General features: G+C 71.1%; 47 protein-coding genes and 1 pseudogene (1 of these 48 running past the window's edge). 29 read left to right on the forward strand and 19 right to left on the reverse strand.

The window, feature by feature from the left end:
• Positions 1–112 precede the first annotated feature (112 nt).
• Positions 113–3,378 (reverse strand): annotated as a pseudogene (locus EER30_RS24005) (RHS repeat-associated core domain-containing protein); the annotation flags it as partial.
• 37 nt (positions 3,379–3,415) lie between these two features.
• On the opposite strand from EER30_RS24005, the gene EER30_RS24010 reads away from it, so the two are divergent.
• The 3 genes from EER30_RS24010 (at position 3,416) to EER30_RS24020 (ending at position 6,843) form a co-directional block, all read left to right on the forward strand.
• Positions 3,416–4,375, forward strand: coding sequence for an NAD-dependent epimerase/dehydratase family protein (locus EER30_RS24010; RefSeq protein WP_127502781.1), 960 nt, complete (start codon positions 3,416–3,418; stop codon positions 4,373–4,375).
• Between the two features lie 192 nt (positions 4,376–4,567).
• Positions 4,568–5,317: a hypothetical protein gene (locus tag EER30_RS24015; protein WP_127502782.1), complete on the forward strand. Its 750-nt coding sequence runs from the start codon at positions 4,568–4,570 to the stop codon at positions 5,315–5,317.
• 155 nt (positions 5,318–5,472) lie between these two features.
• Positions 5,473–6,843: an aldehyde dehydrogenase family protein gene (locus EER30_RS24020; RefSeq protein WP_240670267.1), complete on the forward strand. Its 1,371-nt coding sequence runs from the start codon at positions 5,473–5,475 to the stop codon at positions 6,841–6,843.
• A 48-nt stretch (positions 6,844–6,891) separates the two neighbouring features.
• On the opposite strand, the gene katG is transcribed toward EER30_RS24020, so the two are convergent.
• The 3 genes from katG to EER30_RS24035 are packed head-to-tail and all read right to left on the reverse strand — an operon-like array spanning position 6,892 to position 10,321.
• A complete protein-coding gene (gene katG / locus EER30_RS24025; protein WP_127502783.1) occupies positions 6,892–9,126 on the reverse strand; it encodes a catalase/peroxidase HPI in 2,235 nt (744 codons plus the stop codon).
• Complete coding sequence (locus EER30_RS24030; protein WP_127502784.1) at positions 9,123–9,581, reverse strand: Fur family transcriptional regulator; 459 nt, start codon at positions 9,579–9,581, stop codon at positions 9,123–9,125. Before EER30_RS24030 ends, katG begins: the two co-directional genes overlap by 4 nt.
• Before the next feature lie 53 nt (positions 9,582–9,634).
• Positions 9,635–10,321: a GntR family transcriptional regulator gene (locus EER30_RS24035; protein WP_127502785.1), complete on the reverse strand. Its 687-nt coding sequence runs from the start codon at positions 10,319–10,321 to the stop codon at positions 9,635–9,637.
• Positions 10,322–10,337: 16 nt separating this feature from the next.
• Between EER30_RS24035 and EER30_RS24040 the strand changes: the two genes are divergently transcribed.
• The 6 genes from EER30_RS24040 (at position 10,338) to EER30_RS24065 (ending at position 23,267) form a co-directional block, all read left to right on the forward strand.
• Positions 10,338–13,190: an FAD-binding and (Fe-S)-binding domain-containing protein gene (locus EER30_RS24040; RefSeq protein WP_205650391.1), complete on the forward strand. Its 2,853-nt coding sequence runs from the start codon at positions 10,338–10,340 to the stop codon at positions 13,188–13,190.
• Positions 13,191–13,231: 41 nt separating this feature from the next.
• Positions 13,232–15,814 carry a putative bifunctional diguanylate cyclase/phosphodiesterase gene (locus EER30_RS24045; protein WP_127502787.1) on the forward strand — a complete coding sequence of 861 codons (2,583 nt, stop codon included), beginning with the start codon at positions 13,232–13,234 and terminating at the stop codon, positions 15,812–15,814.
• A gap of 20 nt (positions 15,815–15,834) precedes the next feature.
• Positions 15,835–16,269, forward strand: a complete 435-nt coding sequence (locus tag EER30_RS24050) for an EAL domain-containing protein (protein ID WP_240670268.1) — start codon at positions 15,835–15,837, stop codon at positions 16,267–16,269.
• A gap of 32 nt (positions 16,270–16,301) precedes the next feature.
• The gene (locus EER30_RS24055; RefSeq protein ID WP_127502789.1) at positions 16,302–18,986 is read left to right on the forward strand and encodes an ATP-binding protein; all 2,685 of its coding nucleotides are present in this window, start codon (positions 16,302–16,304) and stop codon (positions 18,984–18,986) included.
• 80 nt (positions 18,987–19,066) lie between these two features.
• Positions 19,067–20,524, forward strand: a complete 1,458-nt coding sequence (locus tag EER30_RS24060; protein ID WP_127502790.1) for a peptide MFS transporter — start codon at positions 19,067–19,069, stop codon at positions 20,522–20,524.
• Positions 20,514–23,267: a LuxR C-terminal-related transcriptional regulator gene (locus EER30_RS24065; protein ID WP_127502791.1), complete on the forward strand. Its 2,754-nt coding sequence runs from the start codon at positions 20,514–20,516 to the stop codon at positions 23,265–23,267. The genes EER30_RS24060 and EER30_RS24065 overlap by 11 nt, the downstream gene beginning before the upstream one ends.
• Here EER30_RS24065 and EER30_RS24070 read toward each other — a convergent pair.
• Complete coding sequence (locus EER30_RS24070) at positions 23,264–25,852, reverse strand: helix-turn-helix transcriptional regulator (RefSeq protein ID WP_127502792.1); 2,589 nt, start codon at positions 25,850–25,852, stop codon at positions 23,264–23,266. The genes EER30_RS24065 and EER30_RS24070 overlap by 4 nt on opposite strands.
• A gap of 129 nt (positions 25,853–25,981) precedes the next feature.
• On the opposite strand from EER30_RS24070, the gene EER30_RS24075 reads away from it, so the two are divergent.
• From EER30_RS24075 to EER30_RS24090, 4 genes are all read left to right on the forward strand, one after another.
• Positions 25,982–26,647: a Type 1 glutamine amidotransferase-like domain-containing protein gene (locus EER30_RS24075; RefSeq protein ID WP_127502793.1), complete on the forward strand. Its 666-nt coding sequence runs from the start codon at positions 25,982–25,984 to the stop codon at positions 26,645–26,647.
• Between the two features lie 107 nt (positions 26,648–26,754).
• On the forward strand, positions 26,755–28,212 hold the full coding sequence (locus tag EER30_RS24080; protein WP_205650392.1) for an Nramp family divalent metal transporter: 1,458 nt from the start codon (positions 26,755–26,757) through the stop codon (positions 28,210–28,212).
• Between the two features lie 178 nt (positions 28,213–28,390).
• Positions 28,391–28,675, forward strand: a complete 285-nt coding sequence (locus tag EER30_RS24085) for a peptidoglycan-binding domain-containing protein (protein ID WP_127502795.1) — start codon at positions 28,391–28,393, stop codon at positions 28,673–28,675.
• 56 nt (positions 28,676–28,731) lie between these two features.
• Complete coding sequence (locus tag EER30_RS24090; RefSeq protein WP_127502796.1) at positions 28,732–29,133, forward strand: DoxX family protein; 402 nt, start codon at positions 28,732–28,734, stop codon at positions 29,131–29,133.
• On the opposite strand, the gene EER30_RS24095 is transcribed toward EER30_RS24090, so the two are convergent.
• The 8 genes from EER30_RS24095 to EER30_RS24130 form a co-directional block, all read right to left on the reverse strand.
• On the reverse strand, positions 29,053–29,655 hold the full coding sequence (locus tag EER30_RS24095) for a DUF6193 family natural product biosynthesis protein (RefSeq protein ID WP_127502797.1): 603 nt from the start codon (positions 29,653–29,655) through the stop codon (positions 29,053–29,055). The two genes, EER30_RS24090 and EER30_RS24095, sit on opposite strands and share 81 nt — an antisense overlap.
• A 242-nt stretch (positions 29,656–29,897) precedes the next feature.
• Complete coding sequence (locus EER30_RS24100) at positions 29,898–30,419, reverse strand: DUF3592 domain-containing protein (protein ID WP_127502798.1); 522 nt, start codon at positions 30,417–30,419, stop codon at positions 29,898–29,900.
• A gap of 22 nt (positions 30,420–30,441) precedes the next feature.
• Positions 30,442–31,284 carry an alpha/beta fold hydrolase gene (locus EER30_RS24105; protein ID WP_127502799.1) on the reverse strand — a complete coding sequence of 281 codons (843 nt, stop codon included), beginning with the start codon at positions 31,282–31,284 and terminating at the stop codon, positions 30,442–30,444.
• 81 nt (positions 31,285–31,365) lie between these two features.
• A complete protein-coding gene (locus EER30_RS24110) occupies positions 31,366–31,761 on the reverse strand; it encodes a TIGR03618 family F420-dependent PPOX class oxidoreductase (protein WP_127502800.1) in 396 nt (131 codons plus the stop codon).
• A gap of 9 nt (positions 31,762–31,770) precedes the next feature.
• Positions 31,771–32,595: an oxidoreductase gene (locus EER30_RS24115; protein ID WP_127502801.1), complete on the reverse strand. Its 825-nt coding sequence runs from the start codon at positions 32,593–32,595 to the stop codon at positions 31,771–31,773.
• 37 nt (positions 32,596–32,632) lie between these two features.
• The gene (ligD, locus tag EER30_RS24120) at positions 32,633–33,817 is read right to left on the reverse strand and encodes a non-homologous end-joining DNA ligase (protein WP_240670269.1); all 1,185 of its coding nucleotides are present in this window, start codon (positions 33,815–33,817) and stop codon (positions 32,633–32,635) included.
• A gap of 260 nt (positions 33,818–34,077) precedes the next feature.
• Positions 34,078–35,100 carry a zinc-dependent alcohol dehydrogenase family protein gene (locus EER30_RS24125; protein WP_127502802.1) on the reverse strand — a complete coding sequence of 341 codons (1,023 nt, stop codon included), beginning with the start codon at positions 35,098–35,100 and terminating at the stop codon, positions 34,078–34,080.
• Between the two features lie 83 nt (positions 35,101–35,183).
• The gene (locus tag EER30_RS24130; RefSeq protein ID WP_127502803.1) at positions 35,184–36,926 is read right to left on the reverse strand and encodes a hypothetical protein; all 1,743 of its coding nucleotides are present in this window, start codon (positions 36,924–36,926) and stop codon (positions 35,184–35,186) included.
• A 107-nt stretch (positions 36,927–37,033) separates the two neighbouring features.
• Here EER30_RS24130 and EER30_RS24135 point away from each other — a divergent pair, with 107 nt between their 5' ends.
• From EER30_RS24135 to catC, 4 genes are read left to right on the forward strand one after another with little or no spacing between them, the layout of a single operon-like run.
• The gene (locus tag EER30_RS24135; protein WP_240670285.1) at positions 37,034–37,915 is read left to right on the forward strand and encodes a LysR substrate-binding domain-containing protein; all 882 of its coding nucleotides are present in this window, start codon (positions 37,034–37,036) and stop codon (positions 37,913–37,915) included.
• A gap of 41 nt (positions 37,916–37,956) precedes the next feature.
• Positions 37,957–39,075: a mandelate racemase/muconate lactonizing enzyme family protein gene (locus tag EER30_RS24140; RefSeq protein WP_240670270.1), complete on the forward strand. Its 1,119-nt coding sequence runs from the start codon at positions 37,957–37,959 to the stop codon at positions 39,073–39,075.
• A 14-nt stretch (positions 39,076–39,089) separates the two neighbouring features.
• Positions 39,090–39,920: a catechol 1,2-dioxygenase gene (gene catA, locus EER30_RS24145; RefSeq protein WP_127502805.1), complete on the forward strand. Its 831-nt coding sequence runs from the start codon at positions 39,090–39,092 to the stop codon at positions 39,918–39,920.
• Between the two features lie 4 nt (positions 39,921–39,924).
• Positions 39,925–40,233 carry a muconolactone Delta-isomerase gene (catC, locus tag EER30_RS24150; protein WP_127502806.1) on the forward strand — a complete coding sequence of 103 codons (309 nt, stop codon included), beginning with the start codon at positions 39,925–39,927 and terminating at the stop codon, positions 40,231–40,233.
• On the opposite strand, the gene EER30_RS24155 is transcribed toward catC, so the two are convergent.
• Both EER30_RS24155 and EER30_RS24160 read right to left on the reverse strand, forming a co-directional pair.
• A complete protein-coding gene (locus tag EER30_RS24155; RefSeq protein WP_127502807.1) occupies positions 40,196–41,218 on the reverse strand; it encodes an aldo/keto reductase in 1,023 nt (340 codons plus the stop codon). The two genes, catC and EER30_RS24155, sit on opposite strands and share 38 nt — an antisense overlap.
• A 15-nt stretch (positions 41,219–41,233) precedes the next feature.
• Complete coding sequence (locus EER30_RS24160) at positions 41,234–41,608, reverse strand: DUF2255 family protein (protein ID WP_127502808.1); 375 nt, start codon at positions 41,606–41,608, stop codon at positions 41,234–41,236.
• A gap of 310 nt (positions 41,609–41,918) precedes the next feature.
• On the opposite strand from EER30_RS24160, the gene EER30_RS47275 reads away from it, so the two are divergent.
• Positions 41,919–42,947, forward strand: coding sequence for an RDD family protein (locus EER30_RS47275; protein WP_164842463.1), 1,029 nt, complete (start codon positions 41,919–41,921; stop codon positions 42,945–42,947).
• A 135-nt stretch (positions 42,948–43,082) separates the two neighbouring features.
• Positions 43,083–44,042 (forward strand): DUF808 domain-containing protein, encoded by a 960-nt coding sequence (locus EER30_RS24175; RefSeq protein ID WP_127502810.1) that lies wholly within the window; start codon positions 43,083–43,085, stop codon positions 44,040–44,042.
• 254 nt (positions 44,043–44,296) lie between these two features.
• Here the strand turns inward: EER30_RS24175 and EER30_RS47280 are convergent, their stop codons facing one another.
• Both EER30_RS47280 and EER30_RS24180 read right to left on the reverse strand, forming a co-directional pair.
• Complete coding sequence (locus EER30_RS47280; protein WP_164842464.1) at positions 44,297–44,449, reverse strand: hypothetical protein; 153 nt, start codon at positions 44,447–44,449, stop codon at positions 44,297–44,299.
• Between the two features lie 114 nt (positions 44,450–44,563).
• Positions 44,564–45,157, reverse strand: a complete 594-nt coding sequence (locus tag EER30_RS24180; protein WP_127502811.1) for a DedA family protein — start codon at positions 45,155–45,157, stop codon at positions 44,564–44,566.
• 198 nt (positions 45,158–45,355) lie between these two features.
• On the opposite strand from EER30_RS24180, the gene crcB (EER30_RS24185) reads away from it, so the two are divergent.
• The 4 genes from crcB (EER30_RS24185) to EER30_RS24200 all read left to right on the forward strand — a co-directional run bounded on the left by crcB (EER30_RS24185) (position 45,356) and on the right by EER30_RS24200 (position 47,537).
• Complete coding sequence (gene crcB / locus EER30_RS24185; RefSeq protein WP_127502812.1) at positions 45,356–45,829, forward strand: fluoride efflux transporter CrcB; 474 nt, start codon at positions 45,356–45,358, stop codon at positions 45,827–45,829.
• The gene (gene crcB / locus EER30_RS24190) at positions 45,826–46,200 is read left to right on the forward strand and encodes a fluoride efflux transporter CrcB (protein WP_127502813.1); all 375 of its coding nucleotides are present in this window, start codon (positions 45,826–45,828) and stop codon (positions 46,198–46,200) included. Before crcB (EER30_RS24185) ends, crcB (EER30_RS24190) begins: the two co-directional genes overlap by 4 nt.
• 159 nt (positions 46,201–46,359) lie before the next feature.
• A complete protein-coding gene (locus EER30_RS24195) occupies positions 46,360–46,857 on the forward strand; it encodes a hypothetical protein (RefSeq protein WP_127502814.1) in 498 nt (165 codons plus the stop codon).
• 2 nt (positions 46,858–46,859) lie between these two features.
• Complete coding sequence (locus EER30_RS24200) at positions 46,860–47,537, forward strand: class F sortase (protein WP_127502815.1); 678 nt, start codon at positions 46,860–46,862, stop codon at positions 47,535–47,537.
• On the opposite strand, the gene EER30_RS24205 is transcribed toward EER30_RS24200, so the two are convergent.
• Positions 47,494–49,386, reverse strand: coding sequence for a WD40 repeat domain-containing protein (locus tag EER30_RS24205; protein WP_127502816.1), 1,893 nt, complete (start codon positions 49,384–49,386; stop codon positions 47,494–47,496). The genes EER30_RS24200 and EER30_RS24205 overlap by 44 nt on opposite strands.
• Before the next feature lie 42 nt (positions 49,387–49,428).
• Positions 49,429–50,376, reverse strand: coding sequence for an SDR family NAD(P)-dependent oxidoreductase (locus EER30_RS24210; protein WP_127502817.1), 948 nt, complete (start codon positions 50,374–50,376; stop codon positions 49,429–49,431).
• A gap of 152 nt (positions 50,377–50,528) precedes the next feature.
• Between EER30_RS24210 and EER30_RS24215 the strand changes: the two genes are divergently transcribed.
• The 6 genes from EER30_RS24215 to EER30_RS24240 all read left to right on the forward strand — a co-directional run.
• Complete coding sequence (locus EER30_RS24215) at positions 50,529–51,347, forward strand: NAD(P)H-binding protein (protein ID WP_127502818.1); 819 nt, start codon at positions 50,529–50,531, stop codon at positions 51,345–51,347.
• Between the two features lie 9 nt (positions 51,348–51,356).
• On the forward strand, positions 51,357–52,151 hold the full coding sequence (locus tag EER30_RS24220; protein ID WP_127502820.1) for a helix-turn-helix domain-containing protein: 795 nt from the start codon (positions 51,357–51,359) through the stop codon (positions 52,149–52,151).
• 131 nt (positions 52,152–52,282) lie between these two features.
• The gene (locus tag EER30_RS24225) at positions 52,283–54,649 is read left to right on the forward strand and encodes a carbohydrate-binding protein (protein WP_127502821.1); all 2,367 of its coding nucleotides are present in this window, start codon (positions 52,283–52,285) and stop codon (positions 54,647–54,649) included.
• A 17-nt stretch (positions 54,650–54,666) separates the two neighbouring features.
• Positions 54,667–55,311 (forward strand): GntR family transcriptional regulator, encoded by a 645-nt coding sequence (locus EER30_RS24230; protein ID WP_127502823.1) that lies wholly within the window; start codon positions 54,667–54,669, stop codon positions 55,309–55,311.
• A 484-nt stretch (positions 55,312–55,795) separates the two neighbouring features.
• On the forward strand, positions 55,796–57,061 hold the full coding sequence (locus EER30_RS24235; RefSeq protein WP_127502825.1) for an ABC transporter substrate-binding protein: 1,266 nt from the start codon (positions 55,796–55,798) through the stop codon (positions 57,059–57,061).
• 13 nt (positions 57,062–57,074) lie between these two features.
• On the forward strand, positions 57,075–57,671 hold the 5' portion of the coding sequence (locus EER30_RS24240; RefSeq protein ID WP_205650393.1) for a carbohydrate ABC transporter permease. It continues 279 nt past the right edge of the window; only the first 597 of its 876 coding nucleotides appear in the window; its start codon is at positions 57,075–57,077; the stop codon falls past the right edge of the window.

The following is a 57,671-nucleotide window of genomic DNA, read 5'->3' on the forward strand; positions in this document are numbered from 1 at the left end:
GAAGCTCCGTTTGCACCAGATCTGTGAGAAGACCTGGTCTCAACGGGGCTTCGTCCATATCCGACACGCCGACGCGGGCATCGTCACTCACCGCCACTATCGATCATGAAACGGCCGTGCCACCATCGTCGCCGCCCCGGTCGCCGCTGGAGCCACCGGTGCTACGGTTCGAGCCCCCGGTCTTGTTCGCCGGCTTGCTGTTTCCCTTGTTACGACCAGCAGATGATCCTCCGGGATTGCCGCGGGCCTGGGCGTCCTTCTGGACGCTGTTGCCGGTCTTCTTCGTGGCGTTCGAGGCTTTGTTGCTGATGGTGTTGACCTTGTCGGCGGCCTTCCTCTTTGCCGCCTGGGCTGCCTTCTTTGCCCGTTCGATGGCCAGCTTTTTGGCGTTCAAGGCCTGTTTCTCGGCGGCGCGGGCGGCGGCGATCACTGCTTCCGCTGCCTGCCTGGCCTTCTTGAAAGCCTGGATCGCCTCGATGGTGCGGTCGATCGCCTTGGCGATCTTGCGGGCCTTCAGGACCTTGGCCCACGGGATAGCGCTCAGGATCATGCTGCCGCAGGCCCACATGTCGCCGCCGAAGCAGGCGATGGCGTCGCCGATACCGAGGATTTCCGACAGGATGCCCCAGGCCGCGCCGAGGATGACATCCGTCAGGGACTTGTTCATCGTGGCCTGGGCGTCGGCCACCTGGGCCGCGCTCAAGCCGGCTCCGGCCAGGGCGGCCGCCATCTCCGACGCGGTCAGCGCGATCGACAGGCCCGTCGGGTCGGCCATGGTGACCGGATTGTTGTGGGCGTAGGCGTAACCGTTGGACTGCAACGGGTCGGCCAGGTCGACGACCGGGTCGGCTGAGATGAAGCGGCCTACCTCGGGGTCGTAGAGGCGGGCGCCCAACGGGACGTAGCCCGACGGGTCGTCTCGGACTGCGCCCAGGAACCCGGCATTCGTCTGCGCCTGGGTGGCCAGCTTCGCCGCACCGCGCGGGTTGCCGAACGGATCCTGTTTGTAGATCTGCACCGAAGCGTCGTTGTTGAGGATCACCTCGGCGTACGGGCTGCCCTGGTGATCTCCGGTGACGACCGACAGAGTGTTGACGTTCGAGCCGCCGTGGGTGGTCCGGATGACCGCGCCGCCCGGGGTGGCGTAGGTGCGCTGCGTGCGCACCAGGAAGCCGCCCTGTTTGGCCGTCACCTGGGCCTCGCCCAGCAGCAAGGTCGCCTGCTGGCCCTGGATCTTCAGCAGGCGGGCGCCGCCGGGGCCGTAGACGTAGCGGGTCTCGTTCTGCGGCGACCACTGCTGCGCCGCCGCCGTGGCGCACGTGGCCAGGACGAGCGGGGTGCCGTTGACGATCGCGGCGTCCTTGACCGCCAGGCACAGGCCCGACGCGGGGTGGGTGAACTGACCGTTGACGCCGCGGCGCAGCTGCTGGCCCGCGGCGCCGGTGCACTTCTGGAGCTGGAACGCCGAGCCTGCCGTGTTCGCGGCCGGCTGCAGGCACCAGTCGTCGAACAGGGTCATCGTGCCGAGGGCGGCGTCGGCCTGGCCGGGCTTCGGCTGGAACTTCCACGACTGGGCCAGCGTGCCGTTGCAGGTGTAGAGCTGAATCGGTTGGTTGGCGACGACCTTGGTAGCGGACAGGTCGATGCATTTGCCGTCCAGACCCACGTACGAGGTCTTGCCGTTGCTGCCCTCGCCGGAGATCCGCTCGACCTGGCCGTCGTAGGTCCAGGCGAGCTCCTGCTTGTCACCGTTGTCGATGGACGTGACCGTCTTGGTCTCGCCCGTCTTCTCGTAGAGGCGCTCGGCCTCCGCGGTGACCGCGGCGCCGTCGGGGGTGACGTACTTTTTCTTGACGTTGGTCAGGGTGTGCGGCTGGCTGCCGTCGGCCGCACCGTACTTGTAGTCGGTCGTGGCGTCCTTGGCCGTGTTGCCGGTCAGGTCCTTCTCAACCAGTTTCTTGCGGTTGCCGACCAGGTCGTACTCATATTCCTGCCAGTAGCCCGCGCCGTCGGGGCCGGCCGTGACGTTGAGCGTGCCGTCCGCGGCGAGCGGGGAGCTGCTGCACGTCGTGTTCTTGTCGGTCCACGCCTTCATCAGCTGGCCGAGCGGGTCGTACGTGAAGCACTGCCGCTCGTCGATGCCAGTGGACTGCTCGCGGATGCCGGTGACGTTGCCGGCGTCGTCGTAGGTGTAGGAGCGGTTGGAGACCAGGTTGCCGCTGACCAGCGTCTTGTCGCCGGTCTTCTCGCGGTAGACCTGCTGGCGGGTCAGCTCGCCGCTGCTCGGGTCGAACTGCGTGAGCGCCCACACCCGGGTCGGGTGCGCGCCGAGCGTCGAGCGGACGACCTGGCCGTACGGGGAGTACTCCGTCTCCGAGCCGTACCAGTCCTTGCCGGACACCGACAGCGGCAGGCCATCGGCGGTGTAACGCACCAGCAGCTTCTCCGACGGCAGGTTGCCGACGGCGGGCAGCGTGGCCGACTCGGTCAGGCCAGTGTCAGTGAAGCTGTAGCTGTAGGTGTAGGAGGCGGGCAGGCCGTAGGTGGACGCGACCGAGGCGGGCAGGGTCAGCGTTGTCGAGGTCGGCTGGTAATCGTTGGTGTAGCCGCCGATGCTCTGCGTGTAGGGCAGGCCGTCGGTGTAGCGGGTCATCTTCGACGGCAGGCCCTTGCCCAGGGTCGCCTTGTCGTATTCGTAGTCGGCCAGCAGCGTGCCGGTGTCGCCACCCAGGCGCTGGGCGATCGGCCGGGACAGTTCGTCGTAGCCGTTCCAGACTGTGACGTTGCGGGCGTTCGTGGTCGTCAGCAGGCGGTCACGGTGGTCGTAGGTGGTGCTGGTGGTGCCGGCGTCGGGGTCGGTGGCGGTGACCACCCGGCCGCGCTGGTCGTAGGTCCAGGTCCACGCGTGGGCTGGGTCCGAGGCGTGGTACGCCTTGGCGAGCTGGCCCTTGGTGTCGTACTCGTACTTCATCGACGTGTGCTCGGTGCGAGCACTGTTCGTGAAGGTGTCGACCTGTTTGGTGCGGCCCAGCGCGTCGGTGTAGATCCGGTACGAGGCCGCCCCGGTGGGGTTCAGGACCGAGGAGAAGTCAGCTCCGTACGCGTACCGGGTGGGCGGTCAGGCTTGGGATCGTCGCCGAAGACCGGCAGCTCTTCCGTGACGCGGCCGAGGCCGTCGTACTTATAGAGCGTGGAGTTGGGGACTTCGGTCTTCGATCGGGGAATGAACAGCTGACCCTGCGGCTCCCCCTTGGCGAGGTAGGCGTTGTTGGTCTGCTCGATGTGGCCGAGGTAGTTGTAGAACGTGTCGGTGATCAGACGTCCGCCGCCGGTGGCTTCCTCCTGCGTCTGGCGTTCCCGGCCCAGGCCGTCATAGATTGCACGAATCGGGGCGGCCGCGTCGTAGGCTGCCCCCATGCGTCGTGTGGTGGTGGTTGGCGCGACCGGGCACGTCGGTACGTTCCTGGTGCCGCGTCTGGTGCGCGCGGGATACGAGGTCGTCGCGGTCAGCCGGGGTTCGCGGGAGCCGTACGCCTCGTCCCGGGAGTGGCAGAAGGTCGAGCGGATCAGCGCCGACCGCGAGGCTGAGGACGCGGCCGGCACGTTCGGGGCGCGGATCGCCGCGCTACGACCCGACGTGGTCATCGACATGATCTGCTTCGACGCTTCGTCCGCGGCGCAACTCGTCGAGGCGTTGCGCCCGAGGCGGCCGCTGCTGGTCTCGTGCGGCACGATCTGGGTGCACGGCCGGGCCGGCGCGATGCCGCTCACCGAGGACGAGCCACGAACGGGGTACGGGTCGTACGGGGCTGGGAAGGTCGCGGTCGAGGAGTTCCTGCAGCGTCAGACCGATGTGCCGGCGATCGTGCTGCACCCGGGGCACATCAGCGGTCCCGGCTGGCCGGTGATCACGCCCGCCGGCAACCTCGACCCCGACGTGTGGCGGCGGCTCGCGACCGGGGAACCCTTGGCGTTGCCCGCGCTGGGCCTGGGCGTGCTCAACCACGTGCACGCCGACGACGTGGCCCAGGCGTTCGAGCGCGCCCTGACCCGCCCCGAGGCGATCGGCTCGAGCTTCCACGTGGTCGCCGCGCAGGCCATGAACAGCCGTGGCCTGGCCGCCGGGGTGGCCGCCTGGTTCGGCCGCGAGCCGGTGCTCGACCTGGTCGAGTGGGATGAGTTCGAGCGGCGGGTCGGCACGGAACACGCCGCCGTGACCCGCGACCACATCGAACGCAGCATCGCGGCCGGCATCGACCGCGCCCGGGAGGTGCTCGGCTACGCGCCGCGCTACTCCTCCTTGGAGGCCCTGCACGAGGCACTGCGCTGGCTGGTCGCCAACAAGCAGGTCGACGTCGGCGACCAGCAGTTCTGAGCTCACACGGGGGTGGCCCCGAGCGAGTTGCCACGACCGCGACCCACCATGTCGACCTGTGACCCGGCGTACAGAGTGATCTTGGTCTTGATTTCTCGCACCCCGTTCGGAGGGTCGCAGCCGTTCTCCTATGGTGCTCGCCGCTGCGTGTCGACACGGGTCGATCGGCGGGCGAATCAGGGAAAAGGTGCAATGAACAGCAAATTTACCGGCGCGGTGGTGGTGCTGGCTTCCGCGGCGATGCTGGCTGCCGGCTGTGGCGCCAAGGACGACGCCAACGGAGCGGCGCCTGCGGCGCAGGCCACGTCGGCCGGGCCGGCCACCAACGGCGTCGAGGCACTCGAGGGCGAGCAGATCCTGCAGAAGGCCAAGGCCGCTCTCAAGGCGGCCCCGTCCTACCACACCAAGGGCAAGGCGGCGGAGGACGGCAGCAAGTACGAGTTCGATCTGAAGGCGGCCAAGGATGACGTCCTCGCCGAGATCGTGCTGGACGGGGCCAAGGTCGAACTGCTGCAGGTCACCGGCAAGCGCTACTTCCGCGCGGACGCCAAATTCTGGGCGATGACCACCGGCGGCAAGGCGCAGGGTGACGCGTTCGCCAAGGTGCTGGGCAAGCGGTGGGTCGTGGTCAAGCCCGGCGACAAGTCCACCGAGGACATGTTCGCCTTCGCCGACGTCGAGGAGATCCTCGCGCCCGACGGGAAGGTCACCAAGGGTACGGCGAAGGAGGTCGACGGCAAGCCGGCGATCGGCCTGCTCGACGACGGCGCCGAGGGCGGCACGATGTGGATCGCCACCACCGGCGAGCCCTACCCGCTGCGTATCGAGGCCAAGGACCCGGCCCAGGGCGGTTCGGTCTTCGACCAGTTCGGTGCGACCTTCCCGGAGCTCAAGGCCCCGGCCGCCGCCGACGTGATCGATATCGACAAGCTGAAGAAGTAGAACGAACGGCCCGCGGCACCCGCCGCGGGCCACGCTCTCACGCGCGCGAGCGGATCCTTGTACGGCCGAGGCATGGACAACGCGGGCATGGTTGCCGGCGCTGGGCGCGTGAAAAGTCGGGGCATGACGAATTTCACTGGATCGACGGGCAGGCCGTGCCGGGCTCGTCCGGTCGCACGATCGAGGTTCTGAACCCGGCCAACGGCGAGGTCGTCGGGGAGACGCCGGCGGGCACCGCTGAGGACGTCGACCGGGCTGTGGCCGCCGCGCGGGCCGCGTTCCCGGGGTGGGCGGCCACTCCCCCGGCCGAGCGGGCCGCCGTCGTGCGCCGCATCGCCGACGGGCTCAAGGAGCGGGCCGAGCAGCTCGCCACCACCATCACCGCCGAGATGGGTTCGCCCATCTCCCTCTCACGGCAGGCCCAGGCCACGTTCCCCGTGCTGGTCGCCGAGTCGATGCTCGGCCTGGTCGAGGACTTCGCGTGGAGCGAGGAGCTCGGCACCTCCCTGCTGGTGCGCGAGCCGATCGGCGTGGTCGGGGCGATCACCCCGTGGAACTTCCCGCTGCAGCAGATCGTGTCGAAGCTGGCGCCGGCGCTGCTGGCCGGCGACACGGTTGTCTTCAAGCCGTCTGAGATCGCGCCGCTGACCGCGGAGATCCTGGCCGAGGTCACCCACGAGGCGGGGCTGCCCGCGGGCGTCTTCAACGTCGTCTACGGCGAGGGTGCGGTCGTCGGCGAGGCCATCTCGGCCCACCCCGACATCGACATGATCTCGTTCACCGGGTCGACCCGGGCGGGCAAGCGGATCGGTGCGGTGGCCGCCGCAACCGTCAAGCGGGTCGCACTCGAGCTGGGCGGCAAGGGCGTCACGGTCATCCTCGACGACGCCGACTTCAAGGCGGCGGTGACCCGCGGCATCGCGATGTCGTTCACCAACGGTGGGCAGGTCTGCGGCGCGTGGCCGCGGATGCTGGTGCCGGCCGCCCGGCAGGACGAGGTGATCGCCCTGGCGAAGGAGATCCTCGCGGGCTACTCCGTGGGTGACCCGATGGACGAGACGACGGCGATCGGGCCGATGGCCTCCGAGGCGCACCGCGAGAAGGTCGAGGGTTACATCAAGCGCGGCATCGAGGAGGGCGCCACCCTGGTCACCGGCGGCCCGGGCAACCCCTTCGAAAAGGGCGCCTACGTACGCCCGACGATCTTCGCGGACGTCGACCCGAGCTCGGCCATCGCGCAGGAGGAGATCTTCGGCCCGGTGCTGACGATCATTCCGTACGTGGATGAGGAAGAGGCCGTGGCCATCGCGAACGGCACGCCGTACGGCTTGACGATGGGTGTCTACGGCGAGCCTGAGCACGCCCTGAAGGTCGCGTCACGGCTGCGGGCCGGGCAGGTCGACGTCAACGACGGCCACTGGAACCCCCTCGCGCCGTTCGGGGGCTACAAGCAGTCGGGCAACGGCCGCGAGTTCGGCCGCGCGGGTCTCGAGGAGTTCCTGGAGACCAAGTCGATCCAGCGCTGAAAACCGGTGAGCCCGGTCCGCGAAAAGCGGGCCGGGCTCACCGAGCGATCACTTCAGGTCGTACCGGTCGTTCTCCATGACCTTCGTCCACGCCTTGACGAAGTCGGCCACGAACTTGCCGTGGGCGTCCGCGCTGGCGTAGACCTCGGCCACGGCCCGCAGCTGCGAGTTCGAGCCGAAGATGAGGTCGACCGCGGTCGCGGTCCACTTCACCTTGCCGGTGGCGAGGTCGACGACGTCGTACACGTGCTCCTCGGTCTCCGACGCCTTCCACTTCGTGCCCGGGGAGAGCAGGTTGGCGAAGAAGTCGTTGGTGAGCACGCCCGGCTTGTCGGTGAACACGCCGTGCTGCGCGCCGCCGAAGTTGTTGCCGAGCGCGCGCAGACCGCCGACCAGGACGGTCATCTCGGGGGCGGTCAGATCGAGCATGTACGCCCGGTCGACGAGCAGGACCTCGGGCTGGGTCTTCTCGCCGGGGCGCAGGTAGTTGCGGAACGCGTCGGCGCGCGGCTCGAGGTAGTGGAACGCCTCGACGTCGGTCTGCTCCTGGGTGGCGTCGGTGCGGCCCGCCCGGAACGGCACGGTCACCTCGACGCCGGCGTCCTTCGCGGCCTTCTCGACGGCGGCCGAGCCGGCCAGCACGATCAGGTCGGCCAGCGAGACCTGGGCGCCGCCGGCCGCGTTGAACTCGGCCCGGATGCCCTCGAGAGCGGCGATCACGTCGCCGGTGCCCTGGTTGACCTCCCAGCCGCGCTGCGGCTCGAGGTTCAGGCGGGCGCCGTTCGCGCCACCGCGCTTGTCGGTCGAGCGGAAGCTGGCGGCCGACGCCCACGCGGTGTTGACGAGCTGCGCGGTGGTCAGACCCGACTCGAGCACCTTCGCCTTGAGGGCGGCGACGTCGGCGTCGGACACGAGCTCGCCGGTGGCGGCGGGCAGCGGGTCCTGCCAGAGCTGCTGCTCGGGCACCCACGGGCCGAGGAAACGGGCGACCGGGCCCATGTCGCGGTGCAGCAGCTTGTACCAGGCCTTGGCGAACGCCAGCGCGAACTGGTCGGGGTTCTCCAGGAAACGACGAGAGATCTTCTCGTACGCGGGGTCGACGCGCAGCGACAGGTCGGTCGTCAGCATCGTCGGGCGGTGCTTCTTCGTGGCGTCGTACGCGTCCGGAATGATCTCGTCGGTGGTCTTGGCGACCCACTGCTTGGCGCCGGCCGGGCTCGTGGTGAGCTCCCAGTCGTAGCCGAACAGGATCTCGAAGAACCGGTTGCTCCACTGGGTCGGCACGTCGGTCCAGGTGACCTCGAGGCCGCTGGTGATCGTGTCGGCGCCCTTGCCGCTGGCGTGGGTGGACAGCCAGCCCAGGCCCTGCGCCTCGATCGGCGCGCCCTCGGGCTCGGCGCCCACGTGGTCGCCGGCCGGGGCCGCGCCGTGGGTCTTGCCGAAGGTGTGACCACCGGCGATGAGGGCGACGGTCTCCTCGTCGTTCATCGCCATGCGGCCGAACGTCTCGCGGATGAAGTGCGCCGCGGCCAGGGGGTTCGCGTTGCCGCGGGGGCCCTCGGGGTTGACGTAGATGAGGCCCATCTCGGTGGCGCCGACGCCCGGTGCCATCGTGGTGTCGGTGGCGTAGCGCTCGTCGCCGAGCCAGGTGTCCTCGGGACCCCAGAAGATCTCCTCGGGCTCCCAGGTGTCGACGCGGCCGAAGCCGAAGCCGAAGGTCTTGAAGCCCATCGACTCGAGCGCGACGTTGCCGGCCAGCACGAGCAGGTCGGCCCACGAGATCTGCTGGCCGTACTTGGCCTTGACCGGCCACAGCAGACGGCGAGCCTTGTCGAGGTTGGCGTTGTCGGGCCAGCTGTTGAGCGGGGCGAAACGCTGCCCGCCGTCGCCGGCGCCGCCGCGGCCGTCCTCGATGCGGTAGGTGCCCGCCGCGTGCCAGCTCAGGCGGATCATCAGGCCGCCGTAGTGACCGAAGTCGGCCGGCCACCAGTCCTGCGAGGTGGTGAGCACCTCGGTGATGTCGCGCTTGAGCGCCTCGACGTCGAGCTTCGCGAACTCCTTCGCGTACTCGAAGTCGGGGCCGAGCGGGTTGCCCTTGGACGAGTGGGCGTGCAGCACCGACAGGTCGAGCTGGTTGGGCCACCAGTCGCGGTTGCTGTGCGGACGGCCACCGGTCTTCGGGGTGGGCGCGTCGATCGCCGGGTTCTCGCTCTCGCTGCCGTGCGCGGTCACCGAGTCGTGGGCGACCGGGCAGCCACCGGTCTTGTCCTGCGTGTCGCTCATGCTTTTCCTTCCGAGCCTTCGTTTGCCTGGGACGTTTTGTTGAGGGCCGCGCAGTCGGGGCAGGTGCCCCAGTAGACGACCTCAGCCTCGTCGATCACGAAGCCGTGGTCGTTGGAGGCGGTGAGACACGGGGCCTGGCCGTGGGCGCAGTCGACGTCGGCGATCGCGCCGCACGACCGGCACACGACGTGGTGGTGGTTGTCGGCGACGCGCGTCTCGTAGCGGGCGGTCGCGCCGGCGGGCTGGATGCGGCGCACGAGGCCGGCGTCGGTCAGCGCACGCAGCACGTCGTAGACGGCCTGGTGGGAGACGGCGGGCAGGTCGGCGCGGACCAGCGCGATCACGGTGTCGGTGTCGACGTGCGGGTGGTCGCGCAACGCGGCGAGCACCGCCAGGCGGGGCCGGGTCACGCGCAACGAGGCCGCCCGCAGCCGCACCTCGAGGTCGGACGTCACCCGACGACCTTAGGACCCAAGACTGGAATAAATCAAGTTTAGGACCCCAGTGTTCATACCCCGTTCGGGGACACCGACCGTAGCGCCAGGTTGGCCACCAGCAGGTCGCCGGTCGCTTCCAGGTGGGCGCGCATCGCGGCCTCGGCCGCGATGCCGTCGCGGGCGAGCACCGCGCCGACCACCGGGTCGTGTTCCGCGTGAATTTCGGCCAGCGTACGACCACTCGCGGTCGTCGGCGGGCCGAGCAGCGCGGTCGTCGAGCGCAACTGGGCGACGATCGCGGCGGCCCGGGCGTTGCCGGCCGCGCGCAGCAGCAGATCGTGCAGCCGCCGGTCGGCCGGCCAGAAAGCCGCCTCGTCCCCGCGCTGCACGGCGGCCGCCATCTCTTCCAACGCTGCTTTGATCGCCGCATGTTGCTCCTGCGTGCCGAGCAGCGCGGCCTTTCGGGCAGCGGCGGGCTCCAGGGCGAGCCGGATCTCGACGATCTCCTCGACGTCGTGGGCGCGCGGCGGCAGCACCCGGAAACCACGGTTGCGCCTGATCTCGACCAGGCCGGCCTCGGCCAGTCGCAGCATGCCCTCGCGCACCGGGCTGCGCGAGATCCCGAGCAGTTCGGCCAGCTGATAGACGGAATAGGTCGTCTCGGGCACGAGCTCCCCGGCCGCGATGCCGTCGCGCACGGCCGAGGCGACGGCGTCGGCGAGGGTCGGGGCCTCCGAGGGGAGGTGAAGCGAAGGCATGAGTAACATGTTACCTATGACTGAGGCGGCGGTGGGGGCGACCGAACACAAGGCCGGGCACGGAGCCGAGCACGAGGCCGGGCACAGGGCCGCGCGCGACGTCGTGGCCGCGCTGGAACGGGCCGGGCTCGAGGTGCGCTCCGACGCGGGCACGCGCGGCATGTACTCGTCCGACGCCTCGCTCTATCGCATCCCGCCCCTGGCCGTCGTGCGCCCGCGCCACGTCGACGAGGTGGCCGCCGCCCTCGCCGTCGCCCGCGAGACCGGCACGCCCCTGACCTCGCGCGGCGCCGGCACGTCGGTCGCCGGCAACGCGGTCGGCCGCGGCATCGTGCTCGACTTCTCGCGCCACCTCAACCGGGTGCTCGAGCTCGACCCCGAGGCCCGCACCGCCGTGGTCGAGCCGGGCACCGTGCACGCCGTCCTGCAGAAGGCGGCCACCCCGCACGGCGTACGGTTCGGGCCTGACCCCTCGACCCACCCGCGCTGCACCATCGGCGGCATGATCGGCAACAACGCCTGCGGCTCGCGGTCACTGGCGTACGGCCGCACCTCGGACAACGTCGCCGGGCTCGAACTGCTCACCGCGGGCGGCGACAAACTGATCACCGGCCCGGACGGGACGCGAGGCGCCGAGTCGATCATCAGCGAGCTGCGGACCGAGATCGGCAAGCACCTGGCCACCGCCCGCACCGAGTTCGACCGGTTCGGCCGCCAGGTCTCCGGCTACGCCGTTCAGCATCTGCTGCCCGAGCGGTTCGACCTCACCCAGGCGCTCGTCGGCTCCGAGGGCACCCTCGCGGTGATCACGCAGGCGACCGTGAAGCTCGTTGTCGACTCCCCGGTACGCGTCGTGGTCGTGCTCGGGTTCAAGGACATCGTCGCCGCCGGTGAGGCCTCCCCCGCCGTCGTCGCGCACGGCCCGACCTCGTGCGAGGGCCTCGACTCACGCCTGCTCGACGTGCTGCGCGCCCGCCGCGGCGCCGACGCCGTTCCCCCGCTGCCCCGCGGCGGCGCCTGGCTCTTCGTCGAGCTGGCCGGCGACGACCTGGGCGAGGTCGAGTCGCGGGCGCGCGGGCTGGCGGCCGACGGGATCGGGGAAGACGCGCTGGTCGTCACCGATCCGGCCACGCAGGCCCGGCTGTGGCGCATCCGCGAGGACGGCGCGGGTCTGGCCGGCCGGGCCCCGTCGGACCGTCCGGCCTGGCCGGGGTGGGAGGACGCGGCGGTCCCACCCGAGCGGCTGGGGGCCTACCTCGCCCGATTCGACGAGCTCGTGGCGTCGTACGGGATGACCTCTGCTCCTTTCGGGCATTTCGGCGACGGTTGCATGCACGTGCGGCTCGATTTCCCGCTCGATCAGCCCGGCGGCACCAAGGTTCTGCGCGACTTCCTGACCGACGCGGCGAAGCTGGTCGGGGAGTTCGGCGGGTCGCTCTCGGGCGAGCACGGGGACGGCCGCGCGCGCTCCGAGCTGCTGCCGCACATGTACTCCCCCGACGCGATCGCCCTGTTCGCCGGGGTCAAGCGGGCCTTCGACCCGGGCAACCTGCTCAACCCGGGCGTGCTGGTCGACCCCGACCCGGTCGACGCCGACGTGCGGCCCGCCGGCAAGTTCCCGGTCAAGGGTCTCGCGCTGGCCTATCCGCACGACGGCGGCGACTTCGCGCAGGCCGTGCACCGCTGCACCGGCGTGGGCAAGTGCCGGGCCGACAACTCGGCGGCCGGCGGCGTGATGTGCCCGTCCTACCTGGCCACCCGCGAGGAGAAGGACTCGACTCGCGGTCGCGCCCGCGTGCTGCAGGAGGTCGTGCGGGGCGAGCTGCCCTGGACGCATCCGGCGGTGCACGACTCGCTCGACCTGTGCCTGTCGTGCAAGGGCTGCGCGTCGGACTGCCCGACCGGCATCGACATGGCCACCTACAAGTCCGAGGCGCTGCACCAGAAGTTCAAGGGGAAGCTGCGCCCGCGGTCGCACTACACGCTGGGCAAACTGCCGTTCTGGGCGCGGCTGGCCGGGTGGGCGCCGCGGCTCGCCAATCTCGGCACGCGGCTGCCGGGGCTGCGCGGTGCGGCGTTGTGGCTCGCCGGGGTCGACAAGCGACGGTCGGTTCCGGCGTTCGCCCGACGGCCGTTCCGGCGCACGTTCAAGCACGAGCATGCCGAAACCCGTACGCCGGTGGTGCTTTTCGCCGACTCCTTCACCGACGCCTTCTCGCCCGAGGTCGCCGAGTCGACCGTACGGGTCCTGCGCGCGGCCGGATACGAGCCGAGGCTCCCGTCCGGGTCGGTCTGCTGCGGCCTGACCTGGATAACGACGGGTCAGCTCGACTCGGCCAAGAAGATCCTTTCCCGTACGGTCGAGACCCTCGCGGCCGACGCCAAGGCCGGGGTCTTGATCGTCGGCATCGAGCCCTCGTGCACGGCCGTGCTGCGGTCCGACATCCACGAGCTGCTGCCCGGCGACCGCGACGCGGCGGTGGTCGCGAAGTCGGTGCGGACGCTGGCCGAACTGCTGGCCGAGACGCCCGGCTGGACCCCGCCCGACCTGTCCGGCGTCGAGGTCGTCGCTCAACCGCACTGCCACCACCACGCCGTGCTCGGCTGGAAGACCGACGCCGACCTGCTCGCGGCGAGCGGCGCCAAGGTCAACCGGCTCGCGGGCTGTTGCGGGCTGGCCGGCAACTTCGGCGTCGAGATCGGACACTACGAGGTGTCGGTGGCCGTCGCCGAACAAAATCTGCTGCCCGCCCTCGACGCCGCTCCCGGCGCGCTGGTGCTGGCCGACGGCTTCTCGTGCCGCACCCAGGTCGCCGATCTGCGCGACCGCCCGTCGATTCATCTGGCCCAATTGCTCGATCGCCCGTAACCTCCTCACCGGACAATCGTTGGACAGTAATCACCGCATCGATGAAAATCGCTATCCTCGTCGCCGTGCCCGCGGCCCTCGCCGTGGTCGCGCTGGTCGTGCTGCCTCCGGAAGCGGTGGCCGGTCTGCTCACGGCGTGCTCCGGCGCGATCGCCGTGCTGATGGTGCGGGCCCGCCCGGCCGGTCCTCGCCTTCGCGCCCTGGCCCTGGCCGGCGGGGCCGGGCTCGCCGCGCTGGCCGGAGCGGCCAGCGGCCTCACGGTCCTGTTCGCGCCCGAGGTGCTGGTCGGCGGCGTCCCCCTGCCCGCCGAGATCCCGCTGGTCACCCTGTTCCTGGTCGCCGCGCTCTACCTGCCCGCGCTGCTGCGCCCGCAGCAACTGCGGGGCGCGACGGCCCGGCTGCGGGTCGGGCTCGACACCCTCGGCGTCACCGCGTGCCTGATGTTCGTGGCCTGGGTCCCGCTGTTCACCGGGGCGGGTGAGCGGCGCGGCGCGTCGATCACCGCGCTGATCTTCGGTTCCGGCGCGGTGGCCGCGTGCGCGGTCAGCGGCGTGCACGCCCTGCGCCACCGGGCCGCGCTGCAGTGGTGCGGCCCGGCCGCCGCGTTGTCGCTGGTCTCGCTGGCGGTCCTGGTGATCGCGATGGACTTCCCCGGGCAGCCGAACGCGGCGATCGCCGGGCTCGCCGCCGGTCTGGCGAGCAACGTCGCGGCGGCCGGCCTCTGGTACGGGTCGGTGAAGATCTCGCCCGACGCCGGTGAGGTGCCGCCGCCGGGCAGCGAGACCTCGGCCAGCTTCCCGCTGCTGGGCCTGGCCATCCTGGTCTCCGCGCTGGTCACCGTCTACCACCTGATCAACGGCGGGCACCTCGACCCGATCGCGATCATGTTGGGCGCCGTCGCGATCACGGCCGTGGCGACCCGCGAGTGGGTGTCGGCGACCGTGCTGCGCCGCCAGGCCGGCCACCTCACCGACCAGGGCAATCGTCTGCGCAGCCTGATGTTCGGCTCGGCCGACGTGGCGATGATCCTCGACGCGAACCTGGCCGTGCGCTGGCAGTCGCCCGCCGCGGCCCGCCAGTTCGGGCTCTCCGACCAGGAGGTGCTCGGCCGTACGGTCTCGATGCTCGTGCACGCCGACCAGGTCGACGCCGTCGAGGCCTACCTGAACGCGCGCATGGCCTCGCGGGGCGCGGCCGAGGCCCTGGCCGTGCGGCTGCGCGACGGCTTCGGCCGGTGGCGCGAGACGGAGTGGACGACCAACGGCGCCGACCCGGCCGACCCGGCGAACACGCTGGTCGTGCACGTCCGCGACGTCACCCGCCGCCACGACCTCGAGCAGGCGCTGAGCCAGAGCACCCACCTCGACCGGCAGACCGGCCTGGCCAACCACGAGGGCCTGCTGCGGGCGGCCGAGCTGACCCCGGACGCGGGCGCGATGGTCGTCGTCGAGCTGGGCGGGCTCACCGCGATCGCCGACGTGCACGGACGCGACCTGGCCGAGGCGGTGCTGGTGGAGGCGGCCCGGCGGCTGCGCAGCCTGGTGGCGGCGGCCGACGTCGCGGCCCGCCTCGGCGAGACCCGGCTGGCCGTGCTGACCCACTGCGGGGCGGTCCGCGCCCACCTGCTGGCCAGCCAGCTCGTCAACGCGCTGGCCGCGCCCTACACGGCGGCCGGCGCGGTCGCGCACCTGACCGCGTGGGCCGGCCTGGCCGACCTGACCGAGGTCGACGGCAACGACGAGGCCGTACGCCGGGCCACGCTGGCGCTGCGGTCGGTGCGCTCGGGTCCGCCGGGCACGGTCGAGTGGTACGACACCGAGATGGAGACCCGTCTGCTGCGCCGCTCGACCCTGGAGCAGGACCTGCCCGGCGCGATCACCCGGGGCGAGCTCGACCTGAGCTACCAGCCGGTCGTCGACCTGGCCGATCGCCGCCCGGTCGGGGTCGAGGCCCTGGTGTCCTGGCGGCATCCCACGCTCGGCGCGGTGCCGGCCGCCGAGCTGCTGCCGCTGGCCGAAGACCTGGGGCTGCTCACCGGGCTCGGTCACTGGGCGCTGCACCGCTCGTGCCACCTGCTGGTCGGCTGGCGGCGGATGCACGGCGACCTGTGGCTGGCCGTCAACGTGCGCCCGCGCGAGCTGGCCGACCCGGCCTTCCAGGCGAGCCTGCACACGGCACTGGTCGATCACGGCCTGCCGCCCTCGGCCCTGGTCGTCGAGATAGCCGAGCAACACCTTCTGGGCGTACGGGAGGACGCGCCGGACGTCATCGCCCAGCTCGGCCGGCTGCGGGCGGAAGGGCTGCTGACCTCGGTCGACGACTTCGGCACCGGCCCGACGTCGCTGAGCCGGCTGCGCAACCTGCCGGTCGACCTGCTGAAGATCGACCGGGAGATGTTCGGGCTCCCGGCCGAGACCCTGGTGCTGGACGTGGCGGTGACCCTGGGCCGTCGCCTGGGCATGGAGGTGGTCGCCTCCGGCGTGCAGGAGCCGGCCGACCTCGAGGCCGCGCGCTCGGCCGGGTGCCGTCTCGGGCAGGGCGACCTGCTGGGCCGCCCGATGCCCGCCGAACGCCTCGAAGCTCTCCTGGAACACCACCCGGTGACAGGCACCTCAGCGTCCTGAGCACCGGCGGGTCCGGTTCGGTGGCCGACGCCCTGCGCGACAGCGGGCTGCCCGCGCGGTGCCTGACGATCGAGGTCACCGAATCGGCCGCGGTCGGCGGCGGGGCCACCCAGGACACGCTGCGTGAACTGCGGGCCCTGGGCGTACGCCTGTCCCTGGACGACTTCGGGACCGGGGCGTCGACGCTGAGCCTGCTGGTGAACTGCCCGGTGGACGAGATCAAGCTTGACCGTACGTTCACCCCGGCGCCCGGCCCCGACGCGATCGCGGGCGCGGTGCTGCAACTGGCCCGCGCGATGGGCATCAAGGCGGTCGCCGAAGGGGTGGAGACGCCCGAGCAGGCCGCGAAGCTGTCGAGCCTGGGCTACGAGCACGCGCAGGGCTTCCATTTCGCCCGCCCGATGCCGGCCGCCGAGCTGGAGAAAGCCCTGCACATGGTGACCGTCGCTCCCTAGGCGACAAGGGCTCCGGCCGCGATGATGTGGGGATGCCCGAGCAGCTGATCGTGGGACGCGAGCGGGAGTGCGCGCTGCTCGCCGCCCTGGTCGACGGGGCCGGCGCGCAGGGTTCGGCGCTCGTGGTGACGGGCATGGCCGGCATCGGCAAGTCGACCCTGCTCGCTCAGACCTGCGAGGTCGCCGCCGCCCGGAACATGCCGGTGCTGGCCACGGCCGGCGTCGCGGCGGAGGCCGACCTGCCGTTCGCGGGCCTGCACCGGCTGCTGCGGCCGGTCCTGGCCCGCACCGGGGTGCTCCCGCCGCCGCAGCGCCGGGCGATCGAGACCGCGTTCGGCCTGGTCGACGGGCCCGCGCCGGAGCTGTTCCTGATCGCCCTGGGCGTGCTGGGGTTGCTGGGCGAGGAGGCCTCCCGGTCCCCGCTGCTGCTCGCCGTCGAGGACGCGCACTGGCTCGACCGCCCCACCGCCGACGTGCTCGCGTTCGTCGGCCGGCGCCTCGAGGCGGACCCGATGGTCATGATCGCCGCACTGCGCGAGGGCTATGACAGCCCGCTGCTGCAGGCCGACCTGCCCGCCCTGCCGCTCGGGCCGCTCACCGACGAGGCCTCGGAACAGTTGCTCGCGCGCGCCGGCGGCGCGCTGCCGGCCCGCACACGCCGGCGGGTGCTGGCCGCGGCGGAGGGGAACCCGCTGGCCCTGGCCGAGCTCGGCGCGGCCCCGCTGTCGCCGGGACTGTCGCTGACCCGGCGGCTCGAGGACGCCTTCGCGGCCCGCGCGGCCGAGCTGCCCGGCCCGACCCGCACGCTGGTCACCGTGGCCGCGACCGCGTCGGACGAGGCACCGGCCACGATCCTCGAGGCCGCCGCGACCGTCGACGGGGCGGCGCGCTCGATGGACGACCTCGTCCCGGCCATCCGGGCGGGCCTGGTGCACCTCGACAACCACCGGCTGCGGTTCCGGCACCCGCTCGTGCGGTCGGCGATCTATCAGGCCGCCACCGAGGCCGAAAGGCAGGCCGCGCACACCGCGCTCGCCGGCCACGCCATCGACCCCGACCGCCGGGCCTGGCATCGATGGGCGGCCGCCGCCGGCCCCGACCCGGCCGTCGCCGACGAGGTCGAGCAGGCGGGCCGGCGGGCGCTGCGACGCGGAGCGATCACCACGGCCGCGGTCGCGTTCGAGCGGGCCGCCGGGCTGCTGACCGACCCCGGCCGGCGCGCGTCGCTGCTGCTGGACGCGGCCGCCGCGGTGAGCGAGCTCGGCGACGGCGCGACGGTCAACCGGCTGCTGCGCGAGGCCGCCCCGCTCGATCTCGGCCCGCACGCGCGGGCGCAGTGGCTGCTGCTCGAAGACGCGTTCCGGGCCGGGCCGGCCGGCGATCCCGCCCGCGTTCTCGAACTCGTGGGCTCGGCCTCGCGGGTCGCCGCCCTGGGCCACCGCGACCTCGGGCTCGACCTGCTGGTCGCCGCGGCCGCCCGCTGCCACTGGGGGGATCTGCGGGCCGAGGCCCGCGACGTGATGCGGGCCGCCGACCGCATCACGGCCGACCCCGACGACCAGCGCATGCTGTTCATCCAGGCGTTCGCGGCGACGATCGAGCGGGGCGCGGCCGTGCTGCACGCCCTCGACCACACGACCGTGCCCGAGGACCCCTCGGCCCTCTACCTGCGGGGCATGGCCGTCTGCCTGTCCGGGGCCTACGACCGGGCGGTCCCGCTGCTCGAGGCGTCCGCGCGGCGGCTGCGCGGCCAGGGCCGGCTGCGGCTGCTCGCCCAGGTGCTCACGATGCAGGCCTGGGCGGCCCTGGAGATCGGCGACTTCGACGTGGCGGTGCCGGCGGCCGAGGAGTCACGCCGCCTGGCGGTCGAGACCCAGGGACCGCTCTGGCAGATCGGCGCGCAGGTCGCGCAGTCGGCGATCGCGGCGATCCGCGGCGACGAGGCGGCGGTCCGCACGCTCACCGCCGACGCCGCCCGTTTCGCGCTGCCGGTCGGCGCGGCCCAGCTGCTCAGCCTGGTCGAATACGCCCGCGGCCAGCTCGAGCTCGGCCGGGGGCGCCACGCCGAGGCGTACGAGCATCTGCGCCGCATCCGCGAGCCGGGCAACCCGGCCCAGCACCACCTGGTCGGCGCCCACACCATCGGGGATTTCGCCGAGGCCGCCGTGCGCAGCGGGCACCACGACGAGGCGGTGACCCACCTGCGCGAGACCGAACCGCTCGCGGCACAGGCCAGGTCGCCCTGGCTCGACGTGCAGATGCTGCTGGCCCGGGTGCACGTGGCCGGGGACGACGACGAGCATGTCTTCGGCGACGCGCTGAGCCAGGACCTGTCGACCTGGCCGCTGATCCGGGCCCGCATCGAGCTGGCCCACGGCGAGTGGCTGCGGCGGCACCGGCGGCAGGTCGAGTCGCGGCCCGCGTTGCGCGCCGCCCGCGACGCGTTCGACGCCATGTGCGCGACCCCGTGGGCCGAACGCGCCCGCCGCGAGCTGCGGGCCGCCGGGGAGGGCAGCCGGCAGCGCACCCCGGACACGCTCGAGGTGCTGACACCGCAGGAGTTCCAGATCGCCCAGATGGTCGCCCAGGGTCTGACCAACGGGGCGATCGCGCAGCGCCTCTACCTGTCCCGCCGCACGATCGAATCGCACCTCTACCGCGTCTTCCCCAAGCTCGGCGTGAGCTCGCGGGCGGAACTGGTGCGCGCGATGCAGTGATGTCACTCAAGAAGGCGTACGCCACGCGGGGCCACGATCGGGCGGGGTGAAAAGACGCCGGAGTTCCTGGGGGGACGAACATGAGCGCCACCGACGAACACTTACGGCCGCCGGAGTCCCCGGCCGACCGGCGGTTCCTGGGGCAGCCGCGCCCGCTGGCCACGCTGGTCAGCCTCGAGGTCTGGGAGCGGTTCTCGTTCTACGGCATGCTCGGCATCCTGCTGCTCTACCTCTACTACCCGGCCGGCCGGGGCGGGCTGGGCTTCGACGAGGCCACGGCGGCCGGCGTCGTCGGGGCGTACGGGGGCTCGGTCTATCTCTGCACCGTCGCCGGGGCCTGGCTCGCCGACCGCGTGTTCGGGGCGGAACGGGTGCTCTTCGGCAGTGCCGTCGTCGTGATGGGCGGGCATCTCGCCCTCGCGCTGCTGCCCGGCGTGACCGGCGTGGCGGCCGGGCTGAGCCTGGTGGCGCTGGGGGCGGGCGGGGTCAAGGCCACCGCGTCGGCGCTCGTCGGCTCGCTGTACGCCGCGGACGACGGCCGCCGGGACGCCGGGTTCTCCCTGTTCTACCTGGGCATCAACCTCGGCGGGCTGACCGGCGCCCTGCTGACCGGCCTGCTGCAGAAGGAGAGCGGCTTCCGCTGGGGATTCGGCCTGGCCGCGGCCGGGATGGCGATCGGCCTGATCGGGTACGCCCGAGGGCGTCGACGGTTCACCGGGGCGGCCCGTGCGGTGACCGGCTCGCTGACCGCCCTGCTGCTCGGCGCCGCCACCGTCGCGCTGATCATTGTGGTCCTGGCCCGCACCGGCGTGATCGCGGCGGGCCGGCTGTCGGCGATCGTGGTGACGCTGAGCATCCTGGCCGCGGTCACCTACTTCGCGGTCATCCTGTCGAGCCCGCGGGTCGGCCGGGCCGAGCGGCGCCGGGTGCTGGCGTTCCTGCCCCTGTTCGTGGCCAGCGCCGCGTTCTGCGCCCTCTACCAGCAGCAGTTCACCGTCGTGACGATCTATTCCGACCGGCGGCTCGACCGCACCGTGTTCGGCTGGGAGATGCCGGTGTCGTGGGTACTGGTCCTCAACCCGATCTTCGTCGTGCTGCTGGCCGGCCTGTTCGCCGCGCTGTGGACCCGGCTCGGGCCGCGGCAGCCGTCGACCCCGGTGAAGTTCGCGCTCGGCACCATCACCATGGGCGTCGCGTTCCTGCTGTTCCTGCCGTTCGCCGGCGTCGGGCCGGGCGGCGTCCCGCTGCTCGCCGTGGCCGGGATCATGCTCGTCTTCACCGTCGCCGAGCTGCTGATCCAGCCGGTCGGCCTGGCCGCCTCGACCCGGCTCGCCCCGGCCGCGTTCCGCAGCCAGATGGTGGCGCTGTTCTTCCTGTCCGTCGCGCTGGGCACGGCGACCTCGGGCCTGCTGGCCCGCTACTACAGCGAACGTCACGAGGTCGCGTACTTCGGTTCGCTGGGTCTGCTCGCCGTCGCCCTCGGCGGCCTGTTGTGGGCGGCGAGCCCGTGGATCCGAAGGTTGAGCGATGTCCGTTGAGACCGGCGTGGCCGTACGGGGTCTGCTCCCCGGGCGTGACCCCGACGTGGCCGTGGTGCATGCCTTCGTGGACCGGGCGCTCGTCTCGGGCGGCGGCCTGCTCGTCACCGGCGGGCCCGGGTACGGCAAGTCGGCGCTGCTCGACGCGGCCGCCCGCTACGGGTCGGCCCAGGGCGCCCGGATCGTACGGGCGGCGGGCAGTGAGTCGCTCGGCACGGCCGACTACGCCGCGCTCGACCAGCTCCTCGAGCCGCTGCACGCCCACCTTCCGCAGCTGCCCGAGCAGGCGCGGGAGACTCTGCTGATCACCCGGGGCGTGGCGGCCGGGCCGATCCCGGGCCGGCTGGCGATCTCGGCCTCGGTGCTGGCCCTGCTGCGCCTGGCCGGCGCGAACCGGCCCCTGCTCGTGCTGGTCGAGAACGCCCACAAGCTCGACCGGGCGACCGCGCTGGTGCTCGCCTTCGTCGCCCGGCGGCTGATCGGCGAGGGCGTCGGTCTGCTCGTCGAGGTGCGTACGCAGGCCGGGACGCCCGGCATTCTCGAACGCTGCCGGCTGCCCCGGCACCGGGTCGGGCCGCTGGACGACGACGCCGCCGACCGGTTGCTGCTGGCCCGCTATCCCGCGACGGCCACCCGGGTGCGCGACCGGCTGGTCGCCGAGGCCGCGGGCAACCCCCTGGTGCTGCTCGACCAGGCGGCCGCGCTCGGTGCACGCCGTCGCGCGGGCCACGAACCGCTGCCCGCCCTGCTGCCGCTCAGCGACCGCCTCGACATGCCCCTGCGACGCATGCTCACCTCCTTCCCGCCGGCCACCCGTGCGGTGCTGCTGCTCGCCGCGCTGGGCGAGTCGGGCGACCTCGGTCTGCTGCAACGGGCCGCGCCCGGCGAGGACACGCTCGACGCGGTCACCCCCGCCCAGCGCGCGAACGTCGTGACGGTCGACAAGCCCAGCCGTCGCATCGTCTTCACGCACCCGGTGTTCCGCACCGCGGTGATCCGCTTCGCCACCGGCCTCGAGCGCCGCCGGGCCCAGCAGGCGCTCGCCGCCACCCTCGCCGACGACCCGGTGCGGCAGGCGTGGCACCTCGCCGACGCGGCGGAGGGTCCGGACGGCGACCTCGCCGAGCGGCTGCGCCAGGTCGCCGACGCGGCCGTGCGCGAAGGAGCGGCGGTCACGGCGGGCGCCGCGCTGATCCGCTCGGCCGAGCTCAGCCCCGACCCGCGGGCGCGCGTCCGGCGGCTGCTCGAGGCGGCGTTCATCCAGGCCGACGCGACCGGCGACCTCAGCGACGCCGTACGGCTGCTCGACCGGGCCCGCGCGTCCGGCGCCGAACTGGCCGACTCACTGCCGATCGAGGTCGTGGTGTCGTACGTGGTGGTCAACGGCGAGATGCCGACCGACGCGGCCCGCGCGCTGCTGGTCGCCGCGATCGACGCCTACCCGGGCCACGCGGACGCCGGCGACGACCTGCTGACCGACGCGCTGCACCTGCTGATGCTGAACTGCTGGACCGCGGCGACGCCGGAGGCCTGGGCCGAGTTCGAGCGGGTGGTCCGCCGTCTGCGGCCCGCGATGCCGCCGCTGCTGGAGATCTGCGCGCGGTCCTTCGGCGACGCCGGCCGGCTCACCCCGCGGCTGCTGCACGAGATCACCGTCGCGGCCGAGGCGCTGGGCGAGGAGTACAACCCCGTCGTCATCACCCGCACCGCGCTGGCCTGTGTCTACACCGACCAGTTGTCGTCGTGCCTGGAGCCGCTGGCACGGGTGATCCGCTACGGCCGCCGCACCGGGGCGATGGGTCAGGCGTTGCAGGCCGCCGTCTCGACCTGCACGTATCTCTGGCAGTCCGGGCAGTGGACCGAGCTGATGACGACCGCGGCCGGCAGCGTCGCGCAGGCCGAGCAGTACGGGTATCACCGCTATCAGGTGCTCCTCGGCGGATATCACCCCGCCCTGGTCGCGGCGGCTCGCGGGGACGAGGCGACCGTGCGGGTGCTGCTCGACGAGATGACCGCGTGGGCCGGTCGACGGGTCGCGGGCAACGTCGTGCAGTTCGCCCACCACGTCCGCGCCGTGCTCGCGATCGGGCGCGGCGACTTCGAGCGGGCTTTCCAGGAGGCGTCCGCCGTCAGCCCGGCCGGGACCCTGCGGCCGTACACCCCGAACGCCCTGTGGCTGCTGCTGGAACTGGTCGAGGGGGCGGTCCGGTCGGGACGGCACGACGCCGCCCAGGCGCACGTCGAGGCGATGGCCGGGGCCCGGCTCGCCCGGATCTCGCCCCGGCTCGCGATGGTGACGGCGGGCTGCCGGGCCATGGTGACCGGCGACGACGCGGACTTCGAGGAGGCGCTGGCCGTGCCCGACGCGCAGCGGTGGCCCTTCGACCTGGCCCGGGTCGAGCTCGCGTACGGCGAGCATCTGCGCCGCCGGCACGACCCGGCCGGTTCGCGGCTGCATCTGATCGCCGCGCTGGAGATCTTCCAGCGGCTCGGCGCGCAGCCGTGGGCGGACCGGGCCGGGCGGGAGTTGCGGACCGCCGGGCGCGGTTCCGGGTTCTCCACCGGCGGGCTTTCCGCGCAGGAGCGCCGCATCGCCGAGCTGGCCGCGGCCGGGCTCAGCAACAAGGAGATCGGCCGGCGGCTGCACCTGTCGCACCGCACCGTCGGCGCTCATCTCTACCGGGTCTTTCCCAAGCTGGGCGTCACTTCCAGGGCGGGGCTGCGCGATGCCCTGAGCCGCTAATCGAGCACATCGCGCAGCGCGCTCCGCGAGGTGATGCCGAGTTTGTGGAAGACGTGGCGCAGGTGGGACGCGACCGTGCTGCGCGACAGCTGCAGGCGGTCGGCGATCATCGGGGTGGTCAGGCCGGCCGCGGCCAGCTCGGCCACCGCCCGCTCCTGCGAGGTCAGCGACCCCGGATCGGGTGTGCTCGTCCGGCGGCCGGACGCCGAGGTCAGTTCGCGGGTCGCGCGTTCGGTCCACGGTGTCGCGCCCAGCCGGCCGAATTCGGCCACCGCCAAGCCGAGCTGTGTCTTCGCCTGCGCGGTCCTGCGGGTGCGGCGCAGGCGCTCGCCGAGGAGCAGGCGCAGGCGCGCGGCCTCGAACCGGTAGCGGTCCGCACCGGGCAGGGCCAGCGCGCGGGCGAACAAGGCCGGCGCCGTGGCGTCGTCGGCGACCATCGCGGCCGTGCCCGCGGTCATCAGCCGGAGCCGGTCGGAGACCCGGTCGAGCCGGGCGGCGTCGAGCGCGCGCACGTACGCGACGGCGTCCGCGGCCCGGTCGGTGCGCAGCGCGGACTCGACGAGATCGAAGCCGGCCCACAGCGGGAAGGCAGCCCGGGACAGTATCGCCGTGCCCTGCTGGTAGGCGTTCTCGAAGTCGCCCCGGGCCATCGCCGCGGACGCCCGCACCTGATGGCACCACTGCACGAGACCATCCAGCCCGCGTGGGGCGGCCCAGGTCGCGATCTCCCGGGTGGCTTCGAGCACCTCGCCGCCGCGGGCCGCCTCGACGAGCAGGGGCGCCATCGCGGCGAGCCGGGCCAGATGACCGAGATCGTGGGCCTCGGCGGTGCGTACGGCCTCGTCGCCGAACGCGGCGGCCTGGTCCCAGTCGCCCAGCGCGTAGGCGTCGGCCGCCACCGTGAACAGGGCGATGACCGCGGTGCGCACGGCGCCACCGGCGCGGCCGTCCTCGATGACCCGCCACAGCGCGGGACGACACTCGGGGCCACGATCGAGCACCAGGGCCGAGGTGATGATCCGGTCGATGCGTACGGGATCGGTCTCGGTCTCGATCCCCTCGATCAGCTCGATCAGCAGGTCCAGATCGGTCTTGGTGACGTGGGCCGGCCCTCGCTGGGCGTGCGCGTGCAGCGTCAGCAGCGGCGGCGGTGCGGGCCGCAACCGGGCCAGCGCGGCGTCGAGCGGTTCCCACAGCTCGTCCCGGCGCCCGTCGCTGCACACATCGACCAATTCGGACAGCGCCTCGATCAGGTCGGGGTTCGTCGCGTCGTACTCGGCCGGCTCGACGGCGGCGCACAGCGTGCGGTGGGCGGTGTCGAGGTCGCCGCCGCCGTTGATCAGTAGCTGGGCCGCGGCGGTCGCGGCGGGCAGCGACCCGGGCCGGGCGCGGGCGGCCTCCAGCAACTCGCGGGCCGTGGCGAGGTCGCCGCGCACGCTCGCCGCCAGGTAGGCCGCCTCGGCGAGCCGCCGTCCGCGCTCGGTGCTCGCGAGGCTCAACTCGGCGGCGCGCCGCAGCGTGTCGACTGCGGCGGCGATGTGTCCGGCGTGCAACGACTCGCGCGCCTTGCGTTCCAGCAGTGCGGCGACCTCGTCGTCGGGGCGGAACGACGCCTCGGCCAGGTGCCAGGCGCTGCGGCGGGGATCGTCCTGGAAGATGCGGGCCAGGGTGCGGTGGGCCCGCGCCTGCTCCTCGGCGGCCGCGTCGGCGATCACCGCCGCGCGCAGCAGCGAGGTCCGGAACCGCAGCGTCGTGCCGCCTACGACGATGCCCAGGTGGCGGGCCTGCCCGAGTCGCGCGCCGGCGTCCGGCAGGTCGATGTCCTCGCCGTCGTTGAGCGCCGCCAGCAGCAGGTCGTCGCGGGCGGCGACCGGCACGGCGGCCAGTTCCGCGGCGTAGCTGTCCCGCACCCGATCGGGCAGCACGTCGGCGCCGTCCCACTGCGCGTCACGAAGCTCGGTCAGCAGGAACGGGTTCCCGCGGGCGACCGACAGGATCCGTTCGCGCCACCGGCTGACCGGCCCGGTCGTACGGTCGACGAGCGCGGCCGCCGCCTCGGCGTCGAGCGGGCCGACGTGCAGGAGGGCGGACGCTCCCGCCATCGTGGTCTCGCACCGGGACGCGCCCAGGACCCCGAGTCGCCGACCGGCGGCCAGCTCACGCAGCACGGCCAGGCTGGCCGGGTCGGCCCATTGCAGATCGTCGACCAGCACCAGGGTGGCCGGGCCGAACACGGCCAGGATCGCCGCCGGGACGTCCGCGTCGCCGGGCGTGCCGGTGAGCACGCCGGACAGCGCCGCCCCGTGCTCGTCGTCGCGGCTCGTGATGCGGTCGGCGGCGGGCCACAGCAGTTCGTGCAGGGTGGCGTGGCGCAGGTCGGTCTCGAGGGCGGAGCCGTGGGCGCGCAGGACCGGCAACCCGCGCGCCGCGGCACCCCACGCGGCGGCGTCGAGCAAGGCGGTCTTGCCGATGCCCGGTTCGCCGTACAGGCACAGGGCGGCCCCGGTGTCGCACACCTCGTCCACGAACGAGTTCAGCCGGGCGAGCTCGTCGTCCCGGCCGACCAGCGGGTCCGGTTGCCCCATAAACGCCGACGCTACCGGCCCGCGCGTCCGGCGAGACCCTCCGGCCCGCTTTCCTGCCCTTGTGGCGCGGGACACTCATCGGCTAGGTTGCGAAGACCACTTGCAGTTTGCAACCGGTTTGGAGCCATCGTGAAGCTTCTACTCACCGATTCCGGCGTCAAGAACGCGAGCATCCACGCGGCCCTGCTCGACCTGCTGGGCAAGCCGATCGCCGAGTCCAGCGCCCTGCTGATCCCGACCGCCGGATATGGGCATCCCTTCGTCACCCCCGACCGGGCGTGGGAGTTCATCAGCGGACGAGGGACCACCCCCATGGTCGATCTGGGATGGAAGTCCTTGGGCGTGCTCGAGCTGACGGCCCTGCCCAGCATCGACCGCGACCGCTGGGTCTCGTGGGTCCGCGACGCCGACGTCCTGCTGGTCAACGGCGGCGACGCCCTCTACCTGGCCCATTGGATGCGCGAGTCGGGGCTGCTCGACCTGCTGCCGTCGCTGCCCGGCCTGGTCTACGTCGGACTCAGCGCCGGCAGCATGGTCATGACCCCGCGCGTCGGCGACGACTTCGTCGGCTGGAAGCCGCCCGCCGGGGGCGACAGCGCGCTGGGCCTGGTCGACTTCTCGATGTTCCCGCACGTCGGACACCCGATGTGCCCCGAGAACACGATGGCCGCGGCCGAGAAATGGGCCACCGGCCTGACCAACCCGGCCTACGCGACCGACGAGCACACCGCCTTCAAGGTCATCGACGGCGAGGTCGAGGTGATCTCGGAGGGCACCTGGAAACTCCTCAATTAGTTTCAGCTCCTCCGGCCTCGGGGCATACCCCTGGATCACGGCTCCCTGTGACCCTTGACACACCGTAGGGACCGCGACAAATGTGGAAATCCCGACGAGGAGTTGCCGTGGCGACCACCGACGACGCAGGCAGAACCGACCGGACGACGACGCGAACCGGGGTGGCCGCCGCCTTCCCCACGAAATACCTCCCCGGCCCCGAGATCCGCGAGATGCCCGCCGAGCCGCGCCGTTACGGGCGGCTGATCGGGCCGGGCATCATCGCCGCCGGGGTCGGCCTGGCCTCCGGCGAGTTCGTCCTGTTCCCGTACATCGCCTCTCAGGTCGGTCTGGTCTTCGTGTGGGCCGCGCTGGTCGGCCTGATCACGCAGTACTTCCTCAACATGGAGATCGAGCGCTACACCCTCGCGACCGGTGAGACGGCGCTGACCGGGTTCAGCCGATACTGGCGGCACTGGGGGCTGTTCTTCGCGATCCTCACGTACTTCGCGAACCTGTGGCCGGGCTGGGCCACCAGTTCGGCGACCCTGACGACGTACATCTTCGGCGGCAACCGCACCGTGATCGCCGTCTGCATGCTCGTGGTCATCGGATTGATCCTCACGCTCGCGCCGGTCGTCTACGTGGCCCTCGAGAAGGCGCAGATGCTCAAGGTCGCGGCGGTGCTGACGTTCTTCGTGATCGCGGCGATCTTCGCGGTAGGCGCGTCGGCGTGGGGTGACCTGCCGAAGGTGGTGACGCAGCCGGGGCTCCCGATCGACGAGCTGGGCTTCGCACTGCTGCTGGGCGCGCTCGCGTTCGCCGGGGCCGGCGGCGGGCAGAACCTGGTGCAGTCCAACTGGATCCGCGACAAGGGCTACGGCATGGGCAAATACGTGCCGCGGCTGATGAGCCCGGTGACCGGTCAGCCCGAGGCGGCCCCGAGCACCGGGTACGCCTTCGAGCCGACCGACGAGAACCTGAAGCGCTGGCGCGGCTGGTGGAAGTTCGCCAACATCGAGCAGCTCACGACCTTCGTACTGATCACCTTCATCACGATCCTGTTCACCTCCCTGCTGGCCTACTCCACGGTCTTCGGGCGCGACGGCCTCGAGAACAGCATCGGCTTCCTGCAGATCGAGGGCGAGGTGCTGGCCGACCGGGTCGGGTCGTGGTTCCAGTACCTGTTCTGGATCATCGGCGCGTTCTCGCTCTTCGCGGCCTCGCTCGGCATCGTCGACTACACCAGCCGCCTGGCCGCCGACGTCATCAAGACCTCGTACGCTCGCAACGCCAACGAGAGCAAGGTCTACGCCGGACTGGTGTGGGGCCTGGTCGCGATCGGCATCGGCGTGCTGCTGGCCGGCTTCAGCCAGCCCATCCTGCTGCTGGTGATCTCGGCCGTGGTGGGCGGCTTCATGATGTTCATCTACTCCGCCCTGCTTATCCTGATCAACCGCCGCATCCTGCCCGAGCCGATCCGCGTACGGGGTTTCCGGCTCGCAGCCCTGGTCTGGTCCTTCCTGCTCTTCGGCCTGCTGTCGATCCTCACGTTCCAGGACCGCATCGGCGACCTGTTCGACTGAGCCGGCCCGCGCCAGCCGCCGCCCCCGTCGCCTGTCGGCATCGCGACGGTGGCGGCGGGTTGATTGACACCCGCGCGGGCTGGGGTGACGCTCACCGCGTATTGGCCGGTTCCATGCGGCTCTCTCGCTCTGCGCGCCTTCGTGGCGGCGCGGACGACGATCGTACGGAGGAACGCTCATGAACAGTCAGGTGACGGTCAGCCTTCCTACGCTGCGGAAGGGCGATGAGTCGGGTGAGGTTCGGCGGCTTCAGCAGATGCTGAATGTGTTCATCGGTCACGCGGAGGAAGGCTCGGTCGCGGAGCCGCTCGACGAGGACGGCATCTTCGGGCGCAGGACGGAGCAGGGCGTCAAGACCTTCCAGGGACTCGAGGTCGGCACGCTGACTGTCGACGGCGTCGTGGGGCCGAAGACGTGGACGAAGCTGCTGACGATGTGGCTGTCCGGGAGCGAGCCGGGCTGACCGCCGCCCGCCGTGTCCCGTACGTTGGGTGGTCGGGGCCGGGGAGAAGAGGCGGCATGCGGCGTTTGGGGCAGATCTTGCTGGGCGCGTTCCTGCTGTTCACCGGCGTCGCCCATCTGACCTTCGCCCGCGTGGACTTCCGGGCGCAGGTGCCGTCGTGGCTGCCGATCGACGCGAACGTCGTGGTGATCGCGTCCGGCGTGGTCGAGCTGTGTCTCGCGGTGGCCCTGCTAGCCACGTGGAGGCAGCCGGCACGGGGCATCGTGGGCGCGGTCGTGGCGGCGTTCTTCGTCGCGGTCCTGCCCGGCAACATCGCCCAGCTCACCGAACACCGCGACGGCTTCGGCCTCGACACCGACACCGCCCGGGCGATCCGCTTACTCTTCCAGCCCCTGCTCGTCGTGTGGGCCCTCGTCGTGACGAACGCCGTCGCTGCTCTGCGTCGCAGGCGCGCCTAGGTCCATCGCCGCCAGCACCAACGCGACGCTCTCCTGGGCCGGGGCCGGGCCGGCCGTTTCGAGGTGACGGCGATCCGCGCCCGCTATCCGGTAGCGGCCCTCGCCGACCGGGCGTACCCAGGCCAGCACCGGGCTCTGTCCGAACGGGACCGACCGGCGGAAGCCGAGATCGTAGTGGCTGGTGAAGACGTACAGCTCACGCAACCGCGGTTCGGTCGACGCGGCTATGAGGAAGTCGCGCAGACCGTGCAGGTGCCGTGCCCGCGGCGGCGGGTCGAGCAGCCGCACCCATTGAAAGGCGATCGCTTCGGCCTCGCCGCGTTCGAACGCCTCGGCGTACGGGCTGAAGCTCACGAACGGCCACGCTTCCTGGAGTTGCCGAAGCCGGGCGCCCTTCAGGAAGACGGAGATGGCCGCCGCGGCCTCGTGGAGGTCGGCGGTGAGACCGCGGGCCATTTGAAAGCCCGGCGTCCAGAAGTCGAGACCGAACGCACGGTCGCCGGACGTCAGCCAGACAATCACCGACCGGTCATCGACACGAACTACCGCGTGCGTGAGCACCCAGCCCGGTGATTCCACATGCTCCGCACGCAGCGACAAACCGGCAGAGTCGAATGCGTTCTGCATGGCGCTCCGGAGGTCACCCACGGCAGCGACGTCCGCATAGCGCGAATAGTCGAGCGCGCTGTCTCCCAGCGTGCGACGTCGGCTGGTCACAGCGGGCCTGCGGGCGGCAAGTCAGGCACGCTCGGGATCGTACAAGTTCAGCCGGCTGCCCTCTCCCTGCGTTCCTGACGGAAAAGGACGACGAAGAGGAAGGCGCTGAGGCTGCCGAAGGCGGTCAGGATCGACGTGCCGATGAGCAGGCCCCAGTTGTCGAGGAAGCGGGCGGAGTTCTGGGTGGCGCCGAAGACGGTGACGAGTTCGGTGGGGTTCGACGGGTTGATCGTGATCGGGAGGGTGCGGCTGTGCTGCGGGTCGCAGCGGTAGACGTCGTCGCACTCCACCTTCGCGCTGTACGCCGTGCCGCCGTACCCGTAATGCAGCCAGACGGTCGAGGAAAGCCGCCGCCCACGGTCGTACCGCGACAGGTTCGCCTCGACCGGGACACCCACCCGCTCCAGACGTTCCACAGTGGCCGTCGAGTCGGCCTTGATCACGAGGATGCCGACGATCGACCCGATGCCGACGGTCAGCAGGATCAGGGCGATCGCCGCGAACCCGAAGGATCCACGCCAGATCGTGGGCGGCGGCCCGAAACGGGTCGGGGCGTCATGTCGCGGCATGCGTCCATGATGACGCCGGAGATCAAGCCAGGAAGTCGTTGACCTCCTTGGCGGCCTCGGCCGCGTACTGGAAGAGCGAGGCGTGGGCCGCGTCGGGGAAGATGCGCAGGCGGGCGCCGGGGATCAGGCCGGCCATCGTGTGGCTGCCCTTGGTCGGGATCATCAGGTCGTCGTCGCCCTGCAGGATCAGGGTCGGCCGGCGGATTCCGGTGAGGCGCTGCAGCGCGCCGTGGTCGGGGATCCCCCACTCGACGATCGCGTCGTACTGGGCGTCGCGCACCTCGACGGTCGTCGGCGCGTCGCGGTTCTCGGTGCGGGCGAAGATGCGGCCGAGGAACTCCTTGCCGAGCGCCTGGCTCGTCTCGGTGTGGGCGAAGAAGATGTAGAGCAGGTCGGCGGCGTCGTTCACGTTCGCGCACGCATGCGATTCGATGTCGGCGCGCCATCCGTGCATGTCCGGCGCTCCCTTCGGGCCGGTCCCGGCCAGCACCAGACGGCGTACGAGACGGGGTCGCACCAACGCGATCTCCTGCGCGACGAAACCGCCGAGCGAGAACCCGAGCAGGTCGATCTCGTCGAGGCCGAGCGCGTCGGTGAACGCGAGGATCTGCGCGGTGGTCAGCGAGACCGAGTGGGCGGGCGAGCCGCTCGACGAGCCGACACCGGCGTAGTCGACGAGGATGACCTCACGCTCCGCGGCGAGCGCGTCGGTCAGGGCCGGGTCCCAGTTGTCGAGGTTGCCGCGGAAGTGCTGCAGGAGCACCAGCGGTACGCCGCTCGGGGCGCCGAACCGCCGGTAGGCGTACCAGATGCCGTTGGCCTCGACGAACTCGGTGGGCGCGGTGTGGTGCGTAACGTCAGTCATGACCGCCAGTGAAGCCGCGCCGCGGTCCCTGGTGCGACGCCCTCCGAAAAGCGATGCTCAGAGGTGCAACGCCGCTCGCCCCTACGAACGCAGGGCACCCCACACGTGGTACTGCTCGATCACCAGGTGGGTGCTGACGCGGGGGCGCTCGCGGTTCGAGTAGGCGTGGCCGGTGTAGAGCTGCGACAGGCGGTCGATGTCGCGCAGGTCGACGTCCTCGGTGATCGGCTCGACGCGGCCCTGCAGGCTGACGTGGGTGTACCAGTCGTCCTTGGCCAGCACGGTGAGCGAGACGCGCGGGTCGTTGGCCAGGTGCTTGAGGCGGGCGCGCTTCGCGTCGAGGCCCAGCAGAACCCGGCCGTCGTCCTCGAGCAGATACCAGGTCGCCACGGTCACGGGCCGACCGTCGGCGGCGACGGTGGCCATGACCGCGGGGTTGGGGAGTCGCAGCATCTCGGCGACCTTCGGGGCAAGCATCCGCCGATCCTAGAGGTCCGTCCCGGTGCTCAGCTCTCGCCAGGTGTCGATCTCGGCCCGCTGCGCGTCGAGAACGGCCGTGAACGAACCGACCGCGTCGGTGCCGAGCAGCAACAGGGCCGGCGGCGCGTCCGAGCCGATAGCGGTGATCAGCGCCTGGGCGGCCTTCGCCGGGTCGCCGGGCTGGGTACCGTCGACGGTGTCGTTCTCCTTGCGCCGCTTACCCGCCGTGTTCGCATAGTCGTCGATGGCTGCCGCCGACTGGGTCAGCGACCGCCCCGCGAAGTCGGTGCGGAACGCGCCCGGCTCGACCGCCATGACCCTGATGCCGAGCGGCTCGACCTCCTTGCGCAGCGACCCGGTCATGCCTTCGAGGGCCGCTTTCGAGGCCGCGTAATACCCCGACCCCGGCGGGCTGATCCGCGCCCCGATCGACGAGATGTTCACGATCGCGCCGCTGCGCCGCCGCCGCATGCCCGGCAGCACCGCCTTGATCAGCGCGACCGGCCCGAAGAAGTTCGTCGCGAACAGCCGCTCCACATCCGCCACATCGCCTTCCTCAACCGCGGCGCGATAGCCGTACCCCGCGTTGTTGACCAGCACATCCACACCCCCGAACCGCTCCTCGGCCGCTCGCACGACCGCTGCGATCGCCGAGTCGTCGGTGACATCGAGCCCCAGGGCCAAAACCGTTTCCCCGTACGTCTTCGTCAGGTCCTCGACACTGCCGGGGTTCCGCGCCGTCACGACGGCGTTGTCGCCCGCGGCCAGCACCGCCTCGGCCAGCGCGCGTCCCAGTCCGGTCGAGCTACCAGTGATCAGCCAAGTCGTCATACCCCGACGCTACGACCGTCACCGCCTCGCCGCTGCCTCAGGCGGCCGGGCCGACCTGGCGGAGCATGCGCAGGTCGACGCCGCGCTGGCTGAGCATCTTCTCGACCTCGTCGAGGGCCAGGCCCTCCACGACGTTGTCGCCGTGCAAGATGCGGAAGGACTCAACGCCGGCGCGGCTGACCACCTCGACGCGCCACTCGCCGTCGGGGGTGACCATCGCGCCGCGCACCTCGGGGGCCGGGGACGGGAAGACGCCCCGCCGCACCGAGGACGGGGATCGGTCGGTGCGCAGGCCGCGCCACGAGGGGTGACGCAGGCGGCCGTCGGGGGTCCAGTTCCGGAACGCGACCTCGCCGATCAGCACCGGTTCGACCCAGTGGGCGTGGCGGGCGTATTCGCGGGGCACGTCGGTGACCGGCGGGGTGGCACGGACCAGCGAGGACAGCTCGGTCTGCAGGTGGCGTAGCGCGCTGTCGGAGAAGCCGGTGCCCACGTGCCCGGCGAACACCAGGTGGTCCCGGTGGTCGTAGACGGCCAGCAGCAGCGAGCCGATCGTGCCGGCGCGGCGGCCCTCGCCGGGCTTCCACCCGATGACCAGCACCTCCTGCGTCTTGATCAGCGGCACCTTGGTCCAGTCGGCCGAGCGTTTGCCGGGGCGGTAGGGCGAGGTCAGGCGCTTGGCGACCACACCCTCGAGGCCGGCGATCTCGGCGGCTTGCAGGACCGTACGACCGTCGACGCCGCTGAACTGCGGGGGCACCCGTACGTGGTCACCACGCAGTTCCAGGCCGGTGAGAAGTTCGCGCCGGGTGGCGTACGGCTGCGGGGTGAGATCTTCGCCGTCGAGGGCCAGCAGGTCGAAGACGTAGTAGAGCACGGGGACGGTGCTGATGAGCGCGGCGCTGGGCGAGGCGACGTGCATGCGCTGCTGCAATCGGGCGAAGGAGGGGCGCTCGGCCTCCAGGGCGACGATCTCGCCGTCGAGCACGGCGTCGCGGCCTTTGAGCAGACGCACCAGCTCGTTCACCTCGGGATAGGCGGTGGTGACGTCGTTGAGGTTGCGCGAGTAGGCCCGGACCTGGCCGTCGTGCACCGTGGTGACGGCGCGGACGCCGTCGTACTTGAACTCGAACGCCCACCCGGGCCCGGCCGGGAGCACGCCCGCGGCGGCGAGCATGGGCGCGGTGACAGGCGGCGGAACCGGCGGCACTCCTACAGTCACGCTGATCGGAGGGCCGCCGGCAACCGGTACTCGCAAAGATCACCTAACTACAGCGCTGTAGTTCACGGGCGGCGGAGCCATGACCCGACAGCAGCGCATTCCCTGCCGCCCCGGCCACCCACCACCCTTGCGAGTCGAGTGACTCACCTCGCTGCTGCCCGATCTGGATCGGCGGCGAGTCGAGTGACTCAGCTCAACGGGCGAGGCTGATCGTGACAGCGTTGTCCGCAGCGGCGGGACCGGGGCGCTCGAAACCCCGGCTACGGGCGCAGAAGCGTCTTGATCGCGCGGCGCTCGTCCATCGCGCGGTAGCCCTCGGCGGCCTGGTCGAGGGGCAGTTCCAGGTCGAAGACGCGGCCGGGGTTGATCGTGCGGTCGGCGATCAGGTCTATCAGGTGGGGCAGGAACCGGCGAACGGGAGCGGGGCCGCCGTGCACGTGGGCCAGTGACCAGAACAGGTCGGCGCCGTCCAGGCTCACGTCGTGCGACACGCCGACGAAGCCCATGTGGCCTCCCGCGCGGGTCATCGCCAGCGCCGACGACATCGACTCCTGCGTGCCGACCGCCTCGACCACCGAGTGAGCGCCCAGCCCACCGGTCAGGTCTTTGACGACGGCCACGGCCTCGTCGCCGCGCTCGGTGACGATGTCGGTCGCGCCGAACTCCAGGGCCAGCTTCTGCCGCGGGTCGTGGCGGCTCATCGCGATGATGCGCTCGGCCCCGAGCTGCTTGGCGGCCAGCACGGCGAGCAGGCCGACCGCGCCGTCGCCCACGACCGCCACCGTCTTGCCCGGCCCGGCCTCGGCCGCGACCACCCCGAACCAGCCGGTGCCCAGCACGTCGGACGCGGCCAGGTAGCTGGGCACCAGGTCGGCGGGCGGCAGGGACGGCGTGGCCACGAGCGTCCCGTCGGCCAGCGGCACGCGCAGGAACTCGGCCTGCGACCCGAGCGCGCCCATCGGCACCCGGTGCACGCAGCCCGACTGGTAGCCGGCCACGCAGATCTCGCACGTATTGTCGGAGGCCCAGAACGAGCCGACCACGAACTGCCCGGCCCTGATCGTGGTGACCTCGCTGCCGACCTCTTCGACGACTCCGACGTATTCATGGCCCATCACACTCGGGCCGTTGACCGGCTGCAAGCCCCGGTAGGGCCAGAGGTCGGACCCGCAGACACAGGCGGCCGACACCCGGATGATCGCGTCGGTGGGCTGCTCGATCGTCGGGTCGGGGCGCTGCTCGACCCGCACGTCGCCGGGGGCGTGCATGACGACACCACGCATTTTTCTGTCTCCTCGCTGACGACTGCTGTCCACCCCCAGAGAACCCGATCGGCCGCGGTTGAAACAAGGCCCGTCAGTACCCCTTAACGGCGCAGCGCCTCGCGTAGGTTGACCAGCAGCACCACCAGCGACGCGGCGAAGAGGGTGAACGTCACGACATAGCGACCGTCGAGCCACAAGATCGCCAGCAGCACCACGGCGGCCACGGCGAGCAGCAGGCGCAGCAGCACAGCCAAGAGCTTTCCGCGTACGAGTCCCTCGGCGCACAGGAGCACCAGGAGCCACACGGCCGCCACGTCGGAGGCCGCCGCCGCGCCCGGTGAGACCACCGCGCCGACCGCCCACAGGATCGCCGGGGTGCTGAGCACGGCCCACCACGACATGAGCCGCCCCCGCAGCCCGGTCGCCGGTTCCATCGGCAGCCGCCGGTGCAGCAGATGCGCGTGCGGGTGCTGCGCCTCGGTCGCGACGGTGATCGGGCGGGCCTGCTCGTCGGCCAGCCGGGTGCGTTCCATGCGCAGCGTGAGCAGCTCGCGCTCCTGATCGTGCAGCGCCCGCACCTCGGGGGAGGCGACCGGCAACCCCGCCGCGGCCAGCCCGAGACCGCGGCGCAGCGTGCTGATCCGCTCGTCGAGGATCGACAGGCGCTCGTCGTTCTCGCGGCGGCGGGTCTCGACCAGGGCGCGTTCGGCGGCCGGGTTCGGGGCGACCTTGGCCAGCCCCGCCCAGCCGACCGGGTCGGCCCACGACTGCCGCACGCTGCCGTCGCGTTCGTAGCGGGGACCCGCCGGGCCGCGCTCGCCGCCCAGACGATCCCGGGTGTCGCGTCCCCACAGGCCGCGAAAATCCCGTACCCAGGGGGTCTCGTCACTGATGACCACGGGATGCCAGCTCTCGGGCTGACCGGCCCCGACCGCACGGCCGTCACCACGGGCGTAGTCGACGTAGGGGATGCCGACAACCTGCTGGCCCTCCCCCGCCCAGGGCGCCAGCAGCCGGGCCGACCAGCGCAGGGCCGAGATCAACCCCCGCAACCGAGGCGGCCGTACGGTGATCAGGTAGTCCCCGGGCAGGTAGGCGCCCGAATGCGAGCCCGCCCCCACGAACACGACGGGGTGCCGTTCGCCGGTCACCGTGAGATCGGGGTCGTCCCAGCGCCGTCGCAGGTCGTCGCCGGTCTCGTCGTGCGCCGAGAAGACGACCCAGCGGGGCGCGGGCAGCTCGGCCGTTCCGGTGCCGTCGAGGTACACGGTGACCTGTTCCCAGTCGGCCTCGTGCTCGTTGACCCCGCCGAACGCCGACCGCCAGTTGTTGAAGCTGTAGAAGTACCAGTACTGGCAGACGATCCACGGGTCGTCGCGCAGCACCCGGCCGTAGTAGGTGGGCTCGCCGGGCTTGAGGTAGTCGCGCTGCAGCAGGAAGGAGTGGGCCGCGCTGCCGCCGGGCACGCTGCCCCGGAACAACAGCGAGGCCCGGTTGGCCGTGTCGACCAGCCGCGCGGTGAGCCCCACCGAGGCCAGCCGGCTCGACCGTCGCAGGTGGGGCGGGCGCTGCCGGATCGGGATGTGCGCCGCCCCGAGCGGTCCCTCGGCGCCGCCGATGCCGCTCAGCGACAGCTGGATGCCCTGCTCGGCGCCGGCCAGCTTGTCGAGCTCGAGCGTGCCCGGCTCCCCCTGCTCGAACGGGCTGGAGCCGGCCTCGCTGCGCCACAGACTGGCCCGGCTCACGTAGCGCTGCGCGGAGACCGGGAAGAAGTACTCCCCCTCGGTGAAGCGGGCCACCGGCTCGTACGCGCGCAGCAGCGCCAGATCGTCGTCGATCCCCAACCCCGGTCCAGTCCCTTCCGGCCGTGCCTTCCTCGAAGCCTCACGCTACCGACCTGCCCGATCGCTTGCGCGGGATGGTCCGCCGGTGATGATGTCGGTGCGTGGAGATGCGGCACCTGCGGTACTTCGTCGTGCTGGCGGAGGAGTGTCACTTCGGGCGGGCCGCCGCGCGGCTGCACATGGCCCAGTCGCCGCTGTCGCACCAGATCCGCCAGCTCGAGGAGGAGCTCGGCGTCGCGCTGTTCGAGCGCACCACCCGCCGGGTCGCCCTGACCGTGGCCGGTGAGCGTTACCTCGAGCGGGTGCGCGAGGTGCTGCGCGCCGTCGAGGTCGCCGGGGACGAGGTGCGGCGGCTCGCGGCGGGCGAGACCGGGCGCGTCACCATCGGGTTCACGGGCTCGGCCACGTACGAGATGTTGCCTGTGCTCTCCCGCGATCTGCGCGAGAGCTTCCCCGGGATCGAGCTCGACCTGCGCGGTGAGCTGTTGACCCCCGACCAGGTGAGCGGGCTGCTCAGCGGCGAGCTCGACGTCGGGTTCCTGCGGCCGCCGGTACGCGCGGCCGGCCTCGACGTGCACGTGCTGCGCGAGGAGCCGCTGATCGTGGCGCTGCCCGCCGGTCACCGGCTCGCGAACCGGCGCCGGGTGCGGCTGGACGACCTCGCCGGGGAACGCTTCATCTGCTATCCCTCGCTTGGGCGTTCGGTCGTGCACGACATCAGCGCCGAGGCCTGCCGCCGGGCCGGTTTCACGCCCGACGTCGCCGAGGAGGTCGCCGAGACGTCGACGATCATCTCGTTCGTGGCGGCCGGGCTCGGGGTAGCGCTCGTGCCCGAGTCGGTGGCGCACCTGCGCGTGTCGGGTGCTCGCTACCGCCGCCTGCACGGCGATCCGGCCCACGTCGAGCTGGCGGTGGCGATCCGGGCATCGGGCGCGACCCCGCTGGCCGCCCGCGTTCAAAGGCGCGCGATTGAGATCTCCGGTGGCTGAATCGTGCTCTATCAGGTCTTTCCCTAGCCGACGAGCGGCGCGTGACACTGGCGTACGTGAAAATCAGCGCGGTGGAGGCGGTTCCGTACGCGATCCCGTACGTCAAGCCGTTGCGCTTCGCCAGCGGCGAGGTGCACCGGGCCGATCATGTCCTGGTGCGCGTGATCACCGACGAGGGTCTGGTTGGCACCGCCGACGCGCCGCCACGGCCCTTCACGTACGGGGAGACCCAGGCTTCGATCAAGGCGGTCATCGACACCGTCTTCACGCCGCAGATCGTCGGCCACGACCCGATCGACCGCGAGTCGGTGGCCGTGAAGCTGCACCGCACGGTCGGCAACCACACCGCCAAGGCCGCGATCGACATGGCCCTGTGGGACATCCTCGGTCAACGCGCCGGGCTGCCGGTCAGCGACCTGCTCGGCGGCTGGACCGACCGGCTGCGCGTCGCCCACATGCTCGGCTTCGCCGACCCGGACGCGATGGTCGCCGAGGCCGAACGGATGGTCCTCGCGCACGGCATCACGACGTTCAAGGTGAAGGTCGGGCGGCACCCGATCGGGCTCGACATCGACGTCTGCCGGGCCCTGCGGCAACGCTTCGGCGACATGATCACGCTCTACGTGGACGGTAACCGGGGCTGGACCGCGGCCGAGTCGGCCCGCGCGCTCGACGAGATGGCCGACCTCGGGCTCGAGTTCGCCGAGGAACTGTGCCCGGCCGACGATGTCGCCGGCCGCCGCTGGCTGGCCCGGCAGGCGCGGGTGCCGCTGTTCGCCGACGAGAGCGCGACCCGGCCGGCCGAGATCACCCGCGAGGTGCTCGACGGCGGCGTGACCGGCATCAGCATCAAAACCGCCCGCAGCGGGTTCACCGGCTCCCTGCGCATCCTCGGGCTCTGCGAGGGCCTCGGTGTCGACGTGGTGATCGGCAACCAGATCGACGGCCAGCTCGGCACTTCGTGCAGCCTCGCGTTCGGGGCCGCGTTCGAGCGCACCGCGCGGCGGCCCGCGGAGCTGTCCAACTTCCTCGACATGACCGACGACCTGCTCGAACAGCCGCTGCGCATCACCAACGGCGAGCTGCGCGTCAGCGAGGCACCCGGCCTCGGCGTCGCGATCGACCAGGACAAACTCGCGCACTACCGCACCGACGGCTGACGAAGGGTACCGACATGACCAACGCGACCGCGGCCGCCACCGGCGCATCGGCGACCGAGCGTTTCCAGGCCGACAAGACACACACGAGTGACACCCCGCCCGAGCGGGTCGGTCAGCTCGCTCGCGAGGTGCTCGAGGCGGTGCACGACACGATCCGCAAGAACCAGGTCTCGTACGCCGAATATGACGCTCTGAAAGCCTGGCTGATCCGGGTCGGGGCGGACGGCGAGTGGCCGCTGTTCCTCGACGTGTTCGTCGAGCACGTGGTCGAGGAGGTCGCCAACGCCGGCCGTTCGGGGAGCAAAGGCACGATCGAGGGGCCGTTCTACGTGCCCGGCGCGCCGCTGTCCGAGGTCGAGGCCACGCTGCCGATGCGCCCCGACGAGAAGGGCACGCCGATGACGTTCCACGGCGTGGTGCGGGCGGTCGACGGCACAACCCTGGACGGCGCGGAGGTCGACATCTGGCACTGCGACGACGACGGCTTCTACGCCCGCTTCGCCCCCGGCATCCCCGAGTGGAACCTGCGCGGCCGCGTCACCACCGGAGACAAAGGCCAATTCCTGATCCGTACGATCCAGCCGGCGCCCTACCAGATCCCCACCGACGGGGCGACGGGCGCGCTGATCAGGGCGGCGAACTGGCACGCCTGGCGCCCGGCGCACCTGCACCTCAAGGTCACCGCGCCGGGCCACCTGCCGATCACGACGCAGCTCTACTTCCCGGGCGACCCGCACAACAACGACGACATCGCCTCGGCGGTCAAGCCCGAGCTGATGCTCGACCCGCGCTCGTCGGGCGACGGTGTCGACGTCGAGTACGACTTCGTCCTCGACCCGGCGTAGCCCGATGCTCTACGCCGTACGGATGGAGGTCGATCTGCCGTCGAACCTCGACTTCGACGAGCGGGCCGACCTGATCGCCCGCGAGAAGGCGATGTGCCAGCAGCTGCAGCGCACGGGTGAGTGGGTCAGCATCTGGCGCGTCGTCGGTCGCTACGCCAACCTGTCGATCTTCGACGTGGCCTCGCACGAACGTCTCCACGACATCCTCTGGAACCTGCCGCTGTTCCAGTACATGCACGTCGAGGTCACCGCGCTGACCCAGCACCCGTCCGCCCTCAACGCCGGCGCGCCCTCGACAGCAGAGATGGACTGACCCAGCCGTTCTCGGCCGGATTGAGGGTGACGCCGGGCGGGACGATCTCGTCGACCCGGTCGAGCACGTCGCCGGAGAGCACGACGTCGGCCGCGGCGAGCTGCGACTCCAGGTGATCCATCGTGCGCGGGCCGATGATCGGCGCGGTGATCGCCGGGTGGCGCAGCACGAACGCGATCGCGAGCTGGATCAGCGACAGCCCGGCCTCGTCGGCGAGCTTGGCCAGCTGTTCGACGGCGTCGAGTTTGCGCTGGTTCTCGGGCAGGCTCAGGTCGAAACGGTTGGCGAGACGCTGCCGGGCGGGCGACGCCGGGCCGTCCTGCGCGTCCCGGCTGTAGCGGCCCGAGAGCCAGCCGCCGGCGAGCGGGCTGTACGGGATCACGCCCATCCCGAACCGCTGCGCGACCGGCAGCACCTCGTTCTCGACGTTGCGGACCAGGATCGAGTACGGCGGCTGCTCGCTCACGAAACGCTCACGCCCCCGCCGCTCGGCCACCCACTGCGCCTCGACGATCGTCGACGGCGGAAACGTGGAATGCCCGATGTAGCGCACCTTGCCGGCCCGCACCAGATCGGTGAGCGCCCCGAGGGTCTCGTCGAGATCGACCGCCGGGTCCCAGCGGTGGATCTGATAGAGATCGATCCAGTCGGTGCCGAGGCGCCGCAGCGAGTCCTCCACCTCCCGTACGATCCACCGGCGCGAATTACCGCGGTGGTTCGGGTCGTCGCCCATCGGCATGTGCGCCTTGGTGGCCAGTACGACGTCGTCGCGGCGCCCGGCCAGGGCCTTGCCGACGATCTCCTCGGACTCGCCGGCCGAATAGACGTCGGCGGTGTCGACGAAGTTGATCCCGGCGTCGAGCGCCCGGTGGATGATCCTGATGCTCTCGTCGTGGTTTTTCGTGCCCCACGCCCCGAACATCATCGTGCCCAGGCACAGCTTGCTGACCTGCACACCCGTGCGGCCCAGCGGTCGTGTCTCCATTTCGGCAAACCTCCCTCAGGACTTCGGCAGCAGTCGGAGCGTCAACGGCCCCACCTCGGGGCCGGTGACAGTGCCGACGATCGCGGGGCCGTACCGGTCGTACTTGTCGTGGTAGGCCCGGTCGACCACGGCGGGGTCGGCCGGCGAGTCGGCGAAAGTGACCTCGCGCTCGACGCCGCCGACCCGGACGCTGCCGATGCCGGCGGCCCGGGCGCGGCGGTACCAGCCGTTGTTCGCGCCGTACGCACTGCGGACACAGAGGTCGTCGCCCACTCGGACGACCCAGATAGTGACGTACGGCCTCAGGGTGCCGTCGCCGCGGCGCGACGAGATGTCCAGTTCGTCGGCGCCACCGATCGCGGTCAGATCCTGCTCGCTCCAAGTACTCACCCCGCCGAGTCAACACCCGATCGCCGCCATCTGCCCGGTAACGACAGGGCCTCCCTGAGCGCGGCGGGCCGACGTTCATCCACCTCGACCCGGCGGCCCGCTCGTTCTACCAGGATTGTGATCGAATCGTCGAAGACGTCGTCGCGCTTCTGCGCGGGGAGGCCGGGCGGGTCAATATCGACCGTCCAGCCGGAACCGATCGGCCGCGCGCCTGATTGCTGTTTCCGGGCTTCTCCGCCAACCTGGGGAATTGCCGTCCGGCACCCTATTGTGATCACCATTCGATGATCAGCGGAGACCGAGAAGATCAATGAGCGAATCGCCAATTCCTAACGATCCGGGTCGATCGGATCCGCAACGCGAGAATCCCCCGCCTTCGTATCCCTCTTTTGAGCAATCCTCATATGGGCAGCCGTCGTCCGAGCAGCCGCCTTATGGGCAGCAGGCGCCGGCCGACCAGCAGTCGCACGGGCAGCCGGCGACGTCTGAGCAGCAGCCGTACGCGCAACCGCCGTCGTCTGAGCAGCAGCCGTATGGGCAGCAGCCGTCTGAGCAGCCGCCGTATGGGCAGCAGCCGTATGGGCAGCCTTCTTATGGCCAGCCGCCGTCGTACGGGTCGCCGTCGCCGGGGCAGCCTTACGGGCAGTCGCAGGGGCAGCAGCCTTACGGGCAGTCGCCGTCCGGGCCGCAGACGTACGGGCAGCCGTCCTATGAGCAGCCGTCGTACGGGCAGACCGCTTACGGGCAGCAGCCGTATGGGCAGCCGGCCTACGGGGTCCCCTCGTCGCCGCCGCAGGCCTATGAACCGACCTCGTATCAGCCACCCGCGTACGGGCAGCTCGAACCGACGGTGCAATGGCCGGGACAGGAATCGCCGGCGGCCGTCGTGCCGCCGACATACGAGCAGGCCGTGCAGCCCTATCAGCAGCCGGCCGCGCCGGCCTATCACGGGCAGCACACCGGCATGGCCTATCCGGCGCCGATCAGCGGGCAACTCGTGTCGGCGGGCGGACGATTCGGCGCGGTACTGCTCGACAGTCTGCTCATGGTGGTGACACTGTGGATCGGCTGGCTCGTCTGGTCGATGTTCACCTGGGTCGACGGCCAATCCCCGGCCAAGAAATTGCTCGGCCACGTCGTCGCCGACCCGCAAACCGGACAGCCGTTCGACTGGGGCAAGATGGCATTACGCGAACTGTGCGTGAAAGGACTGCTGGGCACGGTGCTGAATCTGGTCAGCTTCGGCATCTACTCGTGGGTCGACGCCCTCATGGTCTTCGGCGATCGGCAACGCACCCTGCACGACCGGATAGCGGGCTCGATCGTGCGGCACCGGTAGCCGCTCGATCCCCCGGCGCGGCACGGCGTACAGCAAACCGGCAGGGACACGATCGGGCGGGCAACATGCCCCGGGGACGAACCTGGGCGACAATGAGCGCGCACGAACGTTTCTCAACTCTGGAAGGACCCTCCGTTGGCCGGTGGACTCGTAGCCCTGTTGGATGACGTGGCGGTGCTGGCCCGCACCGCCGCCGCCTCCATCGACGACGTCGGGGTGGCCGCGGCCAAAGCCGGCGCCAAGGCGGCGGGCGTGGTCATCGACGACGCCGCGGTCACCCCGCAATACGTACGCGACCTGGCCGCCGAACGCGAAGTGCCGATCATCAAACGCATCGCGATCGGGTCGCTGCGCAACAAGTTCCTGATCATCCTGCCCGCGGTGCTGCTGCTCAGCCAGTTCGTGCCGTGGCTGCTCACGCCGATCCTGATGATCGGTGGCGCGTACCTGTGCTACGAGGGCGCCGAGAAGGTGTGGGCGAAGATCGCGCACCACGATCACGGCGACGAGGACGGGGCGAAAGACGAGAAGACGCTGATCGCGGGGGCGGTCCGCACCGACCTGATCCTGTCGGCCGAGATCATGGTGATCACGCTGAACGAGGTGATCGACGAGCCGTTCTGGTCGCGGCTGGCGATCCTGGCGGTGGTAGCACTGGTGATGACGGTGGCGGTGTACGGAGTCGTGGCGCTGATCGTCAAGATGGACGATGCTGGGCTGCGGCTGGCCCAACTGTCGGGGCCGATCTCGTCGTTCGGGCGAGGGCTGGTCAAGGCCATGCCGATCGTGCTGACGACGCTGACCGTGGTGGGCACGGCGGCGATGCTGTGGGTCGGCGGGCACATCCTGCTGGTCGGCACGGACGAACTGGGGTGGCACGCCCTCTACTCGGCGGTGCATCACATGGAGGAAGCGGTCCACGACGCCACGGGGGCCCTTGGCGGGCTGCTCGGGTGGATCGTCAATACCGTCTTCAGTGCGATCCTCGGGCTTATCGTGGGCGCGATCGTCGTGGTGGTCATGACCTTCACGCTTCACCGGCGCAAGAAGGCGCCCGCTGCGGTCGAGGAGTCGGCTGAGGCTGAGGCTCACTGATCTGAGCGTGGAGCTCTCAGGCTGGGACGGCTCTCATCGCATCTCGGCCTGAGTGATCCCCTGACGGGGCGTAGATCGGCTTCCGCGCTGTCGTCACCGTGGTCGGCACGTCACCTGGGCGGGCCCGAGTGGTGGGTCAAGCCGGCGCACCCTGCCGGTTCAGGATGAACGCTCCGCGCCCTTGAGGGGGTGGGCCCGCGACCTCGAGGGTCTTGGCCAGGCGATCGCGGGTCGGTGACGGTGGGGACTTGGGGTCAGTAGCGGCGGCGGTTTTGCAGGCGGGTGAACAGGCCTCGAAGGCGGCGCTGGTTCTCGGGCTTGGCCATCTGGCGGCGGCCCTGGTCCACCAGGCGGCGGCCCTGCGGGCCCTGCAGGAAGGTGCGGACACGTTGGGCGAGAGTCGCCATCTTGGAGCCTCCTATTGGTCGCGTGTCCTCTTGTTACCCGCTCAGCCCGCGACGGAACCGGATTAGCGCCGTACGAAACGTTGAAAGGCCTGGCGCCGAGGGAGCTCGGCGGGTTCAGGCCTGGGTGGTCCGGGCGCGGTGGCGGCGTCTCCAGACGTAGGCGATCAGCGCCAGTGCGGCTACCACGGCAACGGCTATCAGGTAGCGGGTGGAGGTCTTTGCTATTTCCTCGATGTGGTTGCCGGCCAGGTAGCCGCCGGTTGACCAGAGGGACACCCAGAGGGCGGCGCCCAAGGTGTTCCAGGCCAGGAATTTGTGGAAGGGCATGCCGGTGATACCCGCCACGAGGCCGTTGAATTGGCGTAGGCCCTCGACGAAACGGGCTACCACGACGATTTTCGGGCCCTGACGGGACATGAACGCTTCGACCCTGTCGAATCGTTCGGGAGTCAGCCGAACGTACTTGCCGAAGCGTTCTATCAGGGGACGGCCGCCGCGCCGGCCGATCCAATAGCCGAGGCTGTCGCCGACTACGGCTGCTACGAAAGCGGCGACGGCGACACCGAAGATGTTCAGGTCGCCCCGGCCGGCCAGGGCGGCGCCGGCGACAATCGCCGCCTCACCGGGGGCGGGGATGCCGAAGCTCTCGACGAAGGTGACGCCGGCCACGCCGAAGTAGCCGAAGCGGTCGACGAGGTCCAGCAGCATCGCCCTACGGTAGGTCGGCGACGCGGGCCGGGGCACGCTTTCGCGAGGGTCGTCACGGAGGTGAACCCACAGTCTGCCCCTACGTTTGGTGGTCCCCTCGCCCGGTCCGGTTCAAGGGCGGGTACGGTCGGGATGGCGGTGGGGGTCCGCTGTTACGGAAAGCGCGGTTCGTCCGCCGGACCGAGTTGGGGGAAGCGAATGGCGGAATCCACCCGTATGCCGATGGACTCGGATGTCGACCTCGACATCCCGGAACACCGGCGGGAACTGTCGCGGCAGCCGGCGGCGCTCATCGTGGCCGTCGCAATCGGCGGCGCGCTCGGGGCGCTGGCACGCTATGGGCTCGAGGAAGCTTGGACCAGTCCGCCGGGGCAATTCCCGTGGGCCGTCTTCGTCATAAACGTCTCGGGCTGCTTCCTCATGGGCATTCTGATGGTGTTCATCACCGAGATCCGGCAGGTGAAGCCGTTGGTGCGTCCCTTCCTCGGCGTGGGCGTGCTGGGCGGCTACACCACTTTCTCGACTTATTCCGGCGACGTGCATCAGCTCGTCGCCGACGGCCATGCCCGTACCGCCCTGGTCTACCTGGCTGCGACGGCTCTTACCGCGCTGGCCGCTGTCTACGCCGGGATCGTCGTGACCCGGCTGGCGGGACGGCAGGCGCGGTCGTGACGATTCTGCTCGTAATGATCGGGGGCGCGGTAGGCGCGCCGCTGCGCTATCTGACCGACCGATTCGTGCAAAACCGGCAACACTCGAAGTTCCCGTGGGGCACGTTCACGGCGAACATGGCGGGGTCGTTCATCCTCGGCTTCCTCATTCAGGGAGCCGTGCTGGGTCACGTGTCGGGCAACGTCAGTTCTCTGCTCGGCACCGGGCTGTGCGGGGCGCTGACGACCTATTCGACCTTCGGGTACGAGACGGTGCGGCTGTTCCAGGACAAGTTCCACGCTTACGCCGTACTCAATGTCGTGGGAAGCATCGCCGCGGGCCTGGGTGCCGCGTTCTGCGGGATCACCATCGCCGACGCCATTTGGATGTGAGAAGGGCTCGGGTGCTGAGGTCCGGCCACTGCTCCGTTTGTCCGATCTAGGACTGGTGCGGGCACGAGAAGTTCATCAGCGTTCATCATGCTTGTGGTTCCGATGTTCATACGCTGCTGAATGCCGATCGACCCCCGACGTCCGAGATCGGAGCACGTGATGTCCGACTACGGTGCCACTGATCCGCCGGCCGCACCCCCGCCGCCGTCCTATCCGCCGCCGAAACCGCCAGGGTCGCGCCGCCGGTGGTGGCTGCTCGGGCTGCTCCTGCTCCTGCTGCTGCTCCTGCTCGGCTACTGCGTCGCGGTCGCGGGCGGCGATGACGACGACACGACGACGCCTCCGCCCACCACGCCGACCGCGACCTATCCGACAGCCTCGCCGACAGCCTCGCCGCCGGTCGAGCCGCCGCCGCCCGTCGACTCGGAGAGTCCTTCGCCGCCGGTGGTCGTCGATCCGCCGCCTCCGGTCGACTCGGACGACGCGTCGCCGCCGGAATCACCACCGACGACCAAGCTGCCGAGCGGGCACCCGGAGCTGGGCGGCGGCAGCACCGCGGGTCCCGACCCGCTGAAGACGGGCGCCGGAGTGGTGCTGCTGTTGATCGCCGGTCTTCTGGCGGCCCGGGTGACCGCGCGACGCCGGCGGACCCGATAGCGGTGCCGGGCCGGACCGTCGCCGAGGCGGCGCTGGCCGGGATCCTGGCCGTCAGCGGGACGGCGCTGACCGTGTCGGGGGTGTGGGCGCCCTCACCGGTGTCGGCGCCGCCGGCGGCCGCAGTGCCGTACGCCGCCGCGCCGTCGGCCGATGTCCCGCCGGCCGCCGCGCCGCCGGCCGCCGCTCCCCCGCTCCCCGTTGGCCTGGACATCCCGGTGATCAAGGTGCGCACGTCGCTGTTGCGGCTCGGGCTGCGCGACGACGGAACGGTCGACCTGCCGCCGCTGGACTCGGCGGCGCCCGCCGGCTGGTACCGCCACGGGGCGCCGCCCGGGTCCGCCGGGGCCGCGGTGATCCTGGGCCACGTCGACTCGGCCAAGGACGGCCCGGCGGTCTTCTACCGTCTTCGCGAGCTGAAGCCCGGGGCGACGGTGCGCGTGCGCCGGGCCGACGGCAGCACGGCGGTCTTCACGGTCACTCGCAAGTCCTGGTATCGCAAGACCGCGTTCCCGGCCCTCGAGGTCTACGGCCCCACCGACCATGCCTCGCTGCGCCTGGTCACCTGCGGCGGCGGCTTCGACCGCGGCCGCCGCAGCTACCGCGACAACCTCGTCGTCTACGCCGACCTGTCGCACATCATCGAGCCTGGCCCGACCCGTCGGCCCCGGGAAGGAACGTGACGGTCAGGGTGCCGTCCTCGCGGCCGATCGCCAGTGCCGTACGGCCGTCCGGCAGTTCGGTCGTCACCGCGGACTGAGCCTGGGGCACGACCCCGAGCACGCGACCGGTCACGATGTCCCAGCACCGGACCACATCGTGGTGGGCGGCGGCGAAAAGACGCCCGAACGCGACGTCGTCCAGCGTGAGCGGAAGCTCGTCGTCGGCCGTGAGCGGTTCGCCGAGCGACTCGCCGGTTGCGGCGTCCCAGCGCCAGACCGCGCCGCCGTCATCGCAGGCGATCACCAGCAGGCGGCCGTCCGGCAACCGGCGGAAGGTTAGTTCCATGACCGAGCACTCGCCGACGGGCAGCGGTGCGCCGATCTGTTCGCCCGTGACGGCGTCCCATAGTACGACGAACTGGTCCTCTCCTCCCGTGGCGAGAGCGATGGTTCCGTCGTCGAGCGTGGTCACCGCGACGGCGAGCACCTGCGACTTCGAGACCCGCAACTTCGGGCGTACGGTCGCTCCGGTCTCGGCGTCGACGAAATGAACCTCGCCCGCGGCGGTGCCACCGGCGAAGAACGGCCGCCCGTCGCGCTGAACTCCACTCGCGACAGTCCACACGGGCTGTTTGCCCATCCGGTCGGTGATCTCTTTGCCGCGGGTGAGGGCGTCGAATCGTACGAGGCCGTCGTGGGTGCCGGTGGCGAGGACGAGCCGGCCGGACGGCAGCCACGCCCCGGCAAGCCGGTTGCCCGTCGAGCTGAGAGCGTCCGGATCACCAAGCGGCGCACCGGATCCCGCGTCCCAGCATCGCGTGCCGTCCCCGCCCGCGGATACCAGCACGGGCCGGCCATCGACGGCCCGGGGCACCGCGATCAGCTGTTGCACGCCGGCCGGGTGCCCCGGAAGGTCATCGCCGACCGGCCGGCCGGACAGGTCCCATCGGCGCGTCGCGCCCTTCTCGTTCCCGGTCACGCAGAGCGGGCCGAGCTCCGACGGCACCACGGCCACCGCCTTGACGTGGCCCGCACTTCCTGGGAGCTTCTCGGCGACCGGCTCGGGCCGCGTCAGGTCCCACCGCCACACCTGGGTGGACTGGTCGACGAAGAACAGCGCCCGGCCGGTGGAATCAGCCGCGAGACCGCCCCAGGCGATGCCTTCGGACCGGTGCGGCAGAACGTCCAGCAGCTCGCCGGTGGTCACGTCCCACCGGCAGAGAGAACCCTGATATTCCTGCCCGAACACCGCTCCGCCCACCGCGAGCAGCGCTGTCACCGGCCGGTCATGCCCGTCCAAGGGCGGCCCCACCGGGTTGCCGGTGAGGACGTCCCACCGTTGGACGACCCCGGCGTTGTCGCTCGTGGCCACGACGGCGTGACCGTCGTCGCCGGTCCAGGCGGTCATGGCCAGCAGACGTCCGAGGTCCGCGGTCCACGGCCGTCCGACCGGTTCCCCGGTCACGACGTCCCACCGGCCGAGCTTGGAGTACGTCTCGGCAAGCACCAACGGCTCACCCGACTCGGTCGCCAGGGTGACCTGGCCGAGACCGCCGACGGGCAGCCAGGAGCCGGGCGCACGAAGCGGGTCGCCGATCTCGTCCCCGGTCGCCAGGTCGAACCGGCGCACCGCGGTCTGGTCGGCGCAGACCACGATTGTTCTTCCGCGGGCTTCGGTCACCCCGAGAGAGCCGATCATCCCCACGTGAGCCCGGACCGCGAAGCCGCCGGGCGTGCCGGTCACCGCGTCCCAGGATCGAATCATGTCGTCCCCGCCGGCGGTCAGGACCAGCCCCCGTACGCCGGTCACCGCCCACACGGGTGAGCGATGCGCGATCGGCGCGCGCCAGGTCCATTGTGGTGTCTTCATGCGTCCCCCGAGCCTTGGATCGCAGCACAATATCCGCCCCGGTCAGAGCGCGTTGGCGGAGAGCGTCCAAAGGCGTTCGGCGTTGTCGGCGTCGAGCGAGTAGGCGGCTACCGAGGCGACGAGGTCTTCGACGCGTTCCGGGCGGCGGTGGACGAGGGCGGCCTCCTGGTTGTCGTTGAAGTAGCGGCCGCCGATGCCGTCCAGCAGCGGTGAGGTAGCCAGCAGGACGGTGGTGGCGGCGCCCTGTTCGGGGGTCTTGCGCAGTTCGGGCGGGGTGCGCAGGGTGCCGCCGACGTGACGCTGAAGGGCGGTCGCGATCGCGCCGGGGTTGAGGGCGTTGGCCGTGATGCCGTCGGAGGACCAGCGGGCGGTCGCACCGACGGCGAACAGGTTGACCGCGGTCTTCGATTGGCCGTAGGCGAGCGTGGCGTCGTACGGGCGGAAGTTGAAGTTGATGTCGTCGAAGACCACCGGGGAGAACAGGTGGCCGGTCGAGCTGACCGAGACGATGCGGGCGCCGCCGGCTTTCGCGAGGGCACGGTGCAGGCCGGTGGCGAGCGCGAAGTGGCCGAGGTGGTTGGTGGCGAACTGCGTGTCCCAGCCCTCGGCCGCGTCGCCGCCGCCCGACCCGCCGAACGCCAGCGTGGGCTCGGGCAGCGCCATGACGCCGGCATTGTTGATCAGCAGGTGCAACGGGCCCGTCCACGCCTGCACGAAATCGCTGATCGATAGGCGATCGGTCAGTTCCAGCGGGCGTACGGAAACGGGCCTGCCGGTCTCGGCGGTGATCTTCTCGGCGACTCGGGTGCCGGCGGTCGTGTCGCGGACCGCGAGCGTGACCTCGGCGCCGCGCCGGGAGAGGGTGCGAGCGGTTTCGACGCCGATGCCGGACGCGCCGCCGGTGATGACAGCGCGCTTGCCGGTCAGGTCGACGCCCTCGCTGACCTCGTCCGCGGTCGAGTGCGGTCCGAACGGGGTGGTGATGCGCATGTCGAACTCCTGGTGTCTCGAACGATCACCTTCCAGTTTCGGCAGCGGCGGTGACTTTGCGGTGCCGCGGTAATCCTGGGGCTGTCAGGGCTACCTTGGCGTCTTCGGATTGCGGACAGGTTCTGGCCGCATGCCGTCATAGCTTCGTTGACATGACGACGACATTGGTCACTGGAGCAACCGGAAACGTCGGCCGGCACACCGTGGCGGCCCTGGCGCGCCACGGGCACGTCGTGCGGGCGCTGACGCGCAAACTCGGCAAAGCCGATCTGCCGGGTGCCGAGATGGTCGAGGGCGATCTCGCGAACCCGGCCTCGCTCGCGGCGGCGCTCGACGGCGTGGAGGCAGTGCAGCTCATCACCTTCGCCGGGGAGGAGCCGCTGAGCGAGCCGACAAGCGCGGCCATCGTCGCGCGACTGCGAACAGCGGGCGTACGGCGGGTCACCGTGCTCAGCGGAGGTGGCGTGAGCCCACTGCAGACCGCCGTGCGGGGCAGCGACCTGGAATGGACCGTGCTGGCGCCGGTCGAGTTCATGTCGGGCGCGCTGGACTGGGTCGACTCGATCCGCGACGAGGGTGTGGTGCGGGTGGGCTTCGTCGAGCGGCGCAGCGCGATGGTGCACGACGCGGACATCGGCGCGGTCGGGGCCGCGGTGCTGGCCTGCGGCGGCTACGGCGGGCGGGAACTGGCGATCACCGGGCCCGAGGTGCTGACGCCGCCCGACATGGTGCGGATCGTCGGCGAGGCCATCGGCCGGGACGTGCGGCTCGTCCCGCTCACCGAGGAGCAGGCCCGCGACCAGTGGCGCGCCGAGGGCTTCCCGGACGAGGTCATCGAGTTCTTCGTGTGGGCCCACGGCAACACGCCGGAGATCGGCTACACGGTGGCGCCGACCGTCGAGGCGGTCACCGGCCGCCCGGCCAGGACGTTCGCCGAGTGGGCGCGGGAGAACGCCGACCGGTTCCGTTAGCTTGAGGTAGTGGTCGTCAGGAACGCTCTCGGGGAGTATCTGCGCTCGCGGCGGGAGCTGATCCGGCCCGAGGAGGTCGGGCTGCCCGCCGGACGGCGACGGAAGGTGGCCGGGCTCCGGCGCGAGGAACTGGCGCTGCTGGCCGGGATCAGCGCCGACTACTACCTGCGGCTCGAGCAGGGGCGCGACCGGCATCCGTCCGGCCAGGTGCTGGACGCGCTGGCTCGAGCGCTGCGGCTGGACGACGACGGGGTGGCTCACCTGCACAAACTGGCCGCGGCCCGGCCGTCGCGACCGGCGGGCCGGGCCCGGCGTGCCCCGGCCGGGATGGCGCGGCTGATCGATCAGCTGCCGATGCCGGCGTTTCTGCAGGACAGGTACGGCGAGGTGCTCGCGGCGAACGCGCCGGCGCGGGCACTGTCGCCGCACTACCACCCGGAGGTCAACCTGATCCGCGCCGTGTTTCTCGAGCCGGAGGACCGTTCGCTGCGGCCCGACTGGGACCGGGCCACCCGCGAGGCGGTCTCGGGGTTGCGGGCGATGTCGGCCGACGACCTCGAGGACCCGGTACTCGCGGGGCTCGTCGAGGAGCTGTCGGCAGGTAGCTCGCGCTTCCGTGAGCTGTGGGCGCGGTACGACGTGCGACAGAGGGTCGGCGGGATCAGCCTCTTCGAGCATCCACGGGTGGGCCCTCTTCGGCTGCGGCACGAGAAGCTGCTGGTCGCGGGCGGCGACGGGCTGACGCTCGTGCTCTACCACGCCGACCCGGACAGCGACTCAGCCGCGGCGCTCGCAAACCTGTAGACCGGCCGCTAGACCGGCCGCTTGTGCGGCTTCGCCCGAAGCCCGCCCATCGAGGACGACCGTTGACCGCTGGGACACCGATCATTACGGTGGCAATCGATAATCCATAATCGATAGCCGATTGGATACGCATGCGCATCCGCCTCCGTCAGTTGTCGGCCCTCGCCGTCCCCCTCCTCCTGCTGCCGGCCGTCGCCTCACCCGCCGGCGCGGCCGCGCGAAGCACCACGTACAACGTCTCCCCGACCGGCTCCGACAGCGCCACGGGCACCGCCACCGCGCCCTTCCGCACCATCCAGAAGTGCGCCGACGTGATGGTCGCCGGTGACACCTGCCGGATCGCGGCCGGCGTCTATCGCGAGCGGGTCGCCCCCCGCCGCGACGGCACGGCCCACGCCCGCATCACCTACGCCGCCGCCCCGGGCGCGCAGGTCGTCATCGACGGCACCGACCCGGTCACCGGCTGGCAGCGTGTCAGCGACGCGGACCTGGACGAACTGGCTGCCGGCGACCAGTTCATGACCGGCTCGCCCTTCGCCCAGGGCGTGCGCGACGGTCGCATCTACCGCGCCGACATCACCATCGATTCCACGCTGCCGGGAAACCAGGTCTTCGTGGACGGTGCACTCACCCCGCAGGCGCAATGGCCGCACCCGGGCGAGAACCCGATGCGCCCGCTGATGGCGTCGGCCCGCTCGGGGTCGTACACCAGCATCGAAGACCCGGCCCTCGACCAGCCCGCCGGTTATTGGACCGGGGCGCGGCTGCTGGCCCGCAACTGGTTCGTCAGCGAGACCGGCACGGTCACCTCGTCGCAGCCGGGGCAGGTCACGGCCGCGAGCCTGCCGAACTGCATCAGCCTCAACCCCAATCAGAAGACCAGCTACGCGTTGAGCGGCAAGTTGCGCCTGCTCGGGCACGCCGGACAGTGGTTCTACGACGCCGGGGCGAAGCGCCTCTACCTGTGGACGCGCGACGGCGACGACCCCAGCGGCCACACCGTCGAGGCCAAGCAGCGCGAGGCCGGACTCGATCTGATCGGGCGCTCCTATGTGACGGCCACCGGGCTGGGCCTGCGGGCGACCACCCTGCGTACGGCCGCGGGCTCCTCGAACAACGTGGTCGAGCGCACCATCGCGCGCTACGTGTCGGCGTACGACGATCTCGCCCGCGACCCGAACATGGTGCGCGACCCCGACGCGTGCGGCCTGCTCACCGCGGGTGAGACGACCTCGGGGCTGCAGCTCGGCGGCACCGGCAACGTGCTGCGGGACAGCGCAATCGATTGGAGCGCGGGCAACGGCGTGGTGCTTTCCGGAACCGGCAACACGGTGACCGGAACGACGATCACGAACGCCGACTACATGGGCAGCTATGCGGCCGGTATCAACCTGATCGGGTCGGGGCACCGGGTCACCCGCAACACGGTCACCACCACGGGACGCAGCGGCATCAACATCGACGACAAGGTGGCCGGGGCGACCGCGGGCGGACACGAGATCGCCCACAACGACGTGTCCAGCTACAACCACCTGGTCAACGACGGTGGCGCGATCTACGTCTGCTGCAACATCGACCTGGCCGGCACGACGCTGCACCACAACCTGCTGCACGACCCGGCCCCGCTGGCCGCGCAGGCGCCCGCGCCCGGCATCTACCTCGACAACAACGCCTTCAACGCCACCGCGTACGCCAATGTCGCGTGGAACGGCACCAGCTACGGCGTCGTGTTGCTCAACGGGGACAAGCCCGCGCCCGGCAACCGCCTGTGGAACAACACGTCGGGCACCGATCGAAAATCGATCAGCCTGAACGGACCGAGCTACCCGGACACCGAGATCGTCAACAACATCGGCGACGTCGACGTGAAGGCCGGCGTGACGGCGAGCAACAACATCCCGTACGCGGTGGATCCGCTGTTCACCGAGCCGCGGACGCAGGACTGGACGCTGCGCGCCGAGTCTCCGGCTCGCAACGCGGCGGTCGTGCGCAAGCCGGCCACCGACGGGTTCCGCGACGCGAAGCCGAGCGCCGGGGCCTATCAATACGGCGTTCCGAAGTGGCAGGGCGGCGCCGGGATCGCGGCCACGGTCGTGCAGGCCGAGCGGTATGCGGCGGGCAGCGGGGTGTCGACGCACGCCGCCGGGACGGGCCAGGTCATGGGCAGTTTCGACGGTGGGGACTGGGCTCGTTACGACGGGGTCGACTTCGGCTCGGGGCGTACGGTGTTCACCGGGAGCATCGGCGCCGACCGGCAGTACGCTGGGCGGGCGTTCGAGATCCGGCTCGACGCGTTGACCGGCCCGGTGATCGGGCGGATGACGGTGATGCCCAGCGACGGCTTCGACGACTATCTCGTCCGGTCCCTGCCGATCACGCCGACCTCGGGTGTGCACAGCGTGTTCCTGGTCGCGATCGGGTCGTCGCCGGGGGTGGGCAATTTCGACCACTTCTCGTTCACCGCGCCCCAGGCGGGCTCCGCTATCGTTAAGCGATAAACGATAGGGAGCGGAACTTGTCATCACCCCCGGAAGCCACGCTGAGGCGCTCGCTGCTCTCCGACCAGGCGTACGACCTGGTGCGAAACTCGATCCTGGAGGGCACGCTGCCGCCCGGCGCCCGCATCGTCGAGTCGGAGCTCGCGCGGCAGCTCGGCGTCAGCCAGGCGCCGGTGCGAGAGGCGGTCAAGCGGCTGGTTCACGAGGGGTTGGTGATCTCGTTGCCGCGGCGGGGCAGCTACGTCCGGCAGATCTCCGACGACGAGGCGGCCGACGCCCGCGAGGTGCGCGGCCTGCTCGAGGAGTCGGCCGCCCGTGAGGCGATCACGCACTTCGACCTGGCCGCGCGGGTGCTGCTCGAACAGCTGGTCAACGGCATGCGGGAGGCGGCGATCGACAACGATCTCGCCGCCTTCCGCGGCTACGACATGGGCTTCCACCGCACGGTCATCGAGCTCAGCGGCAACAGCTATCTGCCCCGGCTGTGGGCCGTCATGGAGCCCAGCCTGCTGAGCTTGCGGATAGTGGGAGACCCCGGCTTCCAGGGCGACTGGACGGAAATGGCCGAGGCCCATCAGCGCCTGATCGAGGTGCTGGCCTCGGCCAACCGCGGCCGGGCGGCCGCCGCCTTCCTGAACCACGCGACCGGCGTAGAGGCCTGACGTCGAGGGCCGGCCTCAAAGCCCTGCCCGCCGTTGCCACCTCCGCCACCGGTACGGCCTGAGGCCTTCGCCGCACCTGATTCACCAGCACGCCTTGCCGATATGCCCCATCCGCACCATCTGATCATCGATTGCATACAATCGATTGCAGGCTGGCCAAAGCTCGGAAACGACACCGGCAGAGCACTGCTCGCGCACGCCCGCATGGGAAACCGGAGACGGCAGCAAGGCTGCTCAAGCACGCACGCCTGCGGGACCGGGCCGGGAGAAGCGCTGCTCACGCACGCACGCCAGCGGGACCGGACCGGGAGAAGCCCTGCTCAAGCACGGGGCCGTGCTCGGATCCGAGGCCTGGCGGAGCGCTGCCCCGCGCACGCACTCGTTTGTCACTGCGCCGAAACAAGCTATTGACACGTAACCGGCAGCCCGGTGATCATCTCTCCAATCGCTAATCGATAGGCGATTAGGAACCCGGGAGGGTGCCATGACCAACATTCGACGACGGGTGCTGGTGGCCACGGCGGCTGCCACCACCGCGATCCTTTTGACCGCTTGCTCCTCGTCCGGGGGCTTCCAGGACACCGGCGGCGCCGGTGACGCCACCTCGGCCAACCTCCGGCTGCTCGTCAACGTCACCCCGGTGCTGACCAAGCAGTTCTACGAGGACCTCGTGAAGCCCTACACCGACGCCCACCCCGGCATCACCGTGACGATCGAGGCCCCCACCGCCGCCGACGTCAGCGCCACCCTTCAGCAGCAGCTCGCCGCCGGCTCCCCGCCCGACCTCGTCTCCGGCAGCCTCGGCCGCGACACCGTCCCCCAGCTCGCCGCCCTCCCCGAGGAGCAGTGGGTCAAGGACGCCCCCTACGCCGAGCAGTCCCGCGTCGGCGGCGTCATGTGGCAGGCCGGCAGCGGCAACCAGGTGCAGTCCCTCGTGTTCTACAACAAGGCCGCCTTCACCAAGGCCGGCCTCACCGCTCCCCCGAAGTCGCTCGACGACCTCACCGCCGCCCTCGTCAAGCTCAAAGGCGCCGGCTACGTCCCCACCCAGACCGCCGGCGAATGGGTCACCGGCGCCCAGGTGCAGATGATGGCCAACAGCAACGTGCTCGGCGCGACCCCCGACTGGTTCGTCAAGCGCAACACCAAGGCCGTCACCTTCGCCGGCAGCCCGTGGAGCAAGGTGCTCGAGACCTACCACGGCTGGGTGAAGCAGGGCCTGACGCCGAAGGACGCGATGGGCCTGAAGTACCAGGACGCCATGGACCAGTTCCTCGCCGGCAAGTCCGCCACCTTCATCATGGGCGGCTGGTTCGTCCCCAGCGCCGACGAGGCCAAGAAGGACGTCGGCGTCTTCCCGATGCCGACTCTGGACGGAAACCCCGCCCCCGTCGCCGGCAACCCGTCGATCCCGTGGTCGGTCACCAAGTCGTCCAAGAACCAGGCGGCCGCGCTCGACCTGCTCAAGTTCCTGGTCACCGACAAGGACGCGGTCACCAAGGAGCTGAAGGCCGAGGGCAACTTCCGCAAGGGCTTCGAGTACGACGCCACGCCGCTGAACAAAGAGGTCGGCGCGATCGTCGAGCAGGCCCCGGCCACGGTTGTCGCCTCGAACGGCCAGGGCGACAACTCGGCCCCCACCGGCTTCAACGACGAGCTCAACAAACTCGTACAGGGCCTCTATCTCGACCAGAAGCCCGCGGACGTCCTGAAGTCGATCGACGGCTGGTACAGCTCGAATGCCAAATAGCAAGCGGCCGCGTGTGACGCTCCCCCTCGGGGCGTCGCACGCGGTGCTCCTCACCCCGGCCACGATCATGATCGTCCTGTTCATGATCGTGCCGATCGTCCTGGCGGCGTACCTGAGCTTCACCGACTGGGACGGCCTCACCCCGAACCCGCAGAGTGTCGGCTGGGACAACTACACCCGGCTGCTGCACGACGCCGACGTCGGCCACGCCGCGATCGTCACCCTGATCGTCACGGTCGTCGGCACCCTGGCCTGCAACGCCGCCGGGCTGGGCCTCGCGCTCCTGCTCAACCGCCCGGGCCGGCTCAACACCGTGCTGCGCGCGGTGGTCTTCTACCCGTACGTCATCGGGCCGATCATCATCGGGTTCCTGTGGTCGGCGATCCTGGGCGCGAACGGCGCGATCGCTCACGTGTTCAGCAACGCCGGACACAGTCCACTGCCGTTCCTGTCCGACCCGACCTGGGCGATCGGCAGCATCGTCGCCGTCGTGGTCTGGTCGCAGTTCGGCGTGAACGTCGTGCTCTACCTGGCCGGCCTGCAAACCGTCCCGCCCGCCCTGCACGAGGCGGCCCGCGTCGACGGCGCCGGCCGCTGGCAGACGTTCCGC

Source organism: Actinoplanes solisilvae, from assembly GCF_003999975.1.
GTDB classification, from domain to species: Bacteria; Actinomycetota; Actinomycetes; order Mycobacteriales; family Micromonosporaceae; genus Actinoplanes; species Actinoplanes solisilvae.

Excerpts from the sequence above, each read along its gene's own strand:
- EER30_RS24010 (WP_127502781.1), top strand. The coding sequence starts at position 3,416 with ATGCGTCGTGTGGTGGTGGTTGGCGCGACCGGGCACGTCGGTACGTTC.
- EER30_RS24015 (WP_127502782.1), top strand. The coding sequence starts at position 4,568 with ATGAACAGCAAATTTACCGGCGCGGTGGTGGTGCTGGCTTCCGCGGCG.
- katG (WP_127502783.1), bottom strand. The coding sequence starts at position 9,126 with ATGAGCGACACGCAGGACAAGACCGGTGGCTGCCCGGTCGCCCACGAC.
- EER30_RS24035 (WP_127502785.1), bottom strand. The coding sequence starts at position 10,321 with ATGCCTTCGCTTCACCTCCCCTCGGAGGCCCCGACCCTCGCCGACGCC.
- EER30_RS24040 (WP_205650391.1), top strand. The coding sequence starts at position 10,338 with ATGACTGAGGCGGCGGTGGGGGCGACCGAACACAAGGCCGGGCACGGA.
- EER30_RS24045 (WP_127502787.1), top strand. The coding sequence starts at position 13,232 with ATGAAAATCGCTATCCTCGTCGCCGTGCCCGCGGCCCTCGCCGTGGTC.
- EER30_RS24055 (WP_127502789.1), top strand. The coding sequence starts at position 16,302 with ATGCCCGAGCAGCTGATCGTGGGACGCGAGCGGGAGTGCGCGCTGCTC.
- EER30_RS24060 (WP_127502790.1), top strand. The coding sequence starts at position 19,067 with ATGAGCGCCACCGACGAACACTTACGGCCGCCGGAGTCCCCGGCCGAC.
- EER30_RS24065 (WP_127502791.1), top strand. The coding sequence starts at position 20,514 with ATGTCCGTTGAGACCGGCGTGGCCGTACGGGGTCTGCTCCCCGGGCGT.
- EER30_RS24070 (WP_127502792.1), bottom strand. The coding sequence starts at position 25,852 with ATGGGGCAACCGGACCCGCTGGTCGGCCGGGACGACGAGCTCGCCCGG.
- EER30_RS24085 (WP_127502795.1), top strand. The coding sequence starts at position 28,391 with ATGAACAGTCAGGTGACGGTCAGCCTTCCTACGCTGCGGAAGGGCGAT.
- EER30_RS24090 (WP_127502796.1), top strand. The coding sequence starts at position 28,732 with ATGCGGCGTTTGGGGCAGATCTTGCTGGGCGCGTTCCTGCTGTTCACC.
- EER30_RS24100 (WP_127502798.1), bottom strand. The coding sequence starts at position 30,419 with ATGCCGCGACATGACGCCCCGACCCGTTTCGGGCCGCCGCCCACGATC.
- EER30_RS24105 (WP_127502799.1), bottom strand. The coding sequence starts at position 31,284 with ATGACTGACGTTACGCACCACACCGCGCCCACCGAGTTCGTCGAGGCC.
- EER30_RS24110 (WP_127502800.1), bottom strand. The coding sequence starts at position 31,761 with ATGCTTGCCCCGAAGGTCGCCGAGATGCTGCGACTCCCCAACCCCGCG.
- EER30_RS24115 (WP_127502801.1), bottom strand. The coding sequence starts at position 32,595 with ATGACGACTTGGCTGATCACTGGTAGCTCGACCGGACTGGGACGCGCG.
- EER30_RS24125 (WP_127502802.1), bottom strand. The coding sequence starts at position 35,100 with ATGCGTGGTGTCGTCATGCACGCCCCCGGCGACGTGCGGGTCGAGCAG.
- EER30_RS24135 (WP_240670285.1), top strand. The coding sequence starts at position 37,034 with ATGCGGCACCTGCGGTACTTCGTCGTGCTGGCGGAGGAGTGTCACTTC.
- catA (WP_127502805.1), top strand. The coding sequence starts at position 39,090 with ATGACCAACGCGACCGCGGCCGCCACCGGCGCATCGGCGACCGAGCGT.
- catC (WP_127502806.1), top strand. The coding sequence starts at position 39,925 with ATGCTCTACGCCGTACGGATGGAGGTCGATCTGCCGTCGAACCTCGAC.
- EER30_RS24155 (WP_127502807.1), bottom strand. The coding sequence starts at position 41,218 with ATGGAGACACGACCGCTGGGCCGCACGGGTGTGCAGGTCAGCAAGCTG.
- EER30_RS47275 (WP_164842463.1), top strand. The coding sequence starts at position 41,919 with ATGAGCGAATCGCCAATTCCTAACGATCCGGGTCGATCGGATCCGCAA.
- EER30_RS47280 (WP_164842464.1), bottom strand. The coding sequence starts at position 44,449 with ATGGCGACTCTCGCCCAACGTGTCCGCACCTTCCTGCAGGGCCCGCAG.
- EER30_RS24180 (WP_127502811.1), bottom strand. The coding sequence starts at position 45,157 with ATGCTGCTGGACCTCGTCGACCGCTTCGGCTACTTCGGCGTGGCCGGC.
- crcB (WP_127502812.1), top strand. The coding sequence starts at position 45,356 with ATGGCGGAATCCACCCGTATGCCGATGGACTCGGATGTCGACCTCGAC.
- EER30_RS24195 (WP_127502814.1), top strand. The coding sequence starts at position 46,360 with ATGTCCGACTACGGTGCCACTGATCCGCCGGCCGCACCCCCGCCGCCG.
- EER30_RS24205 (WP_127502816.1), bottom strand. The coding sequence starts at position 49,386 with ATGAAGACACCACAATGGACCTGGCGCGCGCCGATCGCGCATCGCTCA.
- EER30_RS24210 (WP_127502817.1), bottom strand. The coding sequence starts at position 50,376 with ATGCGCATCACCACCCCGTTCGGACCGCACTCGACCGCGGACGAGGTC.
- EER30_RS24215 (WP_127502818.1), top strand. The coding sequence starts at position 50,529 with ATGACGACGACATTGGTCACTGGAGCAACCGGAAACGTCGGCCGGCAC.
- EER30_RS24225 (WP_127502821.1), top strand. The coding sequence starts at position 52,283 with ATGCGCATCCGCCTCCGTCAGTTGTCGGCCCTCGCCGTCCCCCTCCTC.
- EER30_RS24235 (WP_127502825.1), top strand. The coding sequence starts at position 55,796 with ATGACCAACATTCGACGACGGGTGCTGGTGGCCACGGCGGCTGCCACC.